The sequence below is a fragment of the Micromonospora pattaloongensis genome, assembly GCF_900107255.1.
GTDB classification, from domain to species: domain Bacteria; phylum Actinomycetota; class Actinomycetes; order Mycobacteriales; family Micromonosporaceae; genus Micromonospora_I; species Micromonospora_I pattaloongensis.
This window is the reverse complement of record NZ_FNPH01000009.1, coordinates 55,771-112,208: the sequence shown is the minus strand read 5'-3', so window position 1 is coordinate 112,208 and position 56,438 is coordinate 55,771. Positions and strand designations below refer to the sequence as shown.

Below are 56,438 nucleotides of genomic sequence, written 5' to 3'. Positions count from 1 at the left end.
GGTGGCGTGCCGGGCGGTCAGCACCCAGCTGAAGCTGCGGGATCCGGCACCGATCGACGTGGCCGGCCAGCCGCTGGTGCGATTCAGCTCAGCGAACCGGCTGAGGCCGCCGGCGCAGATGCTGCCGTCGGCGGGGCCGCCGCTCGGGAAGCCCTTCACCCCCTCGACGCTCTGCGGCTCGTACTGGATGGCGCCGCAGTTCGCGACCCGGCCCTGCGCGCAGTTGGCCTGCCGGCTCGGGGGCGAGGAGACGTAGCCGTGGCCCAGTGCGGGAGCGGCGACCGCGAGGGTGGTCAGGACGGCGGCGCCGGAGAGCACCGGGAGTGTGATGCGTCTTCGCATGACGGACTCCTTTTGGGAATGGGGGTACGGGCGCCTCCGGCCGGAGCTGTGCGTTCACCATAATGTAAGGAGTATTAACAGTAAATAGACGCAGCGGAGTCCATCGATAGACGCGCGGTGGGGGCCGATCGAACGGAACGCTCAGGGGCTGACCGCGAGGAACAGGAACGCGGCGAAGACCGCGAGGTGAACACCGCCCTGCAACGGGGTGGCCCGGCCGGGCACCACGGTCAGGATCCCGACGATGAAGGTGAGGCCGAGCAGCACCATCTGGGTGGGGCCCAGGCCGAGCACCAGCGGCCCGTGCAGCCAGATCGAGGCGATAGCGATGGCCGGGATGGTCAGCCCGATGCTCGCCATCGCCGAGCCGAGCGCGAGGTTGAGGCTGGTCTGGATGCGATCCCGCCGGGCGGCGCGGACCGCGGCGAGGGTCTCGGGCAACAGGACCAGCAGCGCGATGACGATGCCGACGACCGCGTGCGGAAAGCCGAGCGCCGCGACGGCGCTCTCGATGGTCGGCGACACGGCCTTCGCGTTGCCGACCACGGCGATCAGTGCGACGAGCAGCAGGCCGAGGCTGGTCAGAGCGGTCCGGGTCGACGGCGGCGCGGCGTGCTCCTCCGCGTCGACGACCACGCCGCCGGTGGTGATCGGCAGGAAGTAGTCGCGGTGCCGCACGGTCTGCACCGCGACGAACAGGCCGTAGAGGCCGAGCGACGCCACCGCGGCGAACGCGAGCTGCGGCGTCGAGAACTCCGAGCCCAGCTTGCTGGTGGTGAAGGTCGGCAGTACCAGGCTCAGCGTCGCCAGCGTGGCGACGGTCGCGAGCGCGGCGCCGGTTCCCTCCGAGTTGAAGATCGCCACTCGCCGGCGCAGCGCGCCGGAGAGCAGACACAGACCCAGGATCCCGTTGCACGTGATCATCACCGCGGCGAAGACGGTGTCGCGGGCCAGGGAGCTGGTCTTCCCGCCGCCGCTGATCATGAGCGTGACGATGAGCGCGACCTCGATCACCGTGACCGCCACCGCCAGCACGAGCGAGCCGAACGGCTCGCCCACCCGGTGCGCGACCACCTCGGCGTGGTGCACCGCGGCCAGCACCGCGCCCGCCAGGAAGACGGCGACGAGGGCGACGACGGTGAGCGGCAGCTCCCGCCCCCAGGTGGCGATCAGCGCAACGGCGGCGAGCACCGGAACGACGGCGGTCCAGTGGAGCAGCGGCGAGCGGGTCTGCGCGGTCATGGCGTATACGTTGCCAGATCAACAGTGCTGACTGTGACGATCGCGACGCGTTGCGTAGCGCGGCCGGGCGCCGGGGGGTGGGCGGCACCGCCCACCCCCCGGCGAGCGCACGCTAGCCGTCGATGAACAGACCCGCCCCGGCGCCGGAACCGGTGCTGTCGTTGCCGGGGGCCACGGTCGTGCCGTTGCCGCGTCGCGGCACACCGGCCACCGCCGGCTCGCCGTCGGCCCGGTAGACGTCGTCCCCGCCGCGATCCACGAACACCCCGAGCGACTGGTTGTTGCCGAACCCGAGACTCCCGGCGCGGACGCTCGGGATCTGGAACGGCCCGGTGAACTCGACGACGAACGCGCCGTGGTAGTCGTCCCGTCCGGCATCGTCGATCAGCAGCCCGACACTGGCGGGGGTCACGTTCGCCGCGCCCTGCGTGAAGCGCGGGATCCGATCGCACAGCCCCTCGCCCTCGTCGTCGCGCACCCCGCCGGCGCCCTCGGTCTGGTTCGGGGCCGCCGGGTCGATCGGCGCCGGCATCGTGAAGCCGTACGTGTCGTCGCCGGCCTCGTCGCGCAGCAGGCCGAACCCGCCGACGAGCGCGAACCCCTGGCTGTTGCGGACCGCGTCGTACGTGTCGTCGCCGCCGGCGTCCGACAGCATCCCGACGCCGAAGATGTGGCCCGCCCCCAGTGACCCGGTCTTGCCGGTGTAGCGGTCGGGGCTGCTGTCGGCGTCGCGGAGGATTCCCACCCCGAGGAACCCGGCGCCGCCGGTCATCATCCGCCGCACCACCGGATCCGTCGTGCAGCCCGCGTCGTGGTCCGGGGTCTCCCGTACCCCGTACGTGTCGCGCCCCTGCAGGTCGAGCAGCACGGCCGCGGCGGGCAGGCAGTCCGCTGCGGTCAGTCCCGGAATGGCACGCTGGCAGCCCTTCGCCGGGCCGACCCCGCGCAGGCCGGTGACCGCCGAGCCGGCGGGGGAGAAGTTGACGTCGACCAGGTTGCTGCCGGCGTTGTTGCGGTAGGTGTCGTTGCCGCCGGCATCGACCACCAGCAGGTAGTCGTTCGGGTACGTGTGGTCCGCGCAGGACGGCTCGAAGCGCAGCACGGGCCAGATGTCCACCGGCGCCGCGTTCACCGGCGTGCATTCGTCGGCCGCCGCCGCCGGTTGCCGCAGCGCGAGTTCCAGCTCGCCCGTCGCGGTCCACACCCGTTGCGCGCAGCCGCGGATCCCGGCGAACTGCGTCGGGTCCAGTCCCGCGCCGGTGCGCAGCGCGTCGGCGAGTCGCCCGGGCGTGAGGGTGGCGAATCCCGCCGCCGTCACGGCCCGGCACGCCGCGATGTCGCCGAGCAGATTCGCCAGCCGGCCGGCGACGGTGGGCGGCAGCGCGGCGGCCCGGATCCGCGCCCCGGCGTCCTGCGTGAAGCCGAGCTGCGCCGACAGCGCGGTCACCGCGGTCGCCAGCGCCTCGGTCGGCAGCGGAGGAAGCGGCCGGGTCGCGGTGGTGACGGGCTCGATCAGGCCCTCGTACGGCCGCACGCGATCGCCGACGGCGCCGTCGGTCGCGGCGATCTGCGCGACCACGCCGGCGTGCGGTGCGGCGGTGGCGGGATCCGGCGTCGCGCCCCCGGCGACGACCAGGGAGACGAGCAGGGCCACAACGGGTTTCGGACGCATGGCATCACCTTCCACGATGGGGAACGCATTGATCGTCCTCGGCTCGCGATCCGTGATCGGCGAGCGGAGAAAATCGTCGCGCACGTTCCCGCGGGTCGCAGCGTCGCCGCGTCAATACTTCGGAAACTCCCAGTTGTCGGAAAACGGAAGATGATGTCGTACATCAATGGCTGTCGGAATGGCGGGATCTCTCCGGCTGCGCCCCGGCTAGGTCGCCTCGGCGGGGAGCAGGTGCGCGGTCGCCGGTTCGCCCTCGGTCAACGCCCGGGCGCGCTCCTCGGCCTCCTGGTCCTCCCGCGTCAGCCGGCCGCGGTGCTGGCGCAGGTGTTCGTCCCAGGACGGCAGCTGGTAGATCTCCACGAAGCACTGACCCGCCTCGCCCTGACGGAACAGCCCCCAGCGCATCGCGCCGGTCCGCTGCCGGGACTCGCGTACCACATCCATCGCGGCCACGAATTCCTCCTCGCACTCGGCGCGCACGGTGTACGTGACGGTGACGATGACGGGCCCGACCCGTCGGTCGGGCTTGACGGTCAGCCGCAGCTCCGGCCAGTAGTTCGACGGCTCGCCCTCGAAGCCGCGCAGGTCCGGCACCGGCCAGAGCCGTGTCGACGCCGCGCCGAGAAACATCAGCACGGCGGCCGCGAGGTGCGCGGCCACCAGGCCGGTCCACTGCGCGACGAAACCCCAGGCCATCGCGGAGAGCGCCTGGGTGCCGGCGAAGCAGACCTGGTAGACCGCGAGGCCGCGCGCGCGGACCCAGCCGGGGAGGAAGAGCTGGATTTCGGCGTTGATGTTCGACAGCACGGTCACCCAGGCCAACCCGGCGGGCAGCAGCGCGAGCAGCACCAGCGGCACGCTGCGGACCAACGCGACGACGAGCAACGTGAGACCGTAGAGCAGCGTGGCGGCGACCAGGAACCGGGTGGCCGGCAGCTTGGCCCGCACCCATGGCAGCAGGATCCCGCCGATGATGGCGCCGATACCGAGCGCGGCGAGCAGCAGGCCGTAGCCGCTGGAGTTCAGGCCGAGCCGCCGGCTGGCGATCAGCGGCAGCAGCGCCCAGAGGGCACTGGCGGGAATGAGGAAGACGATCGCGCGGCGCAACAGCCGGCGCACCACGGGGGAGTGCCGGACATATCGACCGCCGGCCCGCAGCGCGGAGGTGAAGCGTTCCGGGACGTCGCCGGAGCCGGGCCGGCCGGGACGCCACCGCAGCAGCGCCGCGATGAACAACAGGAACCCGACGGTGTCGATCGCGAAGACCACCGTCACCCCGGTCCTGGCGATCAGCAGGCCGGCGAGCGCCGGACCGATCGAGCGGGCGACGTTGACGCTGATCGCGCCGAGCGCGGACGCGGATTGGAGTTGGAGGCGCGGCACCAGCTCCGGGATGATCGCCGCCCAGGCGGGCAGGGTCAGCGCCTGCCCCACGCCGAGCGCGAAGGTCAGGGTGAGCAGCAGCGCCGGGGTCATCCGGCCCACCGCGGTCAGCGCGGTCAGCAGCGCGGCGGCGGCGGCCAGATAGCACTGGACGGCGATGAGCAGGCGCCGCCGGTCGAAGGTGTCGGCCAGGGCGCCGGCGGGCAGCGCGAGCAGCAGGATGGGGAGCATGCTCGCGGTCTGCACCATGGCGACCAGCGCCGAGGCGTTCGGATCGCGCACCAGCAGCCATTGCGCGCCGACGGTCTGCATCCACAGGCCGATGTTGGTGGCGAGGATGGCCACCGCGAGGTTGCGGTAGGCGGGGATGCGCAGCGGCGCCCACGCCGAGGGCGGGGGCTCGGCGGTGGCCGGTCCGGCGTTTACCACCGTCCGTCGCCGCGCAGCACCTTCTGGCCGGTGACGTAGAGGTCGTCGGGGTCCAGAAGCAGCAGCCGCACCACTTCGCGCGCGACCTGCTCGGGCAGCGCGAAGACCGTGTCCTTGAACTCCGCGCCGACGCGTTCCTGCAACCGGGTCGGCATCGGGCCGGGGTGCAGCTCCATCAGCTTGACGCGGTTGGAGCCCAGCGACTGCGCCACGGACTCCACCAGGCTCTTCCCGAAGCTCTTGGTCGCGCGGTAGATCGGGATCTGCGGCCGCGGCATGTCGACCGCCGTCGCGCCCACGTACACGACGTTGCCGCGGTCCTGCGCCCGCATCCGGATCACCGCTTCCCGGATCAGGTACGCGGTACCCAGGGCGTTCACCTCGACGGCACGCCGGATCCGCTCCGGTGGCACCTCGTACAGCGGCCCGCCGGCCCACACGCCCGCGGCGTGCGCCAGCCCGTCGATCGATCCGTACCGCGAGACGATCTCGTTGAAGGTCTGCTCGACCTGCTCGTACCGGGACACGTCGCAGACCATCCCGGCGCATTCCAGCTCCGCGGCGACCGCGGAAACCTCCTCTCGCGCGTCGCCGAGCACGACGACCCGGTGATCGGCGCCGTCGGTCAGCAGCCGCGCGACCGCGAGCCCCAGCCCGCTGGTCGCGCCGGTGACCACGAACGTCCGAGTGCTCATGTGCCTCCAACCGCCTGGCCGAAGCGGTCCACAGCGGACTCGGCCGTGCGCGTCACGTCGGCGGCCGGGTTCCCGCCGCCGGCCGTGACAAACCTCTCCGGCGCCGGGGCGCCGACCGCGTCGACGCCGGCCCGGACCTCGTCGTACAGCCGCACGTACCGTTCCGCCATCACGGCGGGGGTGAACCGCTGCGCCGCCTCCCGGCAGCACTCGGCCGGGTCCAACCGGCTCGCCGCCACGACGAGCTCCGCCAGCGCCTCCTCGTCGGGGGTGAACAGCCCGGTGCGTCCGTGCTCGATGAGCTCGGGCACGCACCCGCGGGCGAGCGAGATCACCGGGGTGCCGAGCGCGAGCGCCTCCACCACCGCGGTGCCGCCCGGCTCCTCCCAACGCAGCGGGAACAGCGCGGCCCGCGCGCTGGCGAGCAGCTCGTCGCGGGCCCGTCCGGCGACCGTGCCGACCCAGCGCACCCGCACCCCGTCGACGTACGGCGCCACCTCGTCCTGCCAGAACCGCACGTCCGGGTTCTGCTGCGCCACCGGGTCGTCCGCCGCGGCCGCCAGCTCCGCCGGCCGGTGGTACGGCCCGACCGGACCGGCCAGCACCAGATCGAACCCGACCCGGTGCGCCAGCTGCGCGCCGAGGTCCTGCCCCTTGCCCGGCGTGATCCGGCCCAGGATCACGACGTGGTCGCCCTTGTCGGCGGGCGGACGCCGGGCGGCGTCGACGGCGAGCGGGGTGGCCAGGTGCACGTGCCCGACCGCGTGCGCCCGCAGCGCCTCCGGCGCCCGCGCCAACTGCGCCGCGGACACCCCGTTGACCCGGACCCGCTGCCCGCCGTCGAACGTGCCGTACAGGTCCGGGTGCTTGCCCAGGTCCCAGTGCAGCGTGTGCAGCGCGGGCGGCGCGTCGGGTCCCAGCGCGTTGACGGTGGCCAGCCCGATCGCCTCGACGTGGTCGTGGATCAGGTCGATGTCGTCGCGTTGCCGGATCGCCCGTACCACGGCCTGCATGTGCGCCTGGCCGATCCCACACACCTGGTTGTACGGGCGCTGCAGCGCGGAGAACTGCCCGTCGGGGTAGAGCGCGAGGCGCTCGTCGACCGGCAGCGTGCTGGTGCCGACCGAGGCCAGCACCACCCGGACGCCGAGGCGGCGCAGCTCGGGCACGAGCGTCGCCAGCACGTTCTCGATCCCGCCGTACCCGCCCGGCGGCACCGGCAGCCACGGCCCGGCGTTGACCAGGACGGTCAGGCCCATACCGCGGCCGCCTTCGGCACCGGCCGGCTCAGACATCCGCGCAGCGCCGCGACCGGCGGCCGCTCCGCCACCGACACGTCGCTGACCACCACCTGCCGGTCCAGTGTCGGGAGCGGGCCGCCCGGCCCCCGACGGAACTGGGTGAGCAGCGTCGACGGCGGCGTCGGCGTGGTGGTCCAGCCCCGGCGGTACAGCCGGCGCCACGCGGTGAACAGGATCTGCGCGCCCATCCGGCCCAGCGCCTCGGTGCTCTGGTGCCGGTGCCACCGTTCGCCGAGGTCGACCTGGGCGAGCGCGTCCAGCCCGACCGCGTCGAGCAGGTCGATCAGCATCGCGGTCTCGACGCCGTACCCGGAGACGAACGGCAGCGTGTCGAGCACCTCGCGGCGACCGGCGTACTCGCCGGCCAGCGGCTGCACGAAGCCGGACAGCTCCGGCCAGAAGAGATTGAGCAGCGGCCGGGCCACCAGTTCGGTGACCCGGCCCCCGCTGTCGGACTCCACCTCCGAACCGCAGCTCAACGGCCGGTGATAGAAGCCCTTGACGAACGCGACCGAGGGGTCGGTGAGCAGCGGTCCGAGCAGGCCGGTGACGAAGTGCGGACGGAACTCGCGCAGGTCGGCGTCGAGGAAGGCCACGACGTCACCGCCGGCGGCGAGCAGGCCGCACCAGAGCGCGTCGCCCTTGCCCTCCAGCCGCGGCAGCCCCCGCGTCATCTCGTCCTGGCTCACCACCCGGGCGCCCGCGTCGGCCGCCACCCGCGCGGTGCCGTCGGCCGACCGCGAGTCCACGACGATCAGCTCGTCGACGAGCGGAAGCCGGTCCATCAGGTGCTCACGGATGGTCGAGACGATCGCGCCGACCGTCGCCTCCTCGTCCCGCGCCGGCAGCACGACGCTGACCGTGCCCTCGCCCTTGGCGGCCAGCAGTTGTCCGGGCGTCCAGTCGTCGGCCGAGCCGGTCCGGTAGGTGGACCAGGCCTCGACGAGGGGTGAAACAGGCGTTTCGGAGTGCCCCACAGTCGTACCCCCCCGATGCGATCTGATAAGGCCAGAGCTCATGAAGGTTGCCCGGCCAGCGGGGGTTCAACCGCCGCCGCGGACGCCCCTGATCACCCCACCTGGCCACCACGGTAAACGCCGGGAACGGTGTTTGACCCGCTATCTGCGTGGCACTGGTGTGCACGGGGACGAGCCCCTCGACGACCGGGACGGACGGGGACGGCGCGCATGAGAAGATGCCGGGTGGCGCTGGTCGGGGCGGGCAACGTCGCGCAGCGGCACGCCCGCGTCCTGGCCGGTTTCGACGACGTGCGGATCGTCGGCGTGACCGACGTGCTCCCCGCCGCGGCGTGCAAACTCGCCGACGCGTACGACGCGCCCGTCTTCGCCGATCACACCGCGCTGCTCGCCGCCGAACCGGACGCCGTGTACGTGTGCGTGCCGCCCTTCGCGCACGGCGCGGTCGAGGAGACCCTGGTCGCGGCGGGACGGCCGATGTTCGTCGAGAAGCCGCTCGCGGCGGACCTGGTCACCGCCGAGCGGATCGCCGACCGGGTGGCCCGCGACGGTCTGATCACCGCGGTCGGGCATCACTGGCGGTACCTGGAGATCGTGACGCGGGCGCGGGAGCTGCTCGACGGCCGGCCCGTGCGGCTGGTCAACGGCGCGTGGCTGGACAAGGTGCCCCCGGTGGCGTGGTGGGTGCGGCGGGACCGTTCCGGCGGCCCGGTCGTGGAGCAGGCCGCGCACGTGCTCGACCTGATCCGGCTGCTCGCCGGTGAGGTCACGCAGGTGTGCGCGATCGGCGACGGTGCGCCCCCCGCCGTGGAGCAGGCCGACATCGACTCGGCCACCGCGGCCACGCTGCGCTTCGCCAGCGGCGCCGTCGGCACGCTCGCCACCGCCTGCGTGCTGGGCTGGAAGCACCGCGCCGGCCTGGAGGTGTACGCCGACGGGCTGGCGCTCGGGATCGGCGAGGACACGCTGCTGGTGCGCGACGGCGGGCGGCAACAGGCGGTGGCCGCCGACCCGGAGGCGGGGCGGGTGGCCGTGGACCGGGCGTTCATCGACGCGGTGCGCGGCATCGGCGCGGACATCCGGGCGCCGTACGCCGAGGCGCTGCGCACGCACCGCCTGGCCTGCGCGATCGCGGCCTCGGCGGAGCGCGGGTCGCCGATCGGGTTGCCGGAGGCGCCCCATGCCTGACCGGGTGGTGGTGCTGCCGGGGCCGGGGCAGGTGGCGGTCCGCCGGGAGGAGCCGCTGCCCGCGGGCGACCGGCAGGTGCGGGTCCGGACCCGCTACAGCGGCATCTCGGCGGGCACCGAGCTGAGCTACGTCAAGGGCACCAATCCGTACCTGTCGGCGCGCTTCGACGGCGAGCTCGGCCTCTTCCTCGACGACGTGCCCGCCACGCGCTACCCGCTGGACCGTCTCGGTTACATGGAGGTGGCCGAGGTCGTCGAGAGCCGCAGTCCGGTGGTCGCCGAGGGCGCGACGGTGGCGATGGCGTACGGCCACCGCACCGGCTATTGCGCGGACCCGTTGGTCGACCGGATCGTGCCGCTGCCGTCGGAGCTGGACCCGTTGCTCGGGATCTTCGTCGCGCACATGGGCCCGATCTGTGCCAACGGGTTGCTGCACGCGGCCGCCGACCTGTACGGACCGGACGTGCGCAGCCTCGGCGACGGGGTGCGCGGCCGGCGGGTCGCCGTCACCGGCGCCGGCGTCGTCGCGCTGTTGACCGCGCTCTTCGCCCGGCACCACGGGGCCGCCTCCGTGGTGGTCGTCGATCCCACGCCCGAGCGGCGGGCCGTCGCCGCCGCGCTCGGCCTCGACACGCTGGACCCCGGCGCCGGTGACGCGGCGGTGGTGCTGAAGACGCGGTGGCGGCACGCGTCCGACGACCGGGGGGCGGACGTGGTGTTCCAGTGCCGGGGGCAGGCGTCCGCGCTGCACGTGGCGCTGCGCCTGCTGCGTCCGCAGGGGACCGTCGTCGATCTGGCCTTCTACCAGGACGGCGCGGACGCGGTGCGGCTGGGCGAGGAGTTCCACCACAACGGCCTCACGGTGCGGTGCGCGCAGATCGGCCGGGTGCCGCGGGGGCTGTCGTCGGTGTGGGACCGGGAGCGGCTCTCCGCCGAGACCGTGGCGTTGTTGACCGCGTACGGCGCCGGGCTGCGGCGGCACCTGGTCTCGGCGGTGGTCCCCTTCGACGAGGCGCCGACGGTGCTCGCGGAGATGGCGGCGCGGCGCCGGCACGAGCTGCAGGTGGTGCTGGCCTGCTGAGTCCTCACTTGCCGTAGATCGCCGCCACCTCCGGCGCGCGCGTCTGCTGCACGACGTCGCGTTTGACCTTCAGCGTGGGCGTCAGCTCGTTGGCGGACTCGGTGAAGTCGGTCGGCAGGATCCGGAACGTCTTGATCTGCTCGGGGTGTGACACGGTGCGGTTGGCCGCGTCGATGGCGGACTGGATCTCGGCGCGCAGCGGGGGGTCGTCGCGCAGCTCGTCAACCGTGTTGTCGCGCGGATGGCCGTGTTCGGCGAGCCACTTCGGCCAGGCGGACTCGTCGATCGTGACCAGGGCGGAGACGAACGGCCGTTGGTCGCCGAGCACGACGATCTGGCTGACCAGGGGGTGCTCCCGGATCCGTTCCTCCAGCGCCGCCGGCACGACGTGCTTGCCGCCGGCGGTCACGATGATCTCCTTCTTGCGGCCGGTGACCTTCAGGAAGCCGTCGGAATCGAGCTGGCCGAGGTCCCCGCTGCGCAGCCAGCCGTCGCTGAGCGTCTCGGCGGTCGCCTCCGGGTTGTTCCAGTAGCCGGGGAACACGGAATCACTCTTGATCAGGATTTCGCCGTCGGTGTCGATCCGGATCGCGACCCCGGGCAGCGGCGGCCCGACCGTGCCGATCCGGGTGCCCCGCGGCTGGTTCGCGGTGACCGCCGCCGACGTCTCGGTCAGGCCGTAACCCTCGTAGATGGTGACGCCGGCGCCCCGGAAGAAGTGCCCGAGCTGGGGGTTGAGCGGCGCGCCGCCGACGATCGCGGTGCGACAGCGGTTGCCGAGGCCGGCGCGCAGCTTGCGGTAGACCAGTCGGTCGAAGAGCAGGTGCTGCATCCGCAGCCGTACGCCGGGCCCGCCGTCGCGCTCCAGCGCCTCGCTGTACTGCACCGCCACCTGTTCGGCCCGTCGGAACGTGTCCTCCCGCCCGTCCTCGCGGGCCCGCTGCGTCGCCCCGCTGCGGATCTTCTCGAAGACGCGCGGAACCGCGAGCACGAAGGTGGGCCGGAACGACTTCAGCTCGTCGGTGATTCTGTCCATCTCGGCGCTGTGGCCCATCGTCGCGCGCGTCTGCACGACACCGGCCTGGATCAGCCGGGCGAACACGTGCGCCAGCGGCAGGAACAGCAGGGTGGAGGCGCGCTCGTTGAACAGGTCGGGCAGCGCCGCGATCGCGTTGGCCACATCGGACTGCAGGTTCCGGTGCGTGATCATGCAGCCCTTGGGGCGGCCGGTCGTGCCGCTCGTGTAGATGATCGTGGCGAGGTCGTTGCCCCTGATCGCGCCGCGTCGCCGCTCGACCTCGGCCGGATCGACCCGGTCGCCGTCGGCGCGCAGCCGGTCGAGGTCACCCCGGTCGATCTGCCACACCTGCGTGAGGCCGGGCAGCCCGCCCCGGACGCCGTCGACCAGTCGCGCGTGGTCGGCCGTCTCCACCACGCACGCGGTCGCGCCCGAGTCCGACAACGTCCACGCGGCCTGGTCCGGGCTGGCCGTCTCGTAGATCGGCACGGTCACCGCGCCCACCGACATGACCGCGTAGTCGACCACCGTCCACTCGTAGCGCGTACTGCTCATCAACCCGACCCGGGTGCCCGGCTCGATGCCGTTCGCGATCAGACCGCGGGCGACCGCGACGACATCGTCGCGGAACCGCCGGCAGGTGACGTGCGTCCAGCCCCGGCTACCGTCGACGTCCCCGCCGAGCCGACGGAGGAACTGCACGGTATCGGGGGACTGCTCCGCGTTCGCCCACACCGGGTTCGTGAGATTGGCGCTGTCGTCGATCGTGACGGCCGCGGGCACGGAGACCTCGGGCATGATCCACTCCCTCGCGTGCTTGCCGGTGGATCCGCCGCCACGCGACCCGTCCGGCTGTGTCGAACGTACCTCCGGCGCCCGGGCCGGCTGCCCGAAAGGCGAATCCCGGTCGCGGCCGGCGGCGGGCGTGGCGGCGGCCCGGACGGTCGTGATTCCGGCACCGCGCGGTGGCGCCGCCCCTACGCTCGGGCTGGTGGGACGGATGCGCGGCGTCGAGGAGCGGCCGGCCGGGCTGGTGTACCAGCCGGACCTGATCGACGAGGACGAGGAGCGCCAGCTGCTCGCCGTGCTGACCGCGCTGGAGCTGCGCGACGTCCGGATGCACGGGCAGGTCGCCCGGCGCACGGTCCGGCACTTCGGCTTCGACTACGACTACGGGTCGTTCCAGCTCACCGCGACCGACGCGCTGCCGCCGGGCATGGAGTGGGTGCGGCAGCGGTGTGCGCAGCTCGCCGGCGTCGAGTGCGACCTGCTCGCCCAGACCCTCGTCACCCGGTACCCGCCGGGCGGGGTGATCGGCTGGCACCGCGACGCGCCGGCGTTCGGTCCGACCGTGGTCGGGCTCTCGCTCGGCTCCGCCTGCGTCATGCGGTTCCAGCGCCGCCGGGGCCAGGAGCGGCGCGTCTACGAGCTGCCGCTGGCGCCCCGATCGGCGTACGTGCTCGGCGGCGCCGCACGCAGCACGTGGCAGCACAGCATCCCCGCGGTGACCGAGCTGCGCTACTCCGTCACGTTCCGGATGATCCGGCCGTCGGCGCACCCGCCGGTCTCCGCTACCGTGCCCCCGGACGACGAGGGGGTGCAGTGACCGGCCGTCATCGCGCCGGGCACGAGGCGGTCCGTTACGCCTGCGCCAGCGCCGCCTCCACCTCGTGATCGCTGAGCTGCGCGAAGTCGTGATACCAGGCGCCCACCGCCGAGAACCGCTCGGGCACGTGCACGCAGAGCACCGTGTCCGCCTCCCGCAACAGCATCCGCGCCGCCTCCTTGGCGCAGACCGGCGCGGCGAACATCAGGTGCCGGGGCGCCTTCGCCCGGACCTCCCGGAGCGCGGCCATCGCCGTGACCCCGGTGGCGAGTCCGTCGTCGGCGACGATGACCATGCGTTCGGAGATCGTCGCCGCCGCGCGGCCGTCGCGGTAGCGGCGCAGCCGCCGCCGCGCCTCCTCGCGTTCCCGCTCCACCGCCGTGGCCAGGTCGGCCTCGGTCAGCCCGACCTGCCGCAGCACCGCCTCGTTGAACAGCGGCGGCCCGTCCGCGGTCACCGCGCCGATCCCGAACTCGGGCTGCTCCGGCAGACCGATCTTGCGGGCTACGGCGATATCGAGCTCGCCGTCGATCCGGGCGGCGATCTCCTGCCCGATCGGCAGGCCGCCGCGGGGCAGGGCGAGCACCAGCGGCCGTCCCGCGTCGGGGAACTCCTCCAGCCGGGCGGCGACCTGCCGGGCCAGGGCGCGCCCCGCGTCCCGCCGGTCCCGGAACGCCTCGAATTCGTCAGCTTGCATCCTGCTGCCCTTCCGCGGCATCGGCCGTGCCCGCTCCGGCTACCCGTCGCGGTGTCCGGCAAACGTCGTGGCGGCCGGCGGGGACGTGTCCGGCAGGTGCCCGGTCGCGCGCCACAGCTCGGCCAGCCACCGGCCCGCCTCGGCGCGCCCGGCGAAGAACCGCTTGCCGGCCAGCCAGACCTGGTGCTGCCCGCCGTCGACCAGGTCGCGGATCCGTCGCAGCCGCAGCACCACCGCGTCGCGCAGCTCGTCCGGACAGCGTGGCAACGCGTGTTGCGCCACCGCTACCGCCGACGTCGCCGTCGGTAGGTAGAGATACTCCGGCGAGCGCGGCATCCGCTGCCGCGACAGGTCCACGCCGCCGACGAACTCCACCCCCGGCAGCGCGAGCTCCCGCAGGTCGTTCCCGTCGACCAGGTTGCGGTTCCGGCCCGCGGCCGCGCGCCACCGGTCCGGAACCCGCCCCGAGATCACCGAGTTGCGCAGCACGCCGCTGAACGTGCAGTCGACGAGGTCGACCGCGCCCCAGTGCCAGTTGCGCAGCCGCACGTTGCGGAAGGAGCAGCGGACGAAGCGGGCGACTCCGGTGTGGACCGCGCCGAGCCGTGCTCCGTCGAAGACGCAGTCGAGGTAGTCGCACCGGTCCGGGCCGGCGGCGAGCTGCGCGTCGTCGACGCTGATCCCCGCGAAGACGCAACCTTCGAAGCGTGACCCGAGCACCGCGAGGGAGTGCAGCTTCGCGCCGGCGAACGACGCGGACCGCAGCACCTCGTGGTCCAGGATCAACCACGGCTCGTCCCTGGTGCTGTCCCGTAACGGTCGTGGTTGGCGCACCCGTCCTCCTTCAACGCGGGGTGCGCCCGTCATGCTAGGCCCCGCGGCGCCGTACCCGGGGGAGAGCGGCGAAAATCGCCGGCGTGCGACGCGGCGGGGCACCCGCCGCGGCGGCACCGGCCTGCCGGCATGATGAGCTGATGAGAGACGTCAGCATCGAGGGCGATTCGATCCGGCTCGGGCAGTTCCTGAAACTCGTCGGGATGATCGAGACCGGCGGCGAGGCGAAGGCCCGGATCGAGGCCGGCGAAATCCTCGTCAACGGTGAGGTGGACGTCCGGCGCGGCCGGCAGTTGCACCGGGGCGACGTGGTGACCGTGGACGGGGAGCAGCTCCGTGTGGCGTGACCGGCCGGCGCGCCGCAGCGGGGAGCCGACCGCGGAGGGCCGGGAGTGATCTACAAGCTGTTGACCGCGGAGGAGTGGTCGGTCGCGCGGGCGGTGGGCCGTTTCGAGGGCTCCGCGGTCGACCATCGGGACGGGTTCATCCACCTGTCCGGCCGGGAGCAGGTGGTCGAGACCGCGCGGCGGCACTTCGCCGGCGGGGCCGGGCTGGCGCTGCTCACCGTCGATCCCGACCGGCTCGGGGCGGCGCTGCGCTGGGAGCCGTCGCGGGGTGGTGCGCTCTTTCCCCATCTGTACGGGCCGCTTCCGGTCGACGCGGTGGTGGGCGTGGACGCGATCCCGCCGGACGTGCCGGTCGCCGACGCCGTGGCCGCGCTGCTGCGCCCGCCCGGCGAGTAAGGCGGCGGCGGGGTCGCTACCGCAACAGCCGGCCGGTCGGCAGCGGCAGCCCGGGCAGCCCCGGCAGCGGGGACGCCACCGTCGACGGTCCGGGTAGCGGCGGGGGCGGGATCGGCAGCGTCGGGGCGGTCTCCGGGACGACGCGCGGTCCGGGCGCGGGGCTGCGCGGCGCCGGCCGCGTCGGGTCGGTCCCGATCCCTCCGGTCGGAACGGGCGGCGGCGGGACGGCGCCGGTCGCGGGCGTGCCGACCGGCGCGGGCGCCCCGGTCGGTTCCACGGCCGGCGCCGGGGACTCCACGGTGGGCAGGTCGCGCAGCGCCGTGTCGAGGTCGGCGCGCAGCCGGTCGATGAGGGCCGGATCGGTGACCCGGGCAAGATGCGCGCGCGCCTCCTCGAGCAGCCGCCGCGCCTCGTCGTTCCGGCCCGCGGCCGCCGCGGTGCGGGCGCGTTGGATCGCGTACGCCGCTTCGCGCGCCTCGGCCTGCTGCGGGTACATGACCTTCGCGATCGGCCACAGCGGACTGGTCGGCCCGGCGTGCTGGGTGCCGATGGCCAATCCGGCGACGGCGATCACGGCGGCCGCGGCGCCGATCAGCCGCCGACCGAGCCACGGCGCCCGTGGTCGGGCGGTGGTGGCGGGCTCCGGCTCGGTGCCGAGCGCCCGCAGCAGCTCGGCGTCGCGCGCGGCGGCCGGTGGATCCGCGTCGAGCTCGGCGCGCCACGCGGCGAGCAGCACGGTCAGGTCGTCGCCGCCCGCCGTGTCGTCGTCGGTCGTGCCGCCGCGGCGCGTCGTGTCGTCGTCGCTGGTCCCGGCGGGCGTCGCGGCGGCGTCGGTGGTGCGGCCGCCTGTCGTGCCGGGGCGCGTTGGCTCGGCGCCCTCGGGCCGCGCCGCGCCCCGGCCGAGCGCGTCGAGGAGCAGGTCGTCGGCGGCGATCGTGGCAAGGTCGAGCGGTTCGTCGTGGTGCGGCTTGTGCCGGCTCATGCGGCCACCTCGTCAAGTGTGTCGCCAGCGAGCGTACGGAGCCGGGCGAGCGCGCGGGACTGCGCCACCCGGACGGCGGCCGCCGACATGCCGACGATCGCACCGACCTCGTCGGCGGGGAGACCGACCGCGACGCGGAGCACGATGATCTCCCGCTGGGTCTCAGGGAGCCGTCCGAGCAGGACCGACAGGCGGCGGGCGAGATCGGTGCTGACGGCCTGCTGTTCGGGCCCCGGCGTCGCGTCGGGGCGTTCGATCAGGGTGTCGGTGGGGGTGACCCCCGAGTTCCGCAGCGCGGCCCGCTGCGCGTCCACGACCTTGTGCGCGGCGATGCCGAAGACGAAGGCGGAGAAGGGGACGCCCTGTTCGCGGTAGCGGGGGAGCGCGCGGAGCACCGCCAGGCAGACGTCCTGGGCGACGTCGTCCGCCGTGGTGTACGCCCCGCCGATCCGGCCGAGGCGGGCCCGGCAGTATCGGACGAGCCCGGGGCGGACCTCGGTGAGCAGCGCGGCCGTCGCGTCGGGGTCGCGTTGGGCCGCCCGACGGACGAGGTCCTGCTCGATCGCTGCGGTCATGACGTGGAGACACACCTTCGTTACCGACGGGTTAACGGCACCGTATAGGCGCGGACGGCGTTTGACCAGAGCACGTTCCGTGATCAGTTGAGCACGCAAAGAACATTGTTACGCCGGAGCCCCCACCCGCGATGTATCCGACAACGGACGGCGGGCAGGAGGAGCCGGTGGGTGTCGAGGTGCGGGTCGAGGGGCTGACGAAGTCCTTCGGCGGTCAGCCGGTGTGGCGGGACGTGACGCTCACCCTGCCGGCCGGGGAGATCTCGGTGCTGCTCGGCCCCTCCGGGACCGGCAAATCGGTCTTCCTGAAGACCCTGGTGGGGCTGCTCAAACCGGACCGGGGTTCGATCATGATCGAGGGGCAGGACCTGCCGCGCCTCTCCGAGCGGGCGCTGTACGAGGTGCGCAAGCTCTTCGGGGTGCTGTTCCAGGACGGTGCGCTCTTCGGCTCGATGAACCTCTTCGACAACGTGGCGTTCCCCCTGCGGGAGCACACGAGGAAGCCCGAGTCCGAGGTCCGGCGCATCGTCTACGAGAAACTCGAGATGGTCGGCCTGGTCGGGGCCGAGCACAAACTGCCGGGAGAGATCTCCGGCGGCATGCGCAAGCGCGCCGGGCTGGCCCGCGCGCTCGTGCTCGACCCCGAGATCATCCTCTTCGACGAGCCGGATTCGGGGCTCGATCCGGTGCGCACCGCGTACCTGAACCAACTCATCGTCGACCTCAACCAGCAGACCGACGCGACGTTCCTGATCGTCACGCACGACATCAACACCGCCCGCACCGTGCCGGACAACATCGGCCTGATCTACCACGGCCACCTGGCGATGTTCGGTCCCCGCGAGATGCTGCTGTCCAGCACCGAGCCGGTGGTCCGGCAGTTCCTCAACGCGCAGCGGGTCGGTCCGATCGGGATGGCCGAGGAGAAGGACGCCGACGAGCTGCAGGCCGAGGCGGCGGCCGGCGTGGAGCTGCCGCCGCTGCCGCCGATCCCGCCGCAGCTGCGTCCCTCGAACGGGCGACGGCGCCGCGGCGAGCGCGTGGCCGGCCAGTGGTGCTGGCGAAACGGGGTCACCCCGCCGCCGGGGTCGTTCGGCGACGAGGTCGTGGGGGTGCGGCGGTGAGCGCGGGGACCGAGCTCGCCGGCCGCGGTCGCGCACGGAGGGGCGACGGATGAGGGTCGCCTCGGGGGTCGCGCAGGCGGGGACGTTCTTCGCGTTCTGCCTGGACGCGCTGCGCGGCCTGGGCCGCCGGCCGTTCCAGGTGCGCGAGTTCATTCAGCAGGCCTGGTTCATCAGCTCGGTGTCGATCCTGCCGGCCGCGCTCGTATCCATCCCGTTCGGCGCCGTCATCGCCTTGCAGCTCGGCTCGCTGGTGCGGCAGCTCGGCGCGCAGTCGTTCACCGGGGCGGCCTCGGTGCTCGCCGTGGTCCGCGAGGCCGGCCCGATCGTGACCGCGCTGATCATCGCCGGCGCGGGCGGCTCGGCGATCTGCGCGGACCTCGGCTCGCGGAAGATCCGCGAGGAGTTGGACGCGATGGAGGTGCTCGGCATCGACCCGATGCACCGCCTGGTGGCGCCGCGGGTGGTCGCCTCGATGCTGGTCGCCGTGCTGCTCAACGGCCTGGTCAGCGTCGTCGGCGTCTCCGGCGGCTATTTCTTCAACGTGGTCATGCAGGGCGGCACGCCGGGCGCGTACCTGGCCAGCTTCCAGGCGCTGGGGCAGCTGCCCGACCTGGTGGTCGGCGAGATCAAGGCGCTGCTGTTCGGCGCGGCCGCGGCGCTGGTCGCGTCGTACAAGGGGATGACCGCGCGCGGTGGGCCGAAGGGGGTGGGCGACGCGGTCAATCAGAGCGTCGTGATCACCTTCATGCTGCTGTTCGCGCTGAACTTCGTCATCACCGCCGTGTATTTCCAGGTCGTGCCGCAGAAGGGGACGTGAGATGCCGGTGGTGCGGTTCCTGGACGACCTGGGCGCCCAGCTCGCCTTCTACCTGCGGGCGTTCGCGTGGGCCCCGCGCACGCTGCGGCGCTACAAGCGCGAGGTGGTGCGGCTGCTCGCCGAGGTGAGCTTCGGCTCCGGGGCGCTGGCGGTGGCCGGCGGCACGGTCGGGATCATCTGCTTCCTCACCTTCTTCACCGGCACCGAGGTCGGGCTGCAGGGCTACCAGGCGCTCAACCAGATCGGCAGCAGCGCCTTCACCGGGTTCGTCTCGGCGTACTTCAACACACGCGAGATCTCACCGCTGGTCGCCGCGCTGGCGCTGTCGGCCACCGTCGGCTGCGGGTTCACGGCGCAGCTCGGCGCGATGCGCATCTCCGAGGAGGTGGACGCGCTGGAGGTGATGGGCATCCCGTCGCTGCCGTTCCTCGTCACCACCCGGATGATCGCCGGCTTCATCGCGGTGATCCCGCTCTACGTGGTCGGCCTGCTCTCCAGCTACCTGGCGACCCGCACCATCGCCGTCGTCTATTTCGGACAGTCGGCCGGGACGTACGACTACTACTTCCACCTCTTCCTGCCGCCGGTGGACGTGCTCTGGTCCTTCGCCAAGGTGCTGGTCTTCAGCGTGATCGTGGTGCTCGTGCACTGCTACTACGGCTACACCGCCAGCGGCGGCCCGGCCGGCGTCGGGGTGGCGGTCGGCCGGGCGGTGCGGTTGGCGATCGTCGCCGTCAACGTCGTCGACTTCTTCCTGTCGCTGGCCATCTGGGGCGCGACCACCACCGTCCGGATCGCGGGGTGAGGGCATGAGACATCGGCTGCTCGGCATCGTCTTCATCGCACTGCTGGCGGTCGCGCTGACCGCGTCGGTGCTGCAGTACCGCAAGGCGTTCACGCCGGTCGCCTGGGTCACCCTGCGCGCCGACCGCGCCGGCCTGCACCTCAACGAGGGCGCCGACGTCAAGGTGCGCGGCGTGATCGTCGGTGACGTCCGCTCGGTGCGCACCGAGGGCGGCGGCGCCGAGCTCCGGCTGGCGCTCGACCCGGCGACGATCGGCCGGATCCCGGCCGACGTCACCGCGCGGCTGCTGCCCAAGACGCTCTTCGGTGAGCGGTACGTCGAGCTGGTCGCGCCGCCGCACACCGCGGCCCCGCCGCTGCGCGACGGCGCGGTCATCACCCAGGACCGCAGCCGCACCGCCGTGGAACTCGAACGCGTCCTCGACGAGGCGCTGCCGCTGCTGCAGTCCATCCGGCCCGATCAGCTCGCCGCGACGCTGAGCGCGGTCGCCACCGCGCTCGACGGCCGTGGCGAGCAGCTCGGCGCGAACCTGACCCGGCTCGCCGACTACCTGCGCCAGCTGAACCCGGCGATGCCGACGATCGCCGAGGACGTCCGCACGCTCGCCACGGTGCTGGACAGCTACGACAGCGCGCTGCCGGACCTGCTCGCGGTGCTGCGCGACGTGACGGTGACCGCCCGCACCATCGGTGACCAGCGCACCCAGCTCGACGCGTTCCTCGCCGGGACCACCGACGCGGCCGACGTGACCCGGATCTTCCTCGACCGCCACGGCGACCAGCTCATCCGGCTCGGCACGGTGAGCCGGCCGGTGCTGCAGCTGCTCGCCGCGTACGCCCCCGAGTACCCGTGCCTGATGCGCGGCCTGGTCAAGTTGCAGCCCCGGGTCGAGGAGGTGTTCGCCGGCGGCCGGATGCGGATCACCCTGGAGGTGACCCGGGACGGCGGCCGGTACGAGCCCGGCCGCGACGAGCCGGTCTACGGCGCGAAGAACGGGCCGGACTGCCGTCACCTGCCGAACCCGCCGGCCCCGGCGCCGGAGGCGCCGATCAACGACGGCTACGACTACGCCGGCGCCCGCCCCCGCACGCCGCTGCCGGTCGGGACGGCGGCCGCCGCGCCCGCGCCGCCCGTCGCCGCCATGGGGTACGCGGCCACGATGCAGGAGCGCGCCCTGGTCAAGCCCCTCGTCGGCGCGGTCACCGGGACGCCGCCGGTGGACGTCCCCGACATCGCGGTCCTGCTCTGGGGTCCGCTGCTGCGCGGAGCGGTGGTGAACGTGCCATGAACCGGAAGACGATGGCGCCCCTGGTGAAGCTGATCATCTTCGCCGCGGTGACGCTGGTGCTGACCGGCCTGCTCGCCCAGACCCTCGGCTCGCTGTCGACCGGCGGGGTGAGCTACCGCGCGCGGTTCACCGACGTCACCGGGCTGCTGCCCGGCGACGACGTGCGGATCGCGGGGGTGCGCGTCGGGCAGGTCCGCGACATCCGGGTCGTCGAGGACACCGTCGCCGAGGTCACCTTCACCGTCGAGGCCGACGTGCCGCTCGCGACCAGCGTCCGCGCGAAGATCCGGTACCGGAACCTGGTGGGACAGCGGTACGTGGCGCTGACCGAGGGGCCCGGTGACGGCCGGCCGCTGCCGCGCGGCGGCCTGATCCCGCTCGCCCGGACCACGCCGGCGCTGGACCTGACCGTGCTCTTCAACGGGTTCCGCCCGCTGTTCACCGCGCTGTCGCCGAACGAGGTCAACAAGCTCGCGTACGAGATCATCCAGGTGCTGCAGGGCGAGAGCGGCACCGTGGCGAGCCTGCTGCAACGCACCGCGTCGCTGACCAACACCCTCGCTGACCGCGACGCCGTGATCGGGCGGGTCATCACCAACCTCAACAGCGTGCTCGGCACCCTCGCGAACCGCGACCGGAACCTGGACCAGACCATCAGCCAGCTGCAGCAGTTCGTCTCCGGGCTGGCCGCCGACCGCGCCGCCATCGGCGACGCGCTGACCAACCTCGGCGACCTCACCGGGGCGACCGCCGGACTGCTGCGCGACGTCCGCCCGGCGCTCGCCGCCGACGTACGCGCGCTGCACGAGCTCGCCGGCACCCTCAACCGCAACTCCACGGTCATCGACGCCACGCTCGGGCGGCTGCCCGAGCGCTACGAGGCGCTCACCCGCACCGCCTCGTACGGATCGTGGTTGAACTACTACCTCTGCGACTTCGACGGTCGGGTGGTGGCCGGGGGGCAGGAGCTGAACGCCGCCACCTTCAGTTCCTCCGCCGCCCGGTGCAGCGCGGGAGGTGCCCGATGAAGCCGTTCCGGGAACGCAACCCCGTCGTCATCGGCGCGATCGGGCTGATCGTGCTCGCCGGCGTGGTGCTCGCCGCCTTCCAGCTCGACCGGCTCAGCGGGCTGACCGGGCGGGCGTACCAGGCGGCGTTCCGCGACGCCAGCGGCCTCACGCCCGGCAACGAGGTCCGGGTGGCCGGGGTGCGGGTCGGCAAGGTGACCGGCGTGGAGCTGGCGCGCGGCGCGCAGCCGTACGTGCGGGTGCGGTTCCGGGTCGACGCCGACGACGTGCGGCTGGGACGCGAGACCGGCGCGACGATCCGGATCAAGACGGTGCTCGGCCAGAAGTACCTGGCGCTGACGCCGGCCGGGCCGGGACGGCTGCGCGAGGGGGAGGAGATCCCGACCAGCCGCACCGCGTCGCCCTTCGACGTGATGCAGGCGGTGACCGGGCTCGCCGACACCATCGAGCAGATCGACACCGGGCAGCTCGCCGCCGCGTTCCGGACGCTGTCGCAGACCTTCGCCGACACCCCGGCCAGCGCGCACTCCGCACTGGACGGACTGTCCCGGCTCTCCCGGACCGTGGCCGAGCGCGACGCCGAGCTGCGTACGCTGCTCGCCCGGGCCCGCACCGTCACCGACGTGCTCGCCGACCGCGACGAGGAGTTCCGCAAGCTGGTCGCCGACGGCGCGGCGCTGCTCGCCGAGGTGAGCCGGCGCCGCGACGCGATCCACGAGCTGCTGGTCGGCACGAACGAGCTCGCCACCCAGCTCTCCGGACTGGTCGCCGACAACCGGGCCCAGCTCGCCCCGGCGCTGAAGCAGTTGCGCGACGTGGTCGCCATCCTGCAGCGCAACCGCGACGACCTGGAGCGGACGCTGCAGCGGATGGGCCCGTTCGTGTCCGCCTTCGCGAACGTGGTGGGCAACGGCCGCTGGTTCGACTCGTACGTGTCCGGGCTGTTGCAGCCCTACCAGCCGACGACGGGAGGACGCTGATGCCCGGTCCGACGGGGCGCTGGCGACTGTTGGTCGCCGCCGGCACGACCGCCGCGCTCGCGGCCGCCGCCGGCGTCGTCGTGTGGCGGCAGGAGTCGCCGCAGCGCCGGCTCGTGGCCCACTTCGACCGCGCCGTCGGCGTGCACCCCGGCTCCGACATGCGGGTGCTCGGCGTCCGCGTCGGCGAGGTGGTCGCGGTCGTGCCGCAGGGGCGCACGGTGCGGGTGGAGCTGCGCTACGACCACGGGATCGACATCCCGGCCGACGCGCAGGCGCTGATCGTCCCGCCCAGCGTGGTCAGCGATCGCTACGTCCAGCTCACCCCCGCGTACGCCGGGGGCCCGGCGCTGCCGGACGGCGCCGAACTGCCGGTCACCCGGACCGCGTCGCCGATGGAGATCGACGACATCTACCGCTCGCTCGACGACGTCAACCGGGCGCTGGGACCCGAGGGGGCCAACGCCGACGGCGCCCTGTCGGAGCTGGTCGCCACGGGGCGGGCGAACCTGGAGGGCAACGGAGCGGCGCTGGGCGACTCCCTCGACGGGCTGTCCCGCGCTCTCGGCACGCTCGCCGACGGCCGGCAGGACCTGTTCGGCTCGGTCGCCAACCTGCAGCGCTTCACCACCGCGCTGGCCGATAGCGACCGGCAGGTGCGCACCTTCAACGTCCAGCTCGCCGACGTCGCGCAGCAGCTCGCCGGCGAGCGCGACGAGCTGGCCGCGGCGCTGCGCCACCTCGCCACCGCGCTGGCCGACGTCACCGCGTTCGTCAAGCAGAACCGCGGCGCGCTGGCGTCCAACGTGACAGCGCTCGCCGACATCACCGGAGTGCTGGTGCGACAGCAGCAGGCGGTCATCGACATCCTGGACGTCACCCCGCTGGCGGTGTCCAATCTCAACCTCTCCTACAACCCCCGCTCGGGCACGCTGGACACCCGTGACAACGCGATGGGCCCGTACGACCCGGCCAGCTTCGTCTGTTCGCTGATGGTGGACCTGCTGGCGGCGACGCAGGTGCCGAGCAAGTGCGTCGCGCTCGCGCAGACGCTGCACGCGCGGAAGCTGCCGATGACCGATCAGCTGCGGAAGCTGCTCAAGCTGCCGCCCGGCCCCCCGGCGACCGGTACGGTCCCACCGGGCACGTCCCCGTCGGCACCGTTGAACGTGTCCGGGGTGCCGGTGCCCGCCGGGGCGCCGGGCGGCGCCACCGATCCGACCCTCGGCGGCATCCTGCGGGGCCGGCGATGAGCCCCCGGCTGCGGCGGGCGCTGGGCGGCGCCCTCGCCGTCGCCGTGCTGGCGACCGGGTGCGACGTGCCGACCCTGACCGACGTGCCGCTGCCCGGCGGCGCCCCGTCCGGGCCCGGATACCGGGTCACCATCGAGTTCGCCGACGTGCTCGACCTGGTGCCGCAGGCCGCCGTGAAGGTCGATGACGTGACCGTCGGCAGCGTGGAGGAGATCTCGCTGTCGGGCTGGACCGCGCGGGCGCGGGTCCGCATCGACCGCGCCGTCCGGCTGCCCGCCAACGCCACCGCCGCGGTGCGGCAGAGCAGCCTGCTGGGGGAGAAGTACGTCGCGGTCGCGGCGCCGGTCACCGAGGACGCCCACGGTGGTCTCGGCGACGGCGCCGTCATCCCGCTGTCCCGCACCCGGCGGTCGGCGGAGGTCGAGGAGGTGCTCGCCGCGCTCGGCCTGCTGCTCAACGGCGGCGGCCTGGCGCAGCTCAAGACCATCAACGAGGAGCTGGTGGCGGCGCTGGACGGTCGGGAGGCCGCGGCGCGCGACGCGCTGCGTCAACTCGACGCGTTCATCGGCGGGCTGGAACGGCAGAAGGCGGACCTCGTCCGGGCGGTCGAGGCGTTGGACCGGCTCAGCGGACGCCTCGCGCGGCAGCAGCAGGTCATCGGCGACGCGGTCGACGCGCTCGCGCCCGGCGTCACGGTGCTGGCGGAGCAGCGCGCCCAGCTGACCGGCGCGCTGACCGCCCTCGGCGAGCTCGGCCGGGTCGGCACCCGCGTCGTGACCGAGACCCGGAAGGACACGGTGGCCAGCGTCCGCGCCCTGCAACCCATCCTGGAACAGCTCGTCCGCGCCGGCGACGACCTGCCGAAGTCGATGGACTTCATGCTGTCGTACCCGTTCCCGCCCAACGTCACCGGCGCGATCGTCGGCGACTTCATGAACCTCTCGGTCACCGCCGACCTCGACGCGGCGTCGATCCTGGCCAACCTCGTCGCGGCCGCCCCGGCGCCGGCCCGGTCGGCGGCGGCGCGGCCCGCCGCGCCAACGCGACCGCCGGGGCCCGCGCTGCCGCACCCCGGCGGGCTGGTGCCGGGGCTGCCCGAGCTGCTGCCACCGAAGTGTCTGCCGAAGCCCGACGCGTTCCCGCCGACCTTCACGCCGCCGAAGGACTGCCTGCTGCCGCCCGGCTGCGTGCTGCTCAGGCCCGGCTCCCCGGTCCCGCCCGGCGGGCTGCTCCCGCCGAAGGGCGTGGTGCCGCCCGGCACGTTCCTGCCGCCGGACACCGAGCTGCCGCCGGGCACCGTGCTGTCGCCCGAGTGCCTGCCCGCGCCGCCCACCGGCGCGGTGACCGGTCAGATCGGCACTCTGCCCGATGTGCTGAGAGGAGGGCTGCGGCCGTGATCGGACGTACGGCGAAAGCGCAGGTAGTGCTCTTCCTGGTGGTGAGCCTCCTCGGCGTCAGCTACGTCGCGGTGCGCTACGTCGGGCTGGGCGAGCGCCTGCTCGGCGGCGGTCTGCGGGTGCACGTCGAGCTGGCGCACGCCGGCGGGCTCTTTCCGAACGCGCCCGTCACGTACCGGGGGGTGCCGGTCGGGCGGGTCGACGCGGTGCGGCTGCGCGGCGACGGGGTCCGTGCGGAGCTGCGGCTGCAGCGCGGGACCCGGGTGCCCACCGATCTGTGGGCGGTGGTGTCGCAGCGCTCCGCGGTCGGCGAGCAGTACCTGGACCTGCGTCCGGAACGCGACGCGGGCCCGTACCTGCGCGACGGGGCGGTGATCCCGCGGGAGCGCACCGGCGTGCCGCTGCCCCCGGAGACGCTGCTGGCCAACCTGGACGCGCTGGTGCGCTCGGTCGACGCCGACGACCTGACCGTGCTCATCACCGAACTGGGCACCGCGTTCGAGGGCAACGAGGCGGCGCTGGGACGCATCCTCGACGCCGGTGACGCGCTCCTGGCCGAGGCGAGCGCGACGCTGCCCGAGACGCTGGCGTTGATCCGCGACGGGCGCACGGTGCTCGCCACCCAGGCCGAGTCGGCCGACGCGCTGCGCCGCTGGGCCGACGGGCTCGCCCGGCTCGCCGAGACGGTCCGCGCGTCCGACCCCGACCTGCGCCGGCTGCTGACCGCGGGGCCGCCCGCCGGCCGGGAGCTGGTCGCGCTGCTGCGCGGCCTGGATCCGGCGATCGGCACGCTGGTGGGCAACCTGGTGACGGTCAACGGCATCGCGGCGCGGCGGTTGCCCGGCATCGAGCAGATGCTCGTGGTGTATCCGATGGCGGTCGCGGGGGGCTTCACGGTGACCCCCGGCGACGGCACCGTCCATCTCGGCCTCGTCGTCAACGCGGGCGACCCGCCCGCGTGCGTCAACGACGGCGCGGGCGGCTGCCGGTCCGGCCAGCCGGGGGTGCGCGGGGCGGGGAACGCGCCCCGGCCGGGCGCGGATGGTCCGCGCCCCGCGCCCGCCCCCGCCGACCCGGCCCCGCCCGCGCTGGCCGGGTTCGATCCGGCCACCGGCCTCGTGCTCGGCCCGGACGGCCGGCCGCTGCAGTTCGGCGGCACCGGCGGGCAGGCCCGGTTGGCCGGTGACCAGTCGTGGAAGCAGTTGCTGCTCGCCGGGGTGACCCCGTGACCGGCGAACCGAAGGAGGCGGCGATGCCGACCCGTGAGGAACGCACGTTGAGACTGATCAAGGGCGCGAAGCCCGGCACGCCGACGCCGAACCGGCGGCGACGCGCCTTCACCCGGCACCTGCCGGGTCCGGGCGAGCCGGTCGAGGCGCTGCTGAAGACGATCGACGAGGAGCCCGTCCGGGACGACGGCGTCTCGCCACCGGCGTCGCGGCGGTCCGGGAAGGAATCGCAGACGCCGGCGGCCGGGCGGCAGCCGGCGCCCGCGGCGGACCCGCCCGCCGACGGCGGACCGGCCGCGGACGGTAGCGCGCCGGACGAGCCCGGAACGGACGGGCGCGCGTCGGACGGCGCCGCGGCGGCGGCGCCGACGCGGCGGCGGCGCGTGCTGGTGGGACTGCTGCTGATCGCGCTCGCCGCCGCGCTGGCCGCGGCCGGCGTCCTCGGTCAGCGCTGGTACGCCGACCGGACGCTGACCGCGGCGCACGCCGCGGCGGTCGCGGCGGCCAGGCAGACCACCGTCAACTTCGTCTCGGTGAGCGCCTCTAGCGTCGACCGCGACCTGCAGCGGATCTCCGCCGGCGCCACGGGCGAGTTCAAGGAGCAGTTCGACCGCGGTCAGGCGCAGGTGCGGGCGGCGGTGGTGGAGAACAAGGTCGAGTCGCGGGGGACGGTGCTGCGCGCCGGCCTGGTCTCCGGCGACCACCGTTCCGCGGTGGTGCTGGTGGCGATCGACGCGACCGTGAAGAACGTGAACGCGCCCGACGGGCGCCCGTCGCACTACCGGATCCAGGTGGACATGACGCGCGACGCCGACTCCGGCGCGTGGCTCGTGTCCCGGCTGCAGTTCGTCGGTTAGGTGGAGGCTGACATGCGTACCGTTTCCGGGTTGGTGCGGCGGCTGCGCCCGCGCCGGATCCCCCTGGTTCCCGTCCTGGTGGCCGCGACGCTGCTCGCGGCGATCGCCGCCGGGTCGGCGTGGCACGGCCAGCACCGCGCGCAGCAGCGCGACGCGGCCGTGCGGTCGTCGCTGGCCACCGCCACCGCCGCCGCGAAGGCGATCTTCTCGTACGACTACCGGACCTTCGACGCCAGCGTCGCGAACGGACGGACGTTCGTGACCGGCGAGTTCGCCGACGAGTACGCCCAGACGACCGCGGCGCTGAAGGAGACGGCCACCAAGCAGCAGGCGGTGGTGCTGGCGGAGGTCTCGGCGACCGGCGTGGTGACCGCGACCGCGGACCGGGTGGAGCTGCTGGTCTATCTCAACCAGTACCGGCGCAACGTGAGCACCGCGGGGGAGAAGGTGGACCAGAACCGGGTGGTGCTGACGATGGTGCCGGTCGGGGCGGACTGGAAGGTGGCCCGGGCGGCGGCGATCTGAGGACCGGGCGGGGGACGTTCGGGCGCCGGGTTGTGGCGGTTCGGCCCGTTTGTGGGGCGGCGCCGCGGGTACGTCGCGGCACCACTACCGAGGAGGTTCTCGCATGCCTGCCGATGCCATCGACTTTCTGATCAGCCAGCACAAGGAGATCCGGGCGCTGTTCCAGAAATTCCAGAAGAACGCGGAGACCGCCACGCCGCAGCAGATGCAGCAGATGGTGGATCAGATCAACGAGGCGCTCACCGTGCACACGTACCTGGAGAACGAGTGCATGTACCCGATCACCCGGCAGATGTGCCCGGGGCTGGAGTCCGCGGTGCTGGAGTCCTACCAGGAGCACCACGTGGCGGACGTGCTCGCCGCGGAGCTGGCGGAGATGAGCCCCGACGACGAGCGCTACGCCGCGAAGGCGACGGTGCTGATGGAGACCATGCTGCACCACATCGAGGAGGAGGAGACCGAGTGGTTCCCCAAGGTGCGTGAGGGGATGGACCGCAAGCAGCTGCAGGAGATGGGCGAGCAGATGGCGAAGATGCAGCAGAACGCGCCCCGTCGCCCCAGCGACAGCCTGAAGAAGGCCGTCAGCGCGATGGTCTGACGCGCCACGATCACGACGACCTTGGAGTTATGGCTCCACGAAGGGTGCGAATCCCCGCCATAACTCCAAGGTCGTTGTGATCAGGGAAGTGCGGGGAGGGCGGCGCGGCGGGCCAGATCCTCGAGCTCGTCCAGGGCGAGGCGGGCCCGGGCGGCGGCCTCGGGGTCGCGCTCGGCCAGGCCGCTCGCGGCGAACTCGTCCTCGTCCAGCCGCAGCACCGTCGCGCCGTCGGCCGAGCACCACAGGTCCAGGTCGAGGTCGGCCACGACCAGCCCGCCGTCGCGCACCCGGGCCGGCCGGGTGACGTCGCAGTACCAGCCCTTCAGCGCGCCGTCGGCGGACCGCACCTCCTTCACCGAGTACCACCGGTCCCGCCAGTAGTGCTCGGTGAACACGTCGCCGCGCTCGAAGCGGACGAACCCGAAGTCGCGGCAGTCGGCGCCCGCCCACGGGGCGCGCACCACCAGGTGCGTGCCGTCGTCGGCGAGCACCACCGCCGGGTACGTCACGTCCGGGCGCGGCGCCTTCACCAACCGCACCGGGATCTCGCTGCCCGCTGTCAACGTCTCCACGTCGCCGAAGGGTAGCCGGCCGCTACAGCGGGAGCCCGGTCAGGACCAGGACCCGCTCGTACGTGTAGTCCTCCATCGCGTACCGGACGCCCTCGCGCCCCACGCCGGACTCCTTCACCCCGCCGTACGGCATCTGGTCGGCGCGGTAGCTCGGCACGTCGCCGATGACCACGCCGCCGACCTCCAGCTCACGGTGCGCGCGGAACGCGATCTGCAGGTCCCGCGTGAACACCCCGGCCTGCAGCCCGTACCGGGAGTCGTTGACCCGCGCGAACGCCGCGTCCACGCCGTCGACCGCCTCGATCACCAGCACCGGCCCGAAGACCTCCTCGCAGGACACCTTCGCGTCGGCCGGCACGTCCACCAGCACGGTGGGCGCCACGGTGGCGCCGTCGCGGGTCCCGCCGGTCAGCACGCGCGCGCCGGCCGCCACCGCCTCGTCGACCCAGCTCTGCACCCGGATCGCGGCCGCCTCGTCGATCAGCGGGCCCACGTCCGTGCTGTCGTCCCAGGGGTCGCCGGTGCGCTGGGCCGCGACCGCGGCGGCGACCCGGGCGGCGAGCGCCCCGGCGATGCTCCGGTCGGCGATGACCCGCTGCACCGAGATGCAGGACTGGCCGGCCTGGTACGTGGCGAAGGTGGCGATGCGGCCGGCGGCGACGTCGAGGTCGGCCTCGCTGGACCAGTCGGGGCAGACCACCGCGGCGGCGTTGCCGCCGAGTTCGAGCGTGACGTGCTTGTGCGGCACCGTCTTCTGGATCGCCCAGCCCACGGGGCCGGAGCCGGTGAACGACACCACCGGCAGCCGCGGGTCGGTCACCAGCGCCGCGGTCTCCTCATTGGGCAGGGGCAGCACCGACCACATCCCGGCCGGCAGCGCCGTCTCGGCGAGCAGTTCGCCGAGGACCAGGGCGGAGAGCGGCGTCTTCGGCGCCGGCTTGATGATGACCGGGGCGCCGACGGCGATCGCCGGGGCGACCTTGTGCGCCACCAGGTTGAGCGGGAAGTTGAACGGGGCGATCGCCAGGACCGGGCCGCGCGGGAAGCGGCGGGTGAGCGCGATTCGGCCGACGGCCGCCGGGTCGGTGTCCAGCCGCTGCAGGTCCCCGGACCAGCGCCGCGCCTCCTCGGCCGCCCAGCGGAAGGTCGAGATCGCGCGGGTCACCTCGCCGCGCGCCCACTTCACCGGCTTGCCGTTCTCGGCGGTGATCAGGCGGGCGATCTCCTCGCTGCGCTCGGCGAGCCGGTTCGCCACGTGGTGCAGCGCCTCGGCCCGGGCGTACGCCGGCATCGCCGCGGCCTCGTCCGCGACCGCGCGCGCCGCGGACACCGCCGCGTCCACCTGTGCCGGGGTCGGCACCGACACCGAGGCGACCAGCCGGCCGTCGTACGGGTGCCGCACCTCGAAGGTCCGCTCGCCCACCGCGGCCTGTCCGGCCACCCAGAAACTGCGTGCGTCGCTCATCGACTCGCCACTTCTCCTCAGGTTGTACGCCAGGCGCCGCTGGCCGGACCGGAAGGGGAGACCGGTCCGGCCAGCGGCTTTCTCAGGGTTTGTCAGCGGGCGGTCCGGCGCCGCAGCCGGTCGATCACGACCGCGCTGACGAGCAGCACGCCGAGGACGACCTGCTGGGTGTAGCTGGAGACCCGGATCAGGTTCATGCCGTTGGAGAGCACCACCAGGAACAGCGCGCCGATGGCGACCATGCCGAGCCGGCCCTCGCCGCCGAAGAACGACGTGCCGCCGAGCACCGCCGCCGCGATCGACAGGATCACGAACTCGGAGCCGAGGTTCGGCTCGCCGGAGGAGACGCGGGCGGTGAGCAGGACCGCCGCCAGCGAGGTCAGGGTGCTGCACAGCACGAAGGCCAGCACCTTGCTCCGGAACACCGGGACGCCGACGAGCCGGGCGGCGTTCTCGCCACCGCCGACGGCGTAGAAGTAACGGCCGACGGTGGTCCAGTTGAGCAGCAGGTACAGCAGCGCGAACACCCCGAGGGCGATCACCAGGGAGAGCGGCACGCCGGCGATGTCGGAGTTGCCGAGCGCCTTGGTGAACGACTTGGGCAGGCCGGTGATCGGGCTGCCGCTGGAGAGCATCAGCGCCACGCCGAAGGCGACCGCGCCGCTGCCGATCGTCACGATGAACGACGGCACCCGGAATTTCGCGACGATGATCCCGTTGATCAACCCGATGACCAGGCCCACCCCGAGGCCGGCGAGCAGGCCGGCCAGCACGGGCCCGCCGCCGTCGCCGCCGACCCTGACCATCACCATGCTCGACACCACGCTGGTCAGCGCGATGGTGGAGCCGACGGACATGTCGATCTCGGCGGTCACCAGGACGAGCATCTGCGCCATCGTGATGATGAGCAGGAAGGAGAGCTGGCGACCGATGTTCGTGCCGTTGAGCGGGGTCAGGAACCGCGGCTCGATCGAGGCGAAGACCGCGACGCCGGCGACGAGCAGCACCGGGAGCAGCCCGACCCGCAGCAGCGCGCTGACGAGCCGCGACGGGCCCGCCGCGGGCGCCGGCGGGTTCTGCTTGCCGACCACCTGCCCGTTCTCCGGCGCGGACGAGCGATCGTCCAGGTCAAGCGGACTGGTCACGGTGCACACTCCCTGAAGTGACAGAAGCGTCGCGCGAGCCGAAGAACGCGCGGACGACGTTTTCCTCGGTCAGGTCGTCGCCGCGCAGGTCGGCCACGATCCGTCCCTCACGAACCGCGTAGATGCGGTGGGACATGCCGAGGATCTCCTCGGTGTCCGACGAGATGAGCACCACCGCGGCGCCCTGCTCGCACAGGCTGTTCAGGTATTCGTAGACGTCCGACTTCGCGCCGATGTCGATGCCGACGGTGGGCTCGTCGAAGACGTGGACGGGGAAGCTCTTCGCGAAGGAGCGCGCCAGCAGCGCCTTCTGCTGGTTTCCGCCGGAGAAGCCCAGGATGGAACGGCCCGGATCGGCCGGCTTGATCGACAGAGCCTCGACGACCCGGTTGGTCCGCGCCGCCCCCTCGCGCCGGTTCAGCACGCCGAACCGCGACATGGTGCCGGCCGCGATGGAGGGCAGCGTGATGTTGTCCCGCAGCGTCCCGGTCGTCACCAGCCCCTCCTGGTGGCGGTCGGCCGGGTAGTAGATCATGCCCTGTCGCATCGCGCGCTTCGGGCTCGGCTTGCTCAGCGGGCGCCCGTCGATCTCGACGGTGCCGCCCGTCAGCGGCTCCAGACCGAAGCAGGCCCGGCCGATCTCGGACTTGCCCGAGCCGACCAGCCCGGCCAGGCCGACGATCTCGCCCGCCGCGACCTCGAAGGAGACGTCCCGCAGCAGCGGGCCGCTCAGCCCCGACACGCGCAGCCGCACCTTCCCGGGACGCGGCTCGATGCGGGGGTAGAGCTTCTCCAGCGTCCGTCCGGACATCATCTCGACGAGCCTGTCGTCGGTCACCCCGGCCGCGGCGATCGTGCCGATCTTCTGGCCGTCACGGAGCACCGTGACCCGGTCGGCCAGCTCCTTGATCTCGGCGAGCCGGTGCGAGATGTAGATGATGCCGATGCCCTGCGCGCGCAGCTCGGTAATGATCTCGAAGAGCCGTCGGGCCTCACCGAGGCTCAGCGACGCGGTCGGCTCATCCAGAATCAGGATGTCCGACCGGCGGTGCAGCACCCGGGCGATCTCCACGAGCTGCATCTGCGCGCGGGACAACCCGGCGACCGGGGTACGCGGGTCGAGGTCGACGCCGATGCGGGCGAGCGCCTGCTTGGCGCCGGCGAGCATCCGCCGCTTGTCCAGCAGTCCCGCCCGGCGCTGTTCGTGTCCCAGGAAGATGTTCTCCGCGATGGAGAGCGCCGGGACGAGGCTCATCTCCTGGAAGACCGTGCCGACGCCGTGCGCGGCCGCGGTGGTGGGGGTCAGGGCGCCGAGCTGCCGGCCGTTGATCGAGATGATGCCCTCGTCCTGCCGGACCGACCCGGAGATCGTCTTGATCAGCGTCGACTTTCCGGCGCCGTTCTCCCCGAGAAGGGCGTGGATCTCGCCTCGGCGCAGGTCGAAGGAGACCTGGTCGAGTGCCTTGACACCCAGATACCGTTTCGTGATCCGTTCGGCGCGGAGAACCACGCCCTCCTCGTGATGCGTCATCATTCCTTCTCTATCGGCTCGGGCTCACTTGGTGACCCGGAAGACCGGCTTGAAGTCGGCGGGGGCGAACGTCGTCTCCGGGATGAAGGAGTCGAGGTTGGCGTCCGCGCCGGCGTCCGGACCGCAGACCAGCTTCGGTGCGGGGAAGGCGCGGCCTTTCTGGTCGTCCAGCGGGATCTTCTCCAGCAGGCGGACGGCCATGTCGATGGCCATCCGCGCCTGGATCACGGGCTGGTCCGAGACACCGCAGGTGACCTTGCCGTCCTTGATCGCGTCGAACGTCGACGGGATGAGGTAGTCGGCGTAGATCTTCGCCTTGCCGCCGCCGACGTTGCCGGCGACCGCCGCGTCGGCCGTCACCGCGGTGCCGGCGATCACCGAGATGCCCGGGTCGGCCTGCAGAGTGTCCTCCAGCAGCTTGAGCTGCACCTCCTTGGAGGTGTCGCCGTACTTGGTCGCGGCGACGCTGACCGGCGCGCCCTTGATGGCGTCGTTGAAGCCGGCCGTCGCGTCCTCGGCCCAGCCGGCGCCGGGCGGGCCGGGGAACCAGGCGACCTTCTCGCTCTTGTTCTGCTTCTTGAGGTAGTCGCCGACCGCGCCGCCCATCTCCCGCCAGTTCAGCACCGCGCGGCCGCTGACCTTCGGGTTGGAGATGCCGTTGAGGCCGTCGATGACGACGATCCCCTGGTCGACCAGCTGCTCGACCTTCGCGTCCAGCCCGTTGAAGCTGATCGCGCCGATGACGATCGCCTCCGCGCCCGAGGAGACGCAGTCGTCGATCTGGTTCAGCTGCTTCGACAGCTCGGTGTAGCCACCGGCCTCGTAGACGTCGAGGTCGACGCCGAGCCGGCGGGCCTCCTCGACGGCGCCGAAGTCCGCGGCGACCCAGTACGGGTCGGAGACGTGCGGCACCGCGAAGCAGATCTTCCACCGCTTCGAGACCAGGTCCTTGGGAATCGCGTTGTAGACGCCCTCGGTCCGTTCACCGTTGCAGCCCTCGGCCTTGGTCGCCGCGTCCTTGCAGTCGACGAAGAGGGTCGGGTACCACCACGGGTCGGTCTTGAGCGCTTCCTTGATCTCTGCGGCCGTGGCCGTGAAGCTGCCCTTGTCCGAGCCCGGGATGGGCTTGGAGGGGTCGTACTTGCTGGCGCCGCCCTCACTGTCCTGCCCCGCGCTGCACGCGCTGAGCAGGAGTGCGGCGGCGGCGACCAACGCGGCCGCCTTCGCCTTACCCTTCGGCATGTCTGTTCTCCATCATCTGGTCCTGCCCGCGGCAGGAGTGCTCACGATCAGTGCGTGCTGGAACAGCGGTGCGGGTCAGCCGGCCTTGCGGGCCTTGCCGACCAGCTCGGCGCCCTGGTGGGCGGCGACGTTGACCTTCGCCTGCCACGGCCGCGACTTGCCGGCGGCCCAGATCAGCGCGGAGCGCACGTCGGTGAGCTGGCGCGGCCAGCGGGTGCCGACGCGGCCGTAGAGGCGCGAGTACTTCTGGGTCGCGTCGGTGACCGGACGCTGCCGCGCCTCCCAGCCGAGCAGGGCCGACTCGATGTTGGTCGCGCCCTCGAGCATCATCGCCAGCGAGAAGCCGTTGACCATGGCGAGACACGCGGCCTGGCCGAGGTTCGGCGACATCGCGCTCGCGGCGTCGCCGATCAGCGCGACCTTGCCCTTGACCCACGCGTGGGTGCGCACGTCGGCGAACGACGCCCAGCGGGAGACGCTCGGGATGCGGTCGAAGAAGTGGCGCAGGTGCGGGAACGACTGGCTCCACGACTCGACGTTGAACGGCTGCTCGCGGCCGGCCAGGTCGGTGGCGGGGCAGCAGGTGTAGATGTAGACCTGCTCGTCGGAGACCGGCGTGATGCCGACGCGGCGGCCGCCGTTCCAGTACTCCAGCGCGTGGTTGACCGGGTCGTGCGGCAGCCGCGGCACCAGGTGCCGGCTGCAGCCGTCCATCAGGTCCTTCACCACGATGTTCAGCCCGACGGAGTTGCGCACCGCGGAGCCCACGCCGTCCGCGCCGACGATCAGGTCGGCCTTGTACGAGGTGCCGTTCTCGGTGAACAGCTCACCGTTCTCCGACGCGCCGGCGACGAACGAGTTGGTGACGATCTCGACGCCGGCCCGCTTCGCGGCGTTGCCGAGGGCGCGGTGCAGGTCGGTGCGGAGCACGGTGAAGAGCCGCACGTCGTCGGACTTCATCCAGTCGTCCTGGATCAGGCGCTGGCGCTCGTCGAACAGCCGCCAGCTCTCGATGCGCTCCGCGCGGCCGAGCGCCTCGTCGAACGCGCCGAGGTGCTCGAGCACCCGCACCGCGTTCTCCCACATGAAGATGCCGGCGCCGATCTCGCGCAGCTCGCTGCCGCGCTCGTGGACGCGGACGCTCCATCCGCGCTGTGCGAGTGCCGTAGCTACGGTCAACCCGCCCAGGCCGCCGCCGGCGACCTCCGCATGACGCACCCCAGATGGCATTGAACCGCCCCTTCACGAGCGAGAGCTTGTTGAGAACCGGCGCAGCGTCGCGCCCGGTCCGAGACCCGTCGGTGACCGGAAGTGAGACTCCGCTCACTCCTGACCTGGGGCTAGACCGTAAACAGTCCGTTACAGCGGTGTCAAGGACTGAATTCGTCGGTTCTTCGAGCGTGTCGGATGGATATCGGACAAACGGTCGATGAAGCGGCTCCAGATCGGTGTCGAGCAGGTTGCAGGGGCAGAATTCGGCAAAATGCAGCTACCAAAGACCGGATTTCGCCATTGACTGCCCGCATCGGGCGGGTTACCGTCAGCGCCACTGCGCCGTGCGGGGTGGAACGCCCCGCTGATCCCGTGCGACGGGCATCGGCACGGTATTCGCCCCGTCGCATCGCCGCCGTGCTGGCGGCATCCGTCCCATCTTGTGGTACCTCGAGGAGGAGTCAGCCGATATGGACGCCGCCGATCTGGTCCTGGTCTCGAACCGCGTCATCTGGATGACCGAGGGCGACCCCGTCTCCCCGGGCTTCCTCGCCGTGCGGGACGGGAACATCGTCGCCACCGGGGCGCCCGGGCAGGCGGCGGCGTACATCGGCCCCGACACCCAGGTGCGCGATCTCGGGGACGCCCCGGTCATGCCGGGCTTCGTCGACGTCCACGCGCACATGGAGGTCGCCGCCCGCACCGCGTACCAGACCGTGGACTGCCGCGCCCCGCGCTGCGGCACCGTCGCCGACGTGCTCGACACCCTCCGCGCGCACCTCGACGAGGCGGTCGACGGCTGGCTGGTCGGTCAGGCCAACCTCTTCTTCGACCAGAAGCTCGCCGAGAAGCGGCTGCCCACCCGGGCCGAGCTCGACACGGTCAGCACCGACGTGGCGATCGTGGTCCGCGCCGGCGGGCACATCAGCGTCCTCAACAGCCTCGCCCTGGAGCGCGCCGGCATCACCCGCGGCTACCAGGAGGCCGACTACAGCATCACCGGCCTGCCCACGGTCGAACGCGACGAGCACGGCGAGCCGACCGGCGTGGTGAAGGAGATGGACAACCTCCTGCCGCTGCCGAAGCTGAGCGGCGCGCAGCTGCGGTCCGCGATCCGCGAGGGCGTACGGGACCTGTTCACCGCCAAGGGCGTCACCACGATCGGCGAGATCTCCGAGACCGTGGAGGGCCTGCGCGCGATGGACGCGCTGCACGCCGACGGTGACCTCGGCGCCCGGCTGCGGGTCTACCTCTGGGCGCCGGGCACGGTCAGCCTGGAGCAGGCGTGCACCCACCGCGACTGGTTGGGGCTGACCGTGCCGGACGAGCTGATGCGGATCCAGGGCGTGAAGATGTTCTCCGACGGCGGCTACTCCGCCGCCAGCGCGGCGGTGAAGAAGCCGTACGTCCTCGAGGGGCACCACCACTGCGGCGAGGTGGCGCTGAGCGCCGACCAGATCGGCGACGCGCTGCGCCGGACCGCAGCCGCGGGCCTGCAGCTGGCCGTGCACGCCAACGGCGACCGGGCGCAGGAGGAGGTGTGCCTGGCGATCGAGGCCGCCGGTGGGCCGCAACCGGGCGCGCCGACGCCGCGGGTCGAGCACGCGGGCAACTTCCTGCCGGAGCCGGAGGCGACCGAGCTGTGGCGGCGCGCCGGGATCATCCCGGTCCCGCAGCCCGTCTTCATCTACACCTTCGGCGACTTCTTCCCGACCTATCTCGGCGACTACGGCCGGCTCGGTCGGTTCCCGTTCCGCCGCCTGCTCGACGAGGGCTGGGCGATCACCGGCAGCTCGGACGTGTGGATCGGCTCCGAGGAGCGCGCCACCAACCCGTTCTTCAGCGTGTGGTGCTGCCTGAGCCGCCAGTCGTTCTTCGGCGAGGAGCTCGACGGCGATCAGCGGATCACGCTCGCGGAGGCGTTGCGGATGCACACCATCAACGGTGCCGCGACCCTGGGCGAGGAGCAGCTGTACGGCTCGCTGGAGCCGGGCAAGAAGGCCGACGTGATCGTGCTGGACCGCGACCCGTTCGCCTGCGCCACCGACGAACTGCTCGACATCCGCGTCGACGCCGTCTACCTCGGCGGCCGGCTCGTCCACACCCGACCCGGCGCGCCCGTCCCGTCGGAGATCGGCGCGTGAGCGCTTCGCCGCTATCTTGGCTGGCATGCGCGCAGCGGAGAACCACGGATCGGAGAACGTCGTGGCCGGGTTCCTGAGCGGCGCCTTCGCGGAGGCCGACACCGGCGAGGTTCCGCTCTCCGACCTGGATCGCGCGCTGATCCGGCTGCTCCAGGTGGACGGCCGGCAGTCGTTCGCCGCGATCTCGCGGGAGCTGCGGGTGCCGGAGAAGACCATCCGGCGGCGGGTCAACGAGCTGCTCGAGAACCGGGTCATCCAGATCACCACGGTCGCCGACCCGGCGGTGCTCGGCTACACCGTCGGCGCGCTCGTCGGGGTGAAGGTGGACGGCCGGCGGGGTATCAAGCCGGTGGTCGAGTCGATGGCGAAGCTGCCCTCGGTCGACTACGCCGTGATCACCACCGGCCGGTACGACGCCCTGGTCGAGGTGCTCTGCCGGGACACGGCCGAGCTGCTGACGGTGATCGACGAGTCGTTCGTGCGGGCGCCCGGCGTCCGGTCCGCCGAGGTCTTCCCGTACCTGCAGCTGCACTACCAGGACCCGGTCTGGGACGCGGCGCAGCAGCGCGGCGAGCACGGTGACACCGAGGCGCGGGCGCCGCTGGACGCGACCGACCGACGGATCGTCGCCGAGCTCAGCGGCGACGGGCGGCTGCCGTTCGGGTTGGTCGGCGAGCAGCTGGGAATCTCCGAGTCGCAGGTGCGCAAGCGGGTCACGCGGATGCTCCAGGAGAGGACGATCCGGATCACCGCGATCGCCAACCCGCGCAGTCTCGGCTTCAGCATGCAGGTCTGGGTCGGGATCCGGGTCGCCCCCGGGCACAGCATCATCGACCTGGCCGGCACCCTGACCAAGCTGCCGGCGGTCAAGTACGTCGTCGCGTGCGCGGGCCGGTTCGACATCTTCGTCGAGGCGGTCTGCCGGGACGCCCAGGACGTCATGCACGTCGTGGACTCCGAGATCCGCACCCTGACCGGGGTCGCCCACACCGAGCTGCTGGTCTGCCTCGACCTCTACTACCGGGCCGTGCAGCCGATCCCGGCCTAGCGCCGCGGCGCGCCTGCGGGTCGCCGGTCAGCGCGCTGAGGCCGCCCCGTCCGGGGCGGGCAGGTCCAGCACGTAGGAGTCGCCCTCGCGCCGGAACCCGAGCCGCCCGTAGTAGGGCGCGACCATGCCGGGCGGGGTGACCACGCGGCGGAAGCCGCGGTCGGTGAGGAAACGGCTGCGCCGGTAGACGAACTCGCCGGGGGTGAAGTCCCGGTACCGTTGGGTGACGTAGTCCAGGTCCACCTGCGCCACCCCGTTGCCCGTGTGGCGCAGCAGCACGACGCCGACCACCTCGTCGTCGTGGACGATCAGGAACGCCCGCCGCTGCGCCCAGCCGGCGTCCCAGTCGAAGTGCGGGTTGAACCGGGCGATCTCGGCGGCGTGCACCCGCAGGGTGTGGGCGAGGAACTCGTCGTCGGTGCCGACCTCGACGACCGCGTACGCGCGCTCGTCGTGCCGCGTCGTGATCATCTTCCGCAGGTAGTGCAGGTTGATGACGGCGAGCACCACGTTGAGTCCGACCATGGGCCAGACCCGGACGGCCGCGTTGTAGCCGATGAGCACCAGGCAGCCGATCAGGTTCAGCGCGCGCAGGCGCAGGATGCGGGTCTGCAGCAGCGACCAGACCAGCAGCGCGGAGCCGGTCCAGCCGATGACGTCGAGCCAGGTCACCTGGCGAGGTTAGCGGGTTTTCTCCGCCCGGCTCCGTCGATCCGCCGGTCCGAGACGTCCGCCACGGTCGGCGTCGACCGGCCGCGCGATTGGTGTGCCGGTCCGAAACCGGCGTCGGCCACCGTGGTCGCGGCGCGACGCGCCGCGACCACGGGCCGTCGTCACTGGACCGCGAGAACGTCCACGATGAACCGCAGCGGGCCGGCGGGCCGGCCACCCGTCGCGTTGTCGCCGTAGGCGAGCGCGGCCGGGATGTCCAGCTGCACCCGGCTGCCGACCGTCACGCCGACGAGCCCGCGGTCCCAGCCGGGAAGGACCTGCCCCACCCCGATCTGGAAGGAGGCCGGCGTGGACCGCGCCCACGACGAGTCGAACTCCTCGCCGGTCGCGTAGTGCACCCCGACGTAGTTGACCGTGATGGTCTGCCCGGCCCGCACCGTCGGGCCGGAGCCCTTGATCACCGGGGTGACCGTGAGCTTGGTGAGGGTGCCCGTGCCGGCGCTGGCGGCGGGCTTGCTGGCCAGTGCCGGGTCGACGCCCGCGGGCAGCGCGGGGGCCGTGGGTTCGGGGGCGGTGGGTTCGGGGGCCGGCGCGGTCGGGGCCGGCGTGGCGGCGGCCGCGGGCGCCGGGTCCGGCTCGGATGCCTTCTGGTTCAGCACGACGACCAGCGCGATGAGCGCGGCGATCATCACCAGCCCGGCGAGCGCACCGGTGAGCGCGCCTCCGCGCCGGCTCGCCGCGTTCTGCGCCGTGGTCGTCGTGGCCGCCGCGCGCCCGCCGGTCGGGGTCGCGCGCTGGCCGTTCTCCGACCCGCCGCGCGGGGTGCTGTCAACCCGATCGCTCACTGTCAACTCCCTGAAAGAACTGCGGGGTCACGGCGGGTGGTCCCGACGGCCCCGAAGAGGCTCCGCACACCGTACCCGCGTGCCCGCCGGCGGGCAGTGTCCCCGGTGCGGGTCCGCTGACGCGTCGCGCTACAGCTCGGTCACGATGACGTCGAGCCGCGCCGGGCGCCCGGGCGGCGTCGCCGGCTCCTCCACGGTGTACTTCAGGTCGCGCAGCGCCGTCGCGAGCTGGGCGGGCGTGCGCGGCCGCGATCCGCTGGTCAGCAGGGCGCGGACCAGGCGGCCCTTCGTCGCCTTGTTGGAGTGGCTGACCACCGAACGGGTGACCACGCCGTTCACCGCGCGTTCGTGCAGCACCCGCACGGTCGCGGTGCGGCCCGCAATCTGGCCGGACGGCGTCCACATTCCCGCGTACGCCGACGAGCGCAGGTCCAGCACCAGCCCGCTCCCGGCGGCCTCGGCCAGCGCCGCCGGCATCGCCTTCTTCCAGTACGCCCCGAGCGCGCCGAGGCCGGGCAGCTTCGCCGTCGCGGAACACCGGTACGGCGGAATGCGGTCGTTGACGCGGACCGCCCCCCACAGGCCGGAGAAGATCAGCAGCGAGCGCTGGGCCGTGCGCCGGGCCGGCGGGGGGAGCGAGCCGAGGTCGAGCGCGTCGTAGAGCACCCCGGTGTAGAGCCGCGCGGCGGGCAGCGCGGGCGCCTCGGGCAGCCGCGCGTTGCGCGGGATCTCCGCCCGCTGTCCCGGGCTCAGCCCCAACGCGGTGCGCGCGGATTCCTCATCCGGCTGGGAGCAGAGCGTCACCAGCGCCGCCAGCGCCCGTTCCCGGGCCGGGTTCAGCGCGGGCAGCGACAGGGTCTCCAGCTCCAGGGGCCGTCCCGAGCCGGCACCGGCCTTCCCCTCCGACGGCGGCAGCAGGACGAGCACGGGTGGAACTCCTTGCGGTGGCGCGGCCACGGTCGCTCCGCGGCCCGCGCAAGAGTAGCCCGCGGTCGGCGCAGCCACCCCGCGGCGCGCTCCGGCGGGATCCGCGCGCACCGCGGCGGCGTCACCGCCGCAGACCCTTCTCGACGAGCGCGAGGTGCGCACGCAGCGTCGACGGGTTGAGGTCGGGGCGCCCGCCGGGGTGCCCGACGGTCGCGCTGGCCGCCGCGGCGGCGAGCACCGCGGCGCGCTCCGGACCCTCGCCGCGGATCAGCCCGGTGGTCAGCCCGGCAGTGAGGGCGTCCCCGGCGCCGGTGGTGTCGACGATCGGGGTGTCGGTGAACGGGACCAGTAGCTGTCCGCCGCGCCAGACGAACAGGTTGCCCCGCGGGTCGAGCGCGACCGCGACCAGCGACGGGCCGGCATCCAGCAGCTCCCGGGCGGCCGCCACCGCGCGCTCCGGGTCCTCGGCCGCCGCGCCGAGCAGCCCCGCGGTCTCGCGGGCGTCGGCCCGCACCACGTCCGCCGCGGCGAGCAGCTCGGCGCGGTGTTCGTCCGGCGGGGCCCCGTCCAGCACGACCAGGCCGGTCGCGAGCCGCGCGGCGCGCAGCGCGGCGGCGGGCGGTTGCTGGAGCTGGACCAGGACCGCCGGCGCGGCGGCGAGGCGCGGCGCGGCCGCCGCGACGTCCGCCTCCGTCAGCAGCACCGGCTCCGGCACGTGTTCCAGGTAGCGCCAGTGGTGATGGGCGTCGACCACGTCCACGATCAGGCCCGTGTCGGTCTCCGGCCGGCGCACCACCGCCGTCACGTCGATGCCGTCCCGCATCGCCCGGGCGAGCATGTCGTCGCCGACGCGGTCGTCGCCGGCGACCGCCACCAGGCCGACCGGCACGCCGAGCTGCGCGAGCGAGACGGCCTGGTTGGCGCCCTTTCCACCGAGCATCTCCCGCCGCAGACGCACCGTCGCCGCCGTCAAGGGGCGGGGCACGTCGTCGACGACCAGCACGAGGTCGCGCACGAGCTGACCCACGACCATCACGGGTGGCTGGCTCATCCCCACGCTCTACCCCGACGATCCGCCACCCACGCCTGGCGCCGAGGCGCGGCGCGGTCGTTAGCGGCCGGCCGGGCGGGGAATGCGGCCGGCACACGCGCGGAAGGAGGGTGGTATGGCATCGCATTCCAGGTTGCGGTTGTCGCGCCTGCTCGGCGTTCAGCTGCGGCGCAAGTGCACGTGGTATCTCCACCGGCGGCAGGGCCCGCCCGGGGTGCGCCGCCGGTTACGGCGCAATCCGCCGGCGCCGCGGCTGCGGCTGCGGGATCACCGGCTGCTGCGTGACCAGTACGACGTCCGGGGCCGGCAGCTGGGCCGGGTGCTGGCCGACGCCGCGCAGCGCGGCGGCCAGCTGGCCGACCGGGTGGCCGATCAGCTCGAACAGCGGCTGGACGCGCTGGTGTGGCGGGCCGGGCTGGCGCCGACCGTGCGGGTGGCGCGCCAACTGATCAGCCACAACTCGTTCACCGTCGACGGTACGAAGATCGCTCGCCCCTCGTTCCTGGTCCGGCCCGGCCAGATCGTGGCGGTGCGGCGGGCCCGCCGGCACAAGCGGCCGTTCACGCTGGCCCTGCGGCTGCTTTCCGGCCGGACCGTGCCGCCGCCGTACCTCGAGGTTCATCCGGCCGAATTGCGCGCCATGCTGACGCGCGCGCCGCGGCACGACGAGGTGCCGGCGCTGCGGGATCTGCGGCTGACCCCCACCGCCGCCCGCCGCTGAGCGCGGTTGCCGACGATCCGGCGCCGTCGGCGCGGTCGTGCCGGCGGCGCCGAGCGGGCTCGGGTGCGCCGCACGGGCGCGGCAATTGGCGTGGACGCCCGTCCCATCCCATTACGATCGCGGTTATTCGGCGGCGCGCGGTCACGCCGGCGATCGCGACGCGATCCGATTGACGCGCGGTGGTCGCGCTATTACATACGTGACAGCTATTTCCGTCCGGGCCGTTGATCGAAAAATCGGCGCGCGGTAATTGCCGAATTCCTTGCTAAATTGTGTGCCTATGGGTCAGACTTAATCCCTCAAATCGCCGCACTATGAGGAGTGACCCCCGGTGGCCAGGCAAGTGATTGTTGTTCTGACGGACGACCTCGACGGCAGCGAGGCCGACCGGACCGTGGAGTTCGACCTCGACGGCGTCAGCTACACGATCGACCTTTCCGAGAAGCACGCGGGTGAGCTGCGCAGGGCGCTGGACCCGTTCATCAGCGCCGGAACGCGGATCGGGCGTGGCGGGGGCGAGGCGCGGCGGGAGCCCCAGCGGGGCGGTGGGGCCCCGACGCGGTCGGAGCGCGACCAGAACAGGGCGATCCGTGAGTGGGCGGTCAAGCAGGGCTACGACGTCTCGGAACGGGGGCGCATTCCGGCCTCGGTCGTGGCGGCGTACAACAACCGCTGACGATACCGCCCCCGTCGCCGGCGGGCCGTCTGCGAAACCGTCGCCACATGCCGACACCCGCAGCGATAGCGCGGGAGGCGTGACCGCACCTCGTAGGCTGCACAGCCATGTCACGTACCGTTTTCGGTCGCCCGCTGCGCAGCGTTCTCTTTGACGTCGCCGTATCCGCCTGGGTGGTCCTGTTCGCGGTCGCCGGGGTGATCTCGGCGCCGGGCGGTTGGAAGAGCACGCTGATCGGCGTGGCGATGGCGGTCGCGCTGTTGTTCCGGCGCGCGCACCCGTCGGCCGTCGGCGCGGTGGTCGCCGCGCTCGCCCTGGTGCAGGTGATCCTCGATTGGGAGCCGCTGGCGTTCGACGTCGCCGTGCTCGTCGCCATGTACAGCGTGGTCAAGTACGCCGACCGGCTGCGTGACGGTCTCATCGCCGGGGTCGTCGGACTCATCGGGGTGGCGATCGCCGCCCGCGGCCTGCAGGGGGAGTGGTGGGCGGGCGCCATCTTCCTCGGTGTGGTCTGCGGGGCGGTGTGGCTGGCCGCGCTCAACGTCCGGACCCGCCGGCTCTACGTGCTCAGCCTGGAGGAGCGGGCCGGCACGCTGGAACGGGAGCGCGACGCGCAGGCGCGGGCGGCGGTGGCCGAGGAACGCACCCGGATCGCGCGGGAGTTGCACGACGTCGTCGCGCACAGCATGGCGGTGATGATCGTGCAGGCCGACGGGGCGACGTACATGTTCGACCGGGACCCGGACACCGCCCGGGCGGCGGTGAAGACCGTAGCGGAGACCGGGCGGCAGGCGTTGGAGGAGATGCGCCGGCTGGTGGGGGTGTTGCGCGACCCCACGCCGGCGGGGCCGCTCGACTCGGCGGCCGGGGACGCCGCGGGCGCGGCGGACGAGTCCGGCGCGGCGCTGTCCGGCGGAGCGCAGCGCCGTCGACTGGCGCTGGGCGAGCTGGACGGCCTGTTGGCGCGCAGCCGGGCGGCGGGGTTGACGGTCCGGCACACGGTGCGCGGCGAACCCGTGTCGCTGCCGCCGGGGATGGAGCTCAGCGTCTACCGCCTGGTGCAGGAGTCGCTGACCAACGCGCTCAAGCACGCCGGCACGGGCGCGCACGTCGACCTCGTGCTCGACTACACCGACCCCGGATTCCTGCGGCTGCGGGTGACCGACGATGGCCGCGGGCGCGGCGTCGGCGCCCCCCCGTCGGGCGGACACGGCCTGGTCGGGATGCGCGAGCGGGTCGCCGTCTACGGCGGCGAATTCCACGCCGGGCCCCGGCTGGACGGGGGGTGGGAAATCGATCTCCGGCTGCCACTACCGTCGACGGCACCGCAGACCGAGGGAGTGGCATGACGATCCGCGTGGTCATCGTCGACGATCAGGCGCTGGTGCGCGCCGGTTTCCGAATGGTGCTCGACTCGCAGTCGGACATGACGGTCGTCGGCGAGGCGATCGACGGCGCGGACGCGCTGCGGGTCCTCGCCGGGACCCCGGCCGACGTGGTGGTGATGGACATCCGGATGCCCACCATGGACGGCGTGGAGGCGACGCGGCGGATCTGCCGGGCGCCGGCGGAACAGCGGCCGCGCGTGCTGGTCCTGACCACCTTCGACACCGAGTCCGACGCGTTCGCGGCGCTGCGCGCCGGGGCCAGCGGATTCCTGCTCAAGAACGTCCCGCCCGAGGAGCTGCTGGCCGCGATCCGGGTCGTCGCCAGCGGAGAGTCGGTCGTCGCGCCGCGGATCACCCGCCGGCTGCTCGACCGCTTCGCCGACCAGCTCGGCCCGGCCCCCGCCGCCGACCCCCGGCTCGCGGCGCTGACCGAGCGCGAGCGGGAGGTGCTGCTGCTGGTCGCGCAGGGCCTGTCGAACGCCGAGATCGCCGGCGCGCTCCACGTGGCGGAGGCGACGGTGAAGACACACGTCGGCAAGGTGCTGACGAAGCTGGGCCTGCGCGACCGGGTGCAGGCGGTGGTGCTGGCGTACGAGACGGGACTGGTCCGGCCGGGGAGCTGACGCGTACGACGTGAGGCGTAGGGGATCGGCCGGAGGCCGTCGTGTTACCTGGGATCAGCGGCGAGGCGGCGCATCGCCCGGACGTACCGGTCGGTGACGAGGCGTTGCACGGCCGTGGTCACCGGGCCGCCCGCGCGGGCCAGCGCCGAAGCGTGCCGGGAGAAGGCCCGTACCGTGAAGCGCACCTCCCCGGCCGCGGTCAGCGCCACCTCGAACGCCTCCTCGCCGCACTCGGGGTGCCCGGGCAGCGTTCCGTACGCGAAGCCGCGCCGCTCCGAATCGTCCAGGGTGTACACCACGCGACAGGGCGCCACGAGCCCGAGCCGACGCCAGCCCACGGTCAGCAGCGCGACGGATCCCGCCTCCGCCGTCGGCGCGGACGCCGCCACCCCCAGCCCGGCACCGCGGTGCATCGCCCATCCGGCCAGCCCGGAGGTCGCCGCGTCGAACGCGCGCCGGCCCCACCCGATCGGCTCCTCGCGGTGGACGTGCGCGTAACCCGCGGGCAGGGGTCCGCGGGTGGCGCCACGCTCCGAATAGGTCAGCGGGGCGTCCGCCAACGCCGCCCAGTCCGTCGCCCCGCGTGGAATTTCCATGTCTCACAGGCCTTTCGGTTCGCCGCGCCGTCCGGCCGGTGCTCAGGTCGGACCGTGGTTTCGACCACAGTCGGTTACCGCCTGAGCGGTGACGACCTATCATAGAGACGCAGCGATCGACCATCTGGTTCAGATGGATCCGCATTTGGCGGACGTAGTCCGGTTCGGACACAGTTTCGCTGCGTTCCACTGCACCGCAAGCGCCGGTGCGGCCCAGGCCGCACCGGCGCTTGATGTGTCCGCCGCCCGCATATCTCGGCCCCGGACCGGGTATGGGAACCACCGGTACGCGACGAAAGGGCGGCAGCACATGTTCGGCACACTTCTGAAGCGATGGGCCGTGGCGGCGGTCGCGGTCCCGGTGGCGGCGGCCGGCGCCCGGCGGTTGAGCCGGGCGATCGAACGACGCCGGGGCCCCTCCCGGGCCACCAATCTCCTGCGCTGGGGCGCGGATGCGATGCAGGGACGGGCCCGGCGATCGCGAAAGGGACCGTGGCGCGGCCGGTGACGCGCGCGCCCGGCCCGATCAGCCGGTCGTCAGGCGGACGGTGTCGAGCCGGGCGGCGCCGGTGAAGACCAGGTACAGGTCGTGCCGACCGGCGGCGCGGCGCAGGTCGGCGGAGACCGTCGTCCAGGCGTAGCGGTCGCCGGTGGCGGGGACCGCGATGGTGCCGATCGACCGTCCGCGGGTGGGGTGGCCCAGCCTCAGCTCGATCCGGGCGGGGCTGTCGCCCGGCGTGGCGACCCGCGCGCTGATTGCCGTGGTGTCCGGCGGGAACGCCACGTCGGCGAATTCGATCCACTGCCCGGCGGCGGTCGCGGCGACCGCGGTGCCGGCGGCCTTGGTGGTGTCGACCAGCGTGACCCCGGAGTAGTCGTCGAAGTTCATCGCGGCGACCGGGGCGGCGCTGAGGTCCCGCGGCGGGATGGTCTCGCCGCGTACCCGCAGCGACGCCCGGCCGCGGATGTCGGCGGCCGAGGCCCCGATCAGCACGTCGTGGGACGCGTTCTCGACCACACGGCGTTCCCGGGTCACGTCCCAGAACGCCAGGTCCGCGGCGCGCAGGGAAAGCCGGACCGTCCGCGTCCCGCCCGGCGCGAGCCGGACCCGTTCGAAACCGCGCAGCTGCATGACCGGCTGCTGCACCCGCGAGCTGCGCTGGTGGGTGTAGAGCTGGACCGTCTCCGTGCCGGCGCGCTCGCCGATGTTGGTCACGTCCACGCTGACCGTCACGGTCCCGGCCGCGTCCACGGCCGCCCGGTCGAGCCGCACGTCGCCGTAGCGGAACCGGCTGTAGCTCAGCCCGTGGCCGAAGGGGTAGAGCGGCCGGCCCCGGTGGTAGAGGTACGTCATGCCGGTGCGGGCGATGTCGTAGTCGAGGATGCTCGGCAGCCCGGTGTCCGAGCGGTACCAGGTCTGGGTGAGTCGGCCGGACGGGTTGTGGTCGCCGAAGAGCACGTCCGCGAGCGCGTGGCCGGTCTCCTGCCCGGCGTGGCTGGTCCACAGGATCGCCGGGACGTGCTCCTGCTCCCAGTTGATCGTCGTCGGGTAGCTGTTCTGCAGCACCACCACGGTGTTCGGGTTGGCGGCGCGGACGGCCCTGACGAGCGCGGCCTGCCCCTCGGCCAGCGCGGTGGAGGTGCGATCGTGCGCCTCGCGCCCGTTGATGAACGGCATGCTGCCGACCATCACCACGGCCACGTCGGCGGCGCGCGCCGCCGCGACGGCGCTCGCCGTCCCGCTGCTGATCGTCTCCCGGTCGAACCGCGCCGCGGTCGCGGCGGTGGCCGCGCCGAGCGTCAGGGCTCCGTCGGCGTCGACGGTGACGTAGCGGTTCGGGCCGAACCAGCTCTCCTTGGTCTCGTACCCGGCGTAGCGCAGCGCGTAGCCGCCGTCGTCGCGTGGCTCCAGCGCGAACTGCTGCTGCACGAACCAGCCGTTCGGCTGCGCGTCCCGGGTGAGGAACCGCCCCCAGTTGTAGCCCAGGTACTTCCCGTTCGCGACGTTGCGCAGCGTCACGATCCCCTGTCCCCAGTCGAAGACGTCGAACTGCGCCGCGGGATCGGCCGCGGTCCCGGTCGCCCGGACCGGGTCGCTGTCGGTGCTCCCGGTCGCCGCGACGTAGCGGCCCGTGGCCGCGTCCCGCAGCGCGATCCGGTCCGCGGCCTCGTCGCCGGTCACCCGCGCCGCGTCGCCCAGTCGTTCGGCGATGCCCTGTCGCGCGGTGACCCGGTACGGCGGGGTGCCGCTGTACCAGTCGGTGTAGACGGTGTCCGCCAGCGGACCGACCACGGCGACGCCGCGGGTGCGTCGCGGTGACAGCGGCAGCGTGCCGCCGGCGTTCTTGAGCAGCACCATCTGCGCGGCGGCGGCGCGCCGGGCGAGCCGCTGGTGCGCCGGGGCGTTGATGACCTCGGGCGTGATCGCCGCGTACGGGTTGCGGCCCGGCGGATCGAACTCGCCGAGCCGGAACCGGATCGTCAGGATGTGTCGGACGGCGTCGTCGATCGCCGCGACGTCCAGCAGGCCGCGACGCCGCGCCTCGGTGATCGCCGCGATCGTCGGCCCGCTGTCACGGTCGTTGACCGTGAAGCTGTCCACGCCGGCGTTGATCGCGGCGGCGTTCGCCTCGGCCTGGCTGGGGTAGTAGCGCTGCGATTCGACCAGGTTGACCGGGGCGTGCGCGTCGCTGACCACCATCAGGTCGCGCTCGGTCCACCGTCGCACCTGCGCGTCGACCGAGGGTTCCACGGTGGCGGGCCGGCCGTTGAGCAGGTTGTACGAGGTCATCACGCCGGTGGCGGCGTTCGCCGCGATCGCGGTGCGGAACGCCGGGTACTCGTAGTCGTGCAGCAGCCGGGGCGGCAGCATCGACGAGGTGGTGTCGCGGCGCACCTCGTTGTTGTTCGCCAGGTAGTGCTTCAGGGTCGGCGCGGTCTGCAGGTAGACCGGGTGGTTGCCCTGCAGGCCCCGTCCGTACGCCGTGGAGATGGCGCCGGTCAGGTACGGATCCTCGGAGTAGCCCTCCTCGTTGCGCCCCCACCGCGGGTCGCGGAGCAGGTTCACCACCGGAGCCCACAGGTTGAGGCCGTTGAAGGCGGGGTCGCGGCGGTGGAAGCCGCGCGCCTCCCGGCCGGTGGCGTCGCCGACCTGCCGGATCAGCTCCGGGTCCCACGTCGTGGCCAGCCCGATGGCCTGGGGGAAGACGGTGGCCTCGCCGAGCCAGGCGACGCCGTGCAGCGCCTCGGTCCCGGTCTTGAACGCCGCGACGCCCAGCCGGGGGATCGCCGGCTGGTACTGGTGCAGCAGCGAGATCTTCTCGTCGGGGGTGAGCCGGCCGAGCAGGTCGTCGACCCGGGCGCGCAGCGGCAGGTCGGGGTCGCGGAACGGCAGCTCGCCCGTGGCGGCCGCGGGTCCGGCCGGGACCAGCAGGCCGGCCACCAGGACCAGGGTGGCGAGCAGCGCGCGGCGCGCCCGCCGTCGCCGGGCGTGCCGGGGCAGGAGGGACGGTGACGTCGGTGCCGACATGGGGTGGGTACCTCCCGCTCACGCCGTTGACATTGGTGGAGCTAGATATATAAGGTCCCCAATATAATCGAAGCGATTCGATGATCGCGACTCTCTGTTCGATGCGGGCGGGAGGTGGCCGATGTTCCGATCAAAGGCCCCGGTCGTGGCCGGCGCGATGCTCGCGGCGTCCCTGGTGCTGGCCGCCTGCGGCGCCGACGCCGACGACGGGGGCGGCGGCGACGTGCTGCGGTTGTGGCACTACGAGGGCGCCAACAGCGCGATGGGTGTCGCGTGGGCGGAGGCGATCAAGCAGTTCGAGGCCAGCCATCCCGGCGTGACGGTGCGATTCGAGGAGAAGGGGTTCGAGCAGATCCGGCAGAACGCCGGGATGATCCTCAACTCCGACGAGGCCCCCGACGTCATGGAGTACAACAAGGGCAACGCCTCGGCCGGGCTGCTGTCGAAGCAGGGCCTGCTGACCGATCTGACCACCGAGGCGACCGCACGGGGCTGGGCCGACCGGATCGGGCCCGCGCTGCAGACCACCTCCCGGTACGACGCCGCCGGGATCATGGGCTCCGGAACGTGGTACGGCGTGCCGAACTACGGCGAGTACGTGATGGTCTACTACAACAAGGACCTCTTCGCCCGGCACCACGTCGCGGTGCCGACCACCTTCGACCAGTTCACCGCGGCGATGGACACGTTCGTGAAGGCCGGTGTGACGCCGCTGTCGGTGGGCGGGGCGGAGTACCCGGCGCAGCACGTCTTCTACGAGCTGGCGCTGTCGAGGGCGGACCGCGCCTTCGTGGAGCGGTTCCAGCTCTACCGGGGGAAGGTGGACTTCACCGGCCCCGAGCTGAGCCACGCGGCCAACACCTTCGCCGACTGGGTGGCCAAGGGCTACATCGCGAAGAACTCCGCGGGCATCAAGGCCGAGGACATGGGGACCGGCTTCACGCAGGGCAGGTTCCCGATGGTCATCACCGGCAGCTGGTGGTACGGCCGCTTCGCCGACGAGATCACCAACTTCCGGTGGGGCACCTTCCTCTTCCCCGGCAACACCCTGCATCCGGGCTCCGGCGGCAACCTCTGGGTCGTGCCGGCGAAGGCCAAGAACAAGAAGCTGGCGTACGACTTCATCGACATCACGATGAAGCCCGAAATCCAGAACCTGCTCGGCAACTCCGGTGGCGTGCCGGTCGCCGCGGACATCTCGCAGATCACCGACCCGAAGAACCGCGAGCTGATCGACAACTTCGGCCGGCTCACCGCCGCCGACGGCCTGGCCTTCTACCCCGACTGGCCGGTGCCGGGCTACTACGACGTCCTCGTCGCCGGGGTGCAGCACCTGATCAACGGTTCGAGGACGCCGCAACAGGTGCTCGGCGATCTGGCCAAGCCGTACCAGGACCACCTGAGCAGCCTCGGCAAGTGACGGCGACCTCCCGGCTGGAGCGGCCCGCGCGGCGACGGGCCGTTCCCTCACCGGCGCGGCCCGCCGGCGACCGCGGGGGCTTCGGGCTCTTCCTGCTGCCGGGGCTGCTGCTCTGCCTGCTGGTCATCGTCGTGCCGCTGCTGATGACCATCGGGGTGAGCTTCACTCGCTGGACCGGGGTGGGCGCACCGGAGTGGACCGGGTTGGCGAACTACCGCCGGTTGCTCGCCGACGACACCGTCTGGGCCTCGTTCCGCAACATCGGGTTCCTGATCGTCGCGATGGCGGTGCTGCCCACGCTGCTCGGGCTTGCGCTGGCGGCGCTGCTCTTCGACTACGTCGCCAAGCAGGCGGGACCGCGCACCGCGAGCGCGTTCCGCGCCGGCTTCTACCTGCCGCAGGTGCTCCCGGTCGCGGTCACCGGCATCGTCTGGGCCTGGATCCTGCACCCCGGCTACGGGGCGCTGAACGCGATCCTGACGGGCGTCGGGCTGGACCCGCTGGCGCGCAACTGGTTGGGCGACCCGACGTACGCCCTCGGCAGCGTGATGGCGATCATGATCTGGTTCCAGCTCGGCTACCCGGTCGTGATGTTCGTGTCCGGGCTGCGCCGCGTCGACCCCGAGCTCTACGAGGCCGCCGAGCTGGACGGCGCGTCGTGGTGGGCGCGGACGACCCGGATCTCCGTGCACCTCATCAAGCCGGAGATCTACGTCGTGCTGGTCACCACGACGATCGCCGCCCTGAAGATCTTCGGACCGATCTTCGTGCTCACCCGCGGTGGCCCCGGCAACGCCACGCTGGTCCCGTCCTACTTCGCCTACCAGAACTTCTTCGAACGCGTCGACGTCGGTTACGGCTCGACGATCTCGACCGTCCTCACCGTGATCATCGTCGCGCTCGTGGCCGTCATCCTGCGGGTTCAGCGCCGGGAGGAGGACTGAGATGGCCCGTCGCCGCGGCGGCCGCCCCACCCGCGCGGTGGTGCTCGGCGCGCTCACCGTCGCCGTGCTGCTCATGCTCGCGCCGTTCGCGCTGGTCGCCCTGAACGCGGTCAAGTCGCCGGCCGACTACGCCGCACGCGGCCCGATGGCGCTGCCGCAGCGGCTGCACCTCGCCGGCATCGTCGACTTCTGGTTCCGGGTCGACTTCGGCGAGAAGCTGGTCAACAGCTTCGTGGTCAGCGCCTCCGTCGCGGTGCTCGCCGTGCTCGTGTCGATCCTCAACGCGTACGCCCTGGGGGTCGGCCGGGTCCGCGGCCGCACCCTGCTGCTGATCTTCTTCCTGCTGGCCAACCTCCTGCCGCAGGAGGCGCTGGTCTACCCGCTCTACCACCTGGCCAAGCAGGTGGGGCTCTACGACAGCCGGCTCGCGCTCATCATCATCTTCACCGCGATCCAGAGCGCATTCGGCACCTACCTGCTCTCCTCGGTCTACGCCGTCTTCCCGCGCGAGTTGCTGGAGGCCGCCGCGCTCGACGGCGCGGGCCGGTGGCGGGTGCTGTGGCGCGTGGTCGTGCCCGTCACCCGGCCCACCGTCTCGGTGCTGTTCACATTCTTCTTCATCTGGACCTGGAACGAGTTCTTCCTGCCGCTGGTCTTCCTCATCTCCAATGACAAGCAGACCGTTCCGGTGGCGCTCGGCGTGCTGCAGGGCGACCGGCTGATGGACGCGACCACGACCAGCGCCTCCGCGCTGCTCGGCGTCGCCCCCGCGGTCGTCTTCTTCCTGATCTTCCAGCGCACGCTCACCCGGGGCGCGCTGGCCGGGGCACTCAAGTAGGAGGCGCGGGCGATGAAGTTCAGCGACGGCTACTGGCACATGCGTCCCGGGGTGCGGCCGCTGTACCCGGCGGAGGTCCACGACGTGGCCGTCACGCCGGAGTCGCTGACCGTCTACGCCCCGACCGCGCGGATCGGCCACCGCGGCGACACCCTCAACCGCCCGATGGTCACCGTCGAGTGCCGGTCGCCGATGCCCGACGTGATCGCGGTGACCGTCGCGCACTTCCTCGGCGGGCGACCCCGCCGGCCCGCGTTCCCGATCACGACCGACCCCGGCACCGCCGTGCGCGTCGCCGTCGACGACGACTCCGCGTCGCTCACCTCCGGCGCGCTGACCGCCCGGTTCGACCGGCGTGACGGCTGGCGCCTGGAGTTCCTCGCCGGGGACGCGCTGCTGACCGCGAGCGGGTCCAAGGCGATGGCGGTGCTCGACACCGACGCCGGCGGACCCTACGTCCGCGAGCAGCTGCGGCTCGGTGTGGGGGAGTGCGTCTACGGGCTCGGCGAGCGGTTCGGGCCGCTGGTCAAGAACGGCCAGGAGATCGACATCTGGAACGCCGACGGCGGCACCAGCAGCGAGCAGGCGTACAAGAACATCCCGTTCTACCTCACCAACCGCGGCTACGGCGTGTTCGTCAACCATCCCGGTCGGGTGTCGTTCGAGGTCGGCTCCGAGGCGGTATCGCGGGTGCAGTTCAGCGTCGCCGGGCAGGCGCTGGAGTACCTGCTGATCTACGGGCCGAGCCCGGCGGAGATCCTGCGCAAGTACACCGCGCTCACCGGCCGCCCCGCGCTGCCGCCGCCGTGGTCGTTCGGCCTGTGGCTGAGCACCTCGTTCACCACCTCGTACGACGAGCCGACGGTGCTCGGCTTCGTCGACGGGATGGCCGAGCGGGACCTGCCGCTGTCGGTCTTCCACTTCGACACGTTCTGGATGCGCGAGTTCCACTGGTCCGACTTCGAGTGGGACCCGCGTGCCTTCCCCGATCCGCCGGCGATGCTCAAACGGCTCAAGGACCGGGGTCTGCGGATCTGCGTCTGGATCAACCCGTACATCGCGCAGCGCTCCGCGCTGTTCGCCGAGGGAATGGCGCACGGCTACCTGGTGCGCCGCCCGGACGGCGACGTCTGGCAGTGGGACCAGTGGCAGGCCGGGATGGCGCTGGTCGACTTCACCGACCCGCACGCGCGGCGGTGGTACGCCGACAAGCTGCGCGCGCTGCTGGAGATGGGAGTCGACTGCTTCAAGTCCGACTTCGGCGAGCGGATCCCGACCGACGTGGTCTGGTCGGACGGCGCGGACCCGGAGCGGATGCACAACTACTACAGCTACCTCTACAACGAGACGGTGTTCGAGGTGCTGCGCGCCGAGCGCGGCGAGGGCGAGGCGGTGGTGTTCGCGCGCGCGGCCACCGCCGGCGGGCAGCGCTTCCCGGTGCACTGGGGCGGCGACTCGGAGTCGACCTTCGAGTCGATGGCCGAGACACTGCGCGGTGGCCTGTCCCTGGCGATGTCCGGCTTCGGCTTCTGGAGCCACGACATCGGCGGATTCGAGGGGCGCCCGGCGGCCGAGGTCTTCAAGCGGTGGCTGCCGTTCGGGCTGCTGTCGTCGCACAGCCGGCTACACGGCAGCCAGAGCTACCGGGTGCCGTGGCTCTTCGACGCCGAGGCCGTCGAGGTGCTGCGGCGCTTCACCCGGCTCAAGGCGCGGCTCATGCCGTACCTGTTCGGAGCGGCCGTCACCGCGCACCGGGAGGGGATTCCGGTGCTGCGGCCGACGGTGTTCGAGTTCCCCGACGACCCGGCGGCGACCCACCTGGACCGGCAGTACCTGCTCGGCGACCGGCTGCTGGTCGCCCCGGTCTTCACCGCCACCGGCGAGACCTCCTACTACCTGCCCGCGGGGCGGTGGACACACCTGCTCACCGGCGAGGTGGTGGCGGGCCCGCGCTGGGTGCGGGAGACCTGCGGCTTCGACTCGATCCCGGTGTACGTCCGGCCGGGAACGGTGCTGCCGGTCGGCGCCCGCGACGACCGCCCCGACTACCCGTATGCCGACGGGGTGACGCTGCGGGTCTACGAGCTCGCCGACGGGCAGGCCGTGACGGTGCGGGTGCCGGCCGCCGACGGCTCGGCGGCGGCGCGCTTCGAGGTGCGGCGCGACGGCGACCGGGTGCGGGCCCGGCGCGACGGGCCGGCGAACGCGTGGGCGCTGCTGCTGGTCAACACCGACTCGGTGCGCGCCGTGGAGGGCGGCGCGTCGCACCGGACGGAGTCGGGCGTCCGGGTGGACGTCGCCGCGGACGTACCCGAGTGCGTAGCCGTGCTGCCCACCGACCCGCATCCACCGGGCACATCCTGACCGCGAGCCGAATCAGGCCCCGTTGCCGGACCGGGCGCGGGACTCGGCCTGCGCGATCGCCCACGCCGCGTTGACCAGCCCGATGTGGCTGAACGCCTGCGGAAAGTTGCCCAACAGCGCGCCGGTGGCGGGGTCGACCTCCTCGGCGAGCAGCCCCACGTCGTTGGCGTACCCGACCGCCCGGCCGAACACCCGGCGCGCCGCGTCGACGTCCCCGGCCAACGCGTGCACGTGCGCGAGCCAGAACGTGCAGGGCAGGAACGCGCCCTCCCGGCCGGACAGCCCGTCCAGGCCGAGCTCGGGACGGTAGCGGTAGAGCAGCCCGCGTTCGTCGGTGAGCCCGGCCGCGATCGCCTCGACGGTGGCGCGCATCCGCGGATCGTCGGCGGGCAGGAAGCCGACGATCGGCAGCAGCAGCGCGGAGGCGTCCAGCGCGTCGGAGCCGAACGCCTGCGTGTACGCCCCGATCCGGTCGTTCCAGCCGTCCCGCAGGATCGTCGCGCGGATCTCGTCGCGCGCCGCCCGCCACCCCCCGGTCCGCTCGCCGGCCCCGAGCCGGTCCGCCAGCGTCACCGCCCGGTCCAGCGCCGCCCAGCACATCAGCTTCGAGTAGAGGAAGTGCTGCGGCGCGCCGCGCACCTCCCAGATGCCGTAGTCGGCCTCCCGCCACACCTGCGTCACCGTCTCGGCGAGGTTCGGCAGGAACGCGCGCAACGTCGGGTCGGCCGCGTCGAGCCGGTCGGCGAAGAGCGCCGCCGTGGCGAGCAGCTCGCCGGCCACGTCGAGTTGCTGCTGCGACCAGGCGCCGTTGCCGACCCGGAC

Annotated in this window: 52 protein-coding genes (2 of these 52 only partly in view); 27 read left to right on the top strand and 25 right to left on the bottom strand. The window is 72.9% G+C overall.

Features of this window, described 5'->3' with window-relative positions; translation table 11 throughout:
• The 7 genes from BLW47_RS20055 to BLW47_RS20025 form a co-directional block, all read right to left on the bottom strand.
• Positions 1-342 carry the start of a lytic polysaccharide monooxygenase gene (locus BLW47_RS20055; RefSeq protein ID WP_091560205.1) on the bottom strand. It extends 450 nt beyond the left edge of the window, so only the first 342 of its 792 coding nucleotides appear in the window; its start codon is at positions 340-342; its stop codon lies beyond the left edge, outside the window.
• Positions 343-483: 141 nt separating this feature from the next.
• Positions 484-1,584 carry a calcium:cation antiporter gene (locus BLW47_RS20050; RefSeq protein WP_091560201.1) on the bottom strand — a complete coding sequence of 367 codons (1,101 nt, stop codon included), beginning with the start codon at positions 1,582-1,584 and terminating at the stop codon, positions 484-486.
• A 112-nt stretch (positions 1,585-1,696) separates the two neighbouring features.
• A complete protein-coding gene (locus tag BLW47_RS20045) occupies positions 1,697-3,256 on the bottom strand; it encodes a hypothetical protein (protein WP_139307384.1) in 1,560 nt (519 codons plus the stop codon).
• 207 nt (positions 3,257-3,463) lie between these two features.
• Positions 3,464-5,068 carry an MFS transporter gene (locus tag BLW47_RS20040; protein WP_091560194.1) on the bottom strand — a complete coding sequence of 535 codons (1,605 nt, stop codon included), beginning with the start codon at positions 5,066-5,068 and terminating at the stop codon, positions 3,464-3,466.
• Positions 5,062-5,763, bottom strand: a complete 702-nt coding sequence (locus BLW47_RS20035; RefSeq protein ID WP_091560192.1) for an SDR family NAD(P)-dependent oxidoreductase — start codon at positions 5,761-5,763, stop codon at positions 5,062-5,064. The genes BLW47_RS20040 and BLW47_RS20035 overlap by 7 nt, the downstream gene beginning before the upstream one ends.
• On the bottom strand, positions 5,760-7,022 hold the full coding sequence (locus BLW47_RS20030; protein ID WP_091560188.1) for a glycosyltransferase: 1,263 nt from the start codon (positions 7,020-7,022) through the stop codon (positions 5,760-5,762). Before BLW47_RS20030 ends, BLW47_RS20035 begins: the two co-directional genes overlap by 4 nt.
• A complete protein-coding gene (locus BLW47_RS20025; protein WP_091560184.1) occupies positions 7,013-8,041 on the bottom strand; it encodes a glucosyl-3-phosphoglycerate synthase in 1,029 nt (342 codons plus the stop codon). Before BLW47_RS20025 ends, BLW47_RS20030 begins: the two co-directional genes overlap by 10 nt.
• Positions 8,042-8,251: 210 nt before the next feature.
• Between BLW47_RS20025 and BLW47_RS20020 the strand changes: the two genes are divergently transcribed.
• Both BLW47_RS20020 and BLW47_RS20015 read left to right on the top strand, forming a co-directional pair.
• Entirely contained in the window at positions 8,252-9,229 is a 978-nt protein-coding gene (locus BLW47_RS20020) for a Gfo/Idh/MocA family protein (RefSeq protein WP_091560180.1), read from the top strand.
• On the top strand, positions 9,222-10,310 hold the full coding sequence (locus tag BLW47_RS20015) for a zinc-dependent alcohol dehydrogenase (protein ID WP_091560176.1): 1,089 nt from the start codon (positions 9,222-9,224) through the stop codon (positions 10,308-10,310). Before BLW47_RS20020 ends, BLW47_RS20015 begins: the two co-directional genes overlap by 8 nt.
• A gap of 4 nt (positions 10,311-10,314) precedes the next feature.
• On the opposite strand, the gene BLW47_RS20010 is transcribed toward BLW47_RS20015, so the two are convergent.
• The gene (locus BLW47_RS20010) at positions 10,315-12,126 is read right to left on the bottom strand and encodes an AMP-dependent synthetase/ligase (RefSeq protein ID WP_091560172.1); all 1,812 of its coding nucleotides are present in this window, start codon (positions 12,124-12,126) and stop codon (positions 10,315-10,317) included.
• Between the two features lie 202 nt (positions 12,127-12,328).
• Here BLW47_RS20010 and BLW47_RS20005 point away from each other — a divergent pair, with 202 nt between their 5' ends.
• Entirely contained in the window at positions 12,329-12,934 is a 606-nt protein-coding gene (locus BLW47_RS20005) for an alpha-ketoglutarate-dependent dioxygenase AlkB (RefSeq protein ID WP_091560430.1), read from the top strand.
• Positions 12,935-12,968: 34 nt separating this feature from the next.
• On the opposite strand, the gene BLW47_RS20000 is transcribed toward BLW47_RS20005, so the two are convergent.
• Together BLW47_RS20000 and BLW47_RS19995 are read right to left on the bottom strand one after the other, a co-directional pair.
• Entirely contained in the window at positions 12,969-13,631 is a 663-nt protein-coding gene (locus BLW47_RS20000; protein ID WP_091560168.1) for a phosphoribosyltransferase, read from the bottom strand.
• A 39-nt stretch (positions 13,632-13,670) separates the two neighbouring features.
• Positions 13,671-14,465, bottom strand: coding sequence for a pentapeptide repeat-containing protein (locus BLW47_RS19995; protein WP_139307383.1), 795 nt, complete (start codon positions 14,463-14,465; stop codon positions 13,671-13,673).
• A 140-nt stretch (positions 14,466-14,605) separates the two neighbouring features.
• Between BLW47_RS19995 and BLW47_RS19990 the strand changes: the two genes are divergently transcribed.
• Both BLW47_RS19990 and BLW47_RS19985 read left to right on the top strand, forming a co-directional pair.
• On the top strand, positions 14,606-14,812 hold the full coding sequence (locus BLW47_RS19990; protein ID WP_091560162.1) for an RNA-binding S4 domain-containing protein: 207 nt from the start codon (positions 14,606-14,608) through the stop codon (positions 14,810-14,812).
• A gap of 45 nt (positions 14,813-14,857) precedes the next feature.
• Positions 14,858-15,208, top strand: coding sequence for a DUF952 domain-containing protein (locus BLW47_RS19985; protein ID WP_091560159.1), 351 nt, complete (start codon positions 14,858-14,860; stop codon positions 15,206-15,208).
• Between the two features lie 16 nt (positions 15,209-15,224).
• Here the strand turns inward: BLW47_RS19985 and BLW47_RS19980 are convergent, their stop codons facing one another.
• Both BLW47_RS19980 and shbA read right to left on the bottom strand, forming a co-directional pair.
• Positions 15,225-16,190 (bottom strand): hypothetical protein, encoded by a 966-nt coding sequence (locus tag BLW47_RS19980; protein WP_091560158.1) that lies wholly within the window; start codon positions 16,188-16,190, stop codon positions 15,225-15,227.
• Positions 16,187-16,765, bottom strand: a complete 579-nt coding sequence (shbA, locus tag BLW47_RS19975; RefSeq protein ID WP_091560155.1) for an RNA polymerase sigma factor ShbA — start codon at positions 16,763-16,765, stop codon at positions 16,187-16,189. Before shbA ends, BLW47_RS19980 begins: the two co-directional genes overlap by 4 nt.
• 167 nt (positions 16,766-16,932) lie before the next feature.
• Between shbA and BLW47_RS19970 the strand changes: the two genes are divergently transcribed.
• From BLW47_RS19970 to BLW47_RS19915, 12 genes are all read left to right on the top strand, one after another.
• Entirely contained in the window at positions 16,933-17,889 is a 957-nt protein-coding gene (locus tag BLW47_RS19970; protein ID WP_091560426.1) for an ABC transporter ATP-binding protein, read from the top strand.
• 49 nt (positions 17,890-17,938) lie between these two features.
• A complete protein-coding gene (locus tag BLW47_RS19965; RefSeq protein WP_091560151.1) occupies positions 17,939-18,706 on the top strand; it encodes an MlaE family ABC transporter permease in 768 nt (255 codons plus the stop codon).
• A gap of 1 nt (position 18,707) precedes the next feature.
• Entirely contained in the window at positions 18,708-19,511 is an 804-nt protein-coding gene (locus tag BLW47_RS19960) for an MlaE family ABC transporter permease (protein WP_091560149.1), read from the top strand.
• Between the two features lie 4 nt (positions 19,512-19,515).
• Entirely contained in the window at positions 19,516-20,799 is a 1,284-nt protein-coding gene (locus BLW47_RS19955; RefSeq protein ID WP_091560146.1) for an MCE family protein, read from the top strand.
• Entirely contained in the window at positions 20,796-21,827 is a 1,032-nt protein-coding gene (locus BLW47_RS19950) for an MCE family protein (protein ID WP_245736807.1), read from the top strand. Before BLW47_RS19955 ends, BLW47_RS19950 begins: the two co-directional genes overlap by 4 nt.
• A complete protein-coding gene (locus BLW47_RS19945; protein ID WP_091560142.1) occupies positions 21,824-22,807 on the top strand; it encodes an MCE family protein in 984 nt (327 codons plus the stop codon). The genes BLW47_RS19950 and BLW47_RS19945 overlap by 4 nt, the downstream gene beginning before the upstream one ends.
• A complete protein-coding gene (locus tag BLW47_RS19940) occupies positions 22,807-24,057 on the top strand; it encodes an MCE family protein (protein ID WP_091560139.1) in 1,251 nt (416 codons plus the stop codon). The genes BLW47_RS19945 and BLW47_RS19940 overlap by 1 nt, the downstream gene beginning before the upstream one ends.
• On the top strand, positions 24,054-25,454 hold the full coding sequence (locus BLW47_RS19935) for an MCE family protein (RefSeq protein ID WP_091560136.1): 1,401 nt from the start codon (positions 24,054-24,056) through the stop codon (positions 25,452-25,454). Before BLW47_RS19940 ends, BLW47_RS19935 begins: the two co-directional genes overlap by 4 nt.
• Entirely contained in the window at positions 25,451-26,683 is a 1,233-nt protein-coding gene (locus BLW47_RS19930) for an MCE family protein (RefSeq protein WP_175543726.1), read from the top strand. The genes BLW47_RS19935 and BLW47_RS19930 overlap by 4 nt, the downstream gene beginning before the upstream one ends.
• Positions 26,680-27,540: a hypothetical protein gene (locus tag BLW47_RS19925; protein WP_091560130.1), complete on the top strand. Its 861-nt coding sequence runs from the start codon at positions 26,680-26,682 to the stop codon at positions 27,538-27,540. The genes BLW47_RS19930 and BLW47_RS19925 overlap by 4 nt, the downstream gene beginning before the upstream one ends.
• Before the next feature lie 12 nt (positions 27,541-27,552).
• Entirely contained in the window at positions 27,553-28,065 is a 513-nt protein-coding gene (locus BLW47_RS19920; RefSeq protein WP_139307381.1) for a hypothetical protein, read from the top strand.
• 103 nt (positions 28,066-28,168) lie between these two features.
• Positions 28,169-28,663 (top strand): hemerythrin domain-containing protein, encoded by a 495-nt coding sequence (locus BLW47_RS19915; RefSeq protein ID WP_091560124.1) that lies wholly within the window; start codon positions 28,169-28,171, stop codon positions 28,661-28,663.
• 80 nt (positions 28,664-28,743) lie between these two features.
• Here BLW47_RS19915 and BLW47_RS19910 read toward each other — a convergent pair whose 3' ends face one another.
• From BLW47_RS19910 to BLW47_RS19885, 6 genes are all read right to left on the bottom strand, one after another.
• A complete protein-coding gene (locus BLW47_RS19910) occupies positions 28,744-29,235 on the bottom strand; it encodes a ribonuclease FAU-1 family protein (RefSeq protein ID WP_217634904.1) in 492 nt (163 codons plus the stop codon).
• Positions 29,236-29,257: 22 nt separating this feature from the next.
• Entirely contained in the window at positions 29,258-30,700 is a 1,443-nt protein-coding gene (locus BLW47_RS19905; protein WP_091560122.1) for an aldehyde dehydrogenase family protein, read from the bottom strand.
• 92 nt (positions 30,701-30,792) lie between these two features.
• Positions 30,793-31,845, bottom strand: a complete 1,053-nt coding sequence (locus BLW47_RS19900; RefSeq protein ID WP_139307380.1) for an ABC transporter permease — start codon at positions 31,843-31,845, stop codon at positions 30,793-30,795.
• Entirely contained in the window at positions 31,829-33,376 is a 1,548-nt protein-coding gene (locus tag BLW47_RS19895; RefSeq protein WP_175543725.1) for a sugar ABC transporter ATP-binding protein, read from the bottom strand. Before BLW47_RS19895 ends, BLW47_RS19900 begins: the two co-directional genes overlap by 17 nt.
• A gap of 24 nt (positions 33,377-33,400) precedes the next feature.
• Entirely contained in the window at positions 33,401-34,618 is a 1,218-nt protein-coding gene (gene torT / locus BLW47_RS19890; RefSeq protein WP_091560113.1) for a TMAO reductase system periplasmic protein TorT, read from the bottom strand.
• Between the two features lie 75 nt (positions 34,619-34,693).
• Positions 34,694-35,848 carry an FAD-dependent oxidoreductase gene (locus tag BLW47_RS19885; RefSeq protein WP_091560110.1) on the bottom strand — a complete coding sequence of 385 codons (1,155 nt, stop codon included), beginning with the start codon at positions 35,846-35,848 and terminating at the stop codon, positions 34,694-34,696.
• 452 nt (positions 35,849-36,300) lie between these two features.
• On the opposite strand from BLW47_RS19885, the gene BLW47_RS19880 reads away from it, so the two are divergent.
• Positions 36,301-37,974 (top strand): amidohydrolase, encoded by a 1,674-nt coding sequence (locus BLW47_RS19880; RefSeq protein WP_091560108.1) that lies wholly within the window; start codon positions 36,301-36,303, stop codon positions 37,972-37,974.
• A gap of 25 nt (positions 37,975-37,999) precedes the next feature.
• A complete protein-coding gene (locus BLW47_RS19875) occupies positions 38,000-39,022 on the top strand; it encodes an Lrp/AsnC family transcriptional regulator (protein WP_091560105.1) in 1,023 nt (340 codons plus the stop codon).
• A 27-nt stretch (positions 39,023-39,049) separates the two neighbouring features.
• Here the strand turns inward: BLW47_RS19875 and BLW47_RS19870 are convergent, their stop codons facing one another.
• The 4 genes from BLW47_RS19870 to BLW47_RS19855 form a co-directional block, all read right to left on the bottom strand.
• On the bottom strand, positions 39,050-39,694 hold the full coding sequence (locus BLW47_RS19870; protein WP_091560103.1) for a hypothetical protein: 645 nt from the start codon (positions 39,692-39,694) through the stop codon (positions 39,050-39,052).
• 161 nt (positions 39,695-39,855) lie between these two features.
• Positions 39,856-40,539 carry an FKBP-type peptidyl-prolyl cis-trans isomerase gene (locus BLW47_RS19865; protein WP_245736805.1) on the bottom strand — a complete coding sequence of 228 codons (684 nt, stop codon included), beginning with the start codon at positions 40,537-40,539 and terminating at the stop codon, positions 39,856-39,858.
• 129 nt (positions 40,540-40,668) lie between these two features.
• Positions 40,669-41,466, bottom strand: a complete 798-nt coding sequence (yaaA, locus tag BLW47_RS19860) for a peroxide stress protein YaaA (RefSeq protein ID WP_091560100.1) — start codon at positions 41,464-41,466, stop codon at positions 40,669-40,671.
• A gap of 121 nt (positions 41,467-41,587) precedes the next feature.
• Positions 41,588-42,517, bottom strand: a complete 930-nt coding sequence (locus BLW47_RS19855) for a PfkB family carbohydrate kinase (protein WP_091560097.1) — start codon at positions 42,515-42,517, stop codon at positions 41,588-41,590.
• A 115-nt stretch (positions 42,518-42,632) separates the two neighbouring features.
• Between BLW47_RS19855 and rpsD the strand changes: the two genes are divergently transcribed.
• From rpsD to BLW47_RS19835, 4 genes are all read left to right on the top strand, one after another.
• Positions 42,633-43,238 carry a 30S ribosomal protein S4 gene (rpsD, locus tag BLW47_RS19850; RefSeq protein ID WP_175543724.1) on the top strand — a complete coding sequence of 202 codons (606 nt, stop codon included), beginning with the start codon at positions 42,633-42,635 and terminating at the stop codon, positions 43,236-43,238.
• A 331-nt stretch (positions 43,239-43,569) separates the two neighbouring features.
• Positions 43,570-43,914: a histone-like nucleoid-structuring protein Lsr2 gene (locus BLW47_RS19845; RefSeq protein WP_091560091.1), complete on the top strand. Its 345-nt coding sequence runs from the start codon at positions 43,570-43,572 to the stop codon at positions 43,912-43,914.
• A 107-nt stretch (positions 43,915-44,021) separates the two neighbouring features.
• A complete protein-coding gene (locus BLW47_RS19840; protein WP_091560087.1) occupies positions 44,022-45,263 on the top strand; it encodes a sensor histidine kinase in 1,242 nt (413 codons plus the stop codon).
• A complete protein-coding gene (locus tag BLW47_RS19835) occupies positions 45,260-45,925 on the top strand; it encodes a response regulator (protein ID WP_091560083.1) in 666 nt (221 codons plus the stop codon). Before BLW47_RS19840 ends, BLW47_RS19835 begins: the two co-directional genes overlap by 4 nt.
• Before the next feature lie 44 nt (positions 45,926-45,969).
• Here BLW47_RS19835 and BLW47_RS19830 read toward each other — a convergent pair whose 3' ends face one another.
• Both BLW47_RS19830 and BLW47_RS19820 read right to left on the bottom strand, forming a co-directional pair.
• On the bottom strand, positions 45,970-46,521 hold the full coding sequence (locus BLW47_RS19830; RefSeq protein ID WP_091560079.1) for a DUF1990 domain-containing protein: 552 nt from the start codon (positions 46,519-46,521) through the stop codon (positions 45,970-45,972).
• A gap of 526 nt (positions 46,522-47,047) precedes the next feature.
• Entirely contained in the window at positions 47,048-50,050 is a 3,003-nt protein-coding gene (locus BLW47_RS19820; RefSeq protein WP_091560072.1) for a glycoside hydrolase family 3 protein, read from the bottom strand.
• A gap of 121 nt (positions 50,051-50,171) precedes the next feature.
• Here BLW47_RS19820 and BLW47_RS19815 point away from each other — a divergent pair, with 121 nt between their 5' ends.
• From BLW47_RS19815 to yicI, 4 genes are read left to right on the top strand one after another with little or no spacing between them, the layout of a single operon-like run.
• Positions 50,172-51,470, top strand: coding sequence for an ABC transporter substrate-binding protein (locus BLW47_RS19815; RefSeq protein ID WP_091560069.1), 1,299 nt, complete (start codon positions 50,172-50,174; stop codon positions 51,468-51,470).
• Positions 51,467-52,414, top strand: a complete 948-nt coding sequence (locus BLW47_RS19810) for a carbohydrate ABC transporter permease (protein ID WP_245736803.1) — start codon at positions 51,467-51,469, stop codon at positions 52,412-52,414. Before BLW47_RS19815 ends, BLW47_RS19810 begins: the two co-directional genes overlap by 4 nt.
• Before the next feature lies 1 nt (position 52,415).
• The gene (locus BLW47_RS19805; protein ID WP_091560066.1) at positions 52,416-53,252 is read left to right on the top strand and encodes a carbohydrate ABC transporter permease; all 837 of its coding nucleotides are present in this window, start codon (positions 52,416-52,418) and stop codon (positions 53,250-53,252) included.
• Positions 53,253-53,264: 12 nt separating this feature from the next.
• Complete coding sequence (gene yicI / locus BLW47_RS19800) at positions 53,265-55,616, top strand: alpha-xylosidase (RefSeq protein ID WP_091560064.1); 2,352 nt, start codon at positions 53,265-53,267, stop codon at positions 55,614-55,616.
• A 12-nt stretch (positions 55,617-55,628) separates the two neighbouring features.
• Here yicI and BLW47_RS19795 read toward each other — a convergent pair whose 3' ends face one another.
• Positions 55,629-56,438 carry the 3' portion of a glycoside hydrolase family 15 protein gene (locus BLW47_RS19795; RefSeq protein WP_091560412.1) on the bottom strand. The gene runs 1,029 nt beyond the window's last position, so only the last 810 of its 1,839 coding nucleotides appear in the window; its start codon lies off the right edge, out of view — the gene reads right to left on this strand; its stop codon occupies positions 55,629-55,631.

What these genes read in the sequence shown, in the direction of transcription:
- BLW47_RS19915 (WP_091560124.1), top strand. Translation starts at nt 28,169, where the DNA reads ATGCCTGCCGATGCCATCGACTTTCTGATCAGCCAGCACAAGGAGATC.
- BLW47_RS20030 (WP_091560188.1), bottom strand. Translation starts at nt 7,022, where the DNA reads ATGGGCCTGACCGTCCTGGTCAACGCCGGGCCGTGGCTGCCGGTGCCG.
- BLW47_RS19815 (WP_091560069.1), top strand. Translation starts at nt 50,172, where the DNA reads ATGTTCCGATCAAAGGCCCCGGTCGTGGCCGGCGCGATGCTCGCGGCG.
- BLW47_RS19940 (WP_091560139.1), top strand. Translation starts at nt 22,807, where the DNA reads ATGCCCGGTCCGACGGGGCGCTGGCGACTGTTGGTCGCCGCCGGCACG.
- BLW47_RS19830 (WP_091560079.1), bottom strand. Translation starts at nt 46,521, where the DNA reads ATGGAAATTCCACGCGGGGCGACGGACTGGGCGGCGTTGGCGGACGCC.
- BLW47_RS19950 (WP_245736807.1), top strand. Translation starts at nt 20,796, where the DNA reads ATGAACCGGAAGACGATGGCGCCCCTGGTGAAGCTGATCATCTTCGCC.
- BLW47_RS20010 (WP_091560172.1), bottom strand. Translation starts at nt 12,126, where the DNA reads ATGCCCGAGGTCTCCGTGCCCGCGGCCGTCACGATCGACGACAGCGCC.
- BLW47_RS19990 (WP_091560162.1), top strand. Translation starts at nt 14,606, where the DNA reads ATGAGAGACGTCAGCATCGAGGGCGATTCGATCCGGCTCGGGCAGTTC.
- BLW47_RS20015 (WP_091560176.1), top strand. Translation starts at nt 9,222, where the DNA reads ATGCCTGACCGGGTGGTGGTGCTGCCGGGGCCGGGGCAGGTGGCGGTC.
- yicI (WP_091560064.1), top strand. Translation starts at nt 53,265, where the DNA reads ATGAAGTTCAGCGACGGCTACTGGCACATGCGTCCCGGGGTGCGGCCG.
- BLW47_RS19855 (WP_091560097.1), bottom strand. Translation starts at nt 42,517, where the DNA reads ATGAGCCAGCCACCCGTGATGGTCGTGGGTCAGCTCGTGCGCGACCTC.
- BLW47_RS19840 (WP_091560087.1), top strand. Translation starts at nt 44,022, where the DNA reads ATGTCACGTACCGTTTTCGGTCGCCCGCTGCGCAGCGTTCTCTTTGAC.
- BLW47_RS19880 (WP_091560108.1), top strand. Translation starts at nt 36,301, where the DNA reads ATGGACGCCGCCGATCTGGTCCTGGTCTCGAACCGCGTCATCTGGATG.
- BLW47_RS19805 (WP_091560066.1), top strand. Translation starts at nt 52,416, where the DNA reads ATGGCCCGTCGCCGCGGCGGCCGCCCCACCCGCGCGGTGGTGCTCGGC.
- torT (WP_091560113.1), bottom strand. Translation starts at nt 34,618, where the DNA reads ATGCCGAAGGGTAAGGCGAAGGCGGCCGCGTTGGTCGCCGCCGCCGCA.
- BLW47_RS20000 (WP_091560168.1), bottom strand. Translation starts at nt 13,631, where the DNA reads ATGCAAGCTGACGAATTCGAGGCGTTCCGGGACCGGCGGGACGCGGGG.
- BLW47_RS20005 (WP_091560430.1), top strand. Translation starts at nt 12,329, where the DNA reads ATGCGCGGCGTCGAGGAGCGGCCGGCCGGGCTGGTGTACCAGCCGGAC.
- BLW47_RS20020 (WP_091560180.1), top strand. Translation starts at nt 8,252, where the DNA reads ATGAGAAGATGCCGGGTGGCGCTGGTCGGGGCGGGCAACGTCGCGCAG.
- BLW47_RS19895 (WP_175543725.1), bottom strand. Translation starts at nt 33,376, where the DNA reads ATGACGCATCACGAGGAGGGCGTGGTTCTCCGCGCCGAACGGATCACG.
- BLW47_RS19835 (WP_091560083.1), top strand. Translation starts at nt 45,260, where the DNA reads ATGACGATCCGCGTGGTCATCGTCGACGATCAGGCGCTGGTGCGCGCC.
- BLW47_RS20045 (WP_139307384.1), bottom strand. Translation starts at nt 3,256, where the DNA reads ATGCGTCCGAAACCCGTTGTGGCCCTGCTCGTCTCCCTGGTCGTCGCC.
- BLW47_RS19955 (WP_091560146.1), top strand. Translation starts at nt 19,516, where the DNA reads ATGAGACATCGGCTGCTCGGCATCGTCTTCATCGCACTGCTGGCGGTC.
- BLW47_RS19960 (WP_091560149.1), top strand. Translation starts at nt 18,708, where the DNA reads ATGCCGGTGGTGCGGTTCCTGGACGACCTGGGCGCCCAGCTCGCCTTC.
- BLW47_RS19920 (WP_139307381.1), top strand. Translation starts at nt 27,553, where the DNA reads ATGCGTACCGTTTCCGGGTTGGTGCGGCGGCTGCGCCCGCGCCGGATC.
- BLW47_RS19875 (WP_091560105.1), top strand. Translation starts at nt 38,000, where the DNA reads ATGCGCGCAGCGGAGAACCACGGATCGGAGAACGTCGTGGCCGGGTTC.
- BLW47_RS19905 (WP_091560122.1), bottom strand. Translation starts at nt 30,700, where the DNA reads ATGAGCGACGCACGCAGTTTCTGGGTGGCCGGACAGGCCGCGGTGGGC.
- BLW47_RS19820 (WP_091560072.1), bottom strand. Translation starts at nt 50,050, where the DNA reads ATGTCGGCACCGACGTCACCGTCCCTCCTGCCCCGGCACGCCCGGCGA.
- BLW47_RS19965 (WP_091560151.1), top strand. Translation starts at nt 17,939, where the DNA reads ATGAGGGTCGCCTCGGGGGTCGCGCAGGCGGGGACGTTCTTCGCGTTC.
- BLW47_RS20050 (WP_091560201.1), bottom strand. Translation starts at nt 1,584, where the DNA reads ATGACCGCGCAGACCCGCTCGCCGCTGCTCCACTGGACCGCCGTCGTT.
- BLW47_RS19885 (WP_091560110.1), bottom strand. Translation starts at nt 35,848, where the DNA reads ATGCCATCTGGGGTGCGTCATGCGGAGGTCGCCGGCGGCGGCCTGGGC.
- rpsD (WP_175543724.1), top strand. Translation starts at nt 42,633, where the DNA reads ATGGCATCGCATTCCAGGTTGCGGTTGTCGCGCCTGCTCGGCGTTCAG.
- shbA (WP_091560155.1), bottom strand. Translation starts at nt 16,765, where the DNA reads ATGACCGCAGCGATCGAGCAGGACCTCGTCCGTCGGGCGGCCCAACGC.
- BLW47_RS19945 (WP_091560142.1), top strand. Translation starts at nt 21,824, where the DNA reads ATGAAGCCGTTCCGGGAACGCAACCCCGTCGTCATCGGCGCGATCGGG.
- BLW47_RS19980 (WP_091560158.1), bottom strand. Translation starts at nt 16,190, where the DNA reads ATGAGCCGGCACAAGCCGCACCACGACGAACCGCTCGACCTTGCCACG.
- BLW47_RS20035 (WP_091560192.1), bottom strand. Translation starts at nt 5,763, where the DNA reads ATGAGCACTCGGACGTTCGTGGTCACCGGCGCGACCAGCGGGCTGGGG.
- BLW47_RS19935 (WP_091560136.1), top strand. Translation starts at nt 24,054, where the DNA reads ATGAGCCCCCGGCTGCGGCGGGCGCTGGGCGGCGCCCTCGCCGTCGCC.